The sequence below is a fragment of the Dyella sp. 05T440 genome (assembly GCF_056395965.1).
In genome coordinates this window covers 287193-343629 of record NZ_JBFTKN010000001.1, presented here as the reverse complement: position 1 = coordinate 343629, position 56437 = coordinate 287193, and the positions used below count along the sequence as shown (strand labels likewise).

General features: G+C 65.1%; 52 protein-coding genes (2 of these 52 only partly in view). 29 read left to right on the top strand and 23 right to left on the bottom strand.

Features of this window, described 5'->3' with window-relative positions; genetic code table 11:
* A protein-coding gene (locus tag AC1DE1_RS01395) for a hypothetical protein (protein WP_441605552.1) crosses the window boundary here: on the top strand, positions 1 to 94 show its final stretch. 227 nt of this gene lie to the left of the window's left edge; only the last 94 of its 321 coding nucleotides appear in the window; the start codon falls outside the window, past its left edge; its stop codon occupies positions 92 to 94.
* A gap of 205 nt (positions 95 to 299) precedes the next feature.
* Here AC1DE1_RS01395 and aceE read toward each other — a convergent pair whose 3' ends face one another.
* From aceE to rsgA, 5 genes are all read right to left on the bottom strand, one after another.
* The gene (gene aceE / locus AC1DE1_RS01390; protein ID WP_441605553.1) at positions 300 to 2993 is read right to left on the bottom strand and encodes a pyruvate dehydrogenase (acetyl-transferring), homodimeric type; all 2694 of its coding nucleotides are present in this window, start codon (positions 2991 to 2993) and stop codon (positions 300 to 302) included.
* 1376 nt (positions 2994 to 4369) lie between these two features.
* Positions 4370 to 6661 (bottom strand): NADP-dependent malic enzyme, encoded by a 2292-nt coding sequence (locus AC1DE1_RS01385; protein ID WP_441605240.1) that lies wholly within the window; start codon positions 6659 to 6661, stop codon positions 4370 to 4372.
* Positions 6662 to 6900: 239 nt separating this feature from the next.
* Positions 6901 to 8175 carry a flavohemoglobin expression-modulating QEGLA motif protein gene (locus AC1DE1_RS01380; RefSeq protein WP_441605239.1) on the bottom strand — a complete coding sequence of 425 codons (1275 nt, stop codon included), beginning with the start codon at positions 8173 to 8175 and terminating at the stop codon, positions 6901 to 6903.
* Positions 8172 to 8654, bottom strand: coding sequence for a hypothetical protein (locus AC1DE1_RS01375; RefSeq protein WP_441605238.1), 483 nt, complete (start codon positions 8652 to 8654; stop codon positions 8172 to 8174). The genes AC1DE1_RS01380 and AC1DE1_RS01375 overlap by 4 nt, the downstream gene beginning before the upstream one ends.
* Before the next feature lie 68 nt (positions 8655 to 8722).
* The gene (gene rsgA, locus AC1DE1_RS01370; RefSeq protein WP_441605237.1) at positions 8723 to 9778 is read right to left on the bottom strand and encodes a ribosome small subunit-dependent GTPase A; all 1056 of its coding nucleotides are present in this window, start codon (positions 9776 to 9778) and stop codon (positions 8723 to 8725) included.
* A gap of 150 nt (positions 9779 to 9928) precedes the next feature.
* Here rsgA and AC1DE1_RS01365 point away from each other — a divergent pair, with 150 nt between their 5' ends.
* The 7 genes from AC1DE1_RS01365 to AC1DE1_RS01335 all read left to right on the top strand — a co-directional run bounded on the left by AC1DE1_RS01365 (position 9929) and on the right by AC1DE1_RS01335 (position 17796).
* Complete coding sequence (locus tag AC1DE1_RS01365; protein WP_441605236.1) at positions 9929 to 11173, top strand: aminotransferase class I/II-fold pyridoxal phosphate-dependent enzyme; 1245 nt, start codon at positions 9929 to 9931, stop codon at positions 11171 to 11173.
* A 6-nt stretch (positions 11174 to 11179) separates the two neighbouring features.
* On the top strand, positions 11180 to 11776 hold the full coding sequence (locus AC1DE1_RS01360) for an SGNH/GDSL hydrolase family protein (protein WP_441605235.1): 597 nt from the start codon (positions 11180 to 11182) through the stop codon (positions 11774 to 11776).
* A 244-nt stretch (positions 11777 to 12020) separates the two neighbouring features.
* Positions 12021 to 12878 carry a UDP-2,3-diacylglucosamine diphosphatase gene (locus AC1DE1_RS01355; protein ID WP_441605234.1) on the top strand — a complete coding sequence of 286 codons (858 nt, stop codon included), beginning with the start codon at positions 12021 to 12023 and terminating at the stop codon, positions 12876 to 12878.
* 156 nt (positions 12879 to 13034) lie between these two features.
* On the top strand, positions 13035 to 13958 hold the full coding sequence (gene grxD / locus AC1DE1_RS01350; RefSeq protein ID WP_441605233.1) for a Grx4 family monothiol glutaredoxin: 924 nt from the start codon (positions 13035 to 13037) through the stop codon (positions 13956 to 13958).
* A gap of 154 nt (positions 13959 to 14112) precedes the next feature.
* Positions 14113 to 14778, top strand: coding sequence for a response regulator (locus tag AC1DE1_RS01345; protein WP_441605232.1), 666 nt, complete (start codon positions 14113 to 14115; stop codon positions 14776 to 14778).
* Positions 14779 to 14916: 138 nt separating this feature from the next.
* Positions 14917 to 16317: a sensor histidine kinase gene (locus tag AC1DE1_RS01340; protein WP_441605231.1), complete on the top strand. Its 1401-nt coding sequence runs from the start codon at positions 14917 to 14919 to the stop codon at positions 16315 to 16317.
* Between the two features lie 111 nt (positions 16318 to 16428).
* Positions 16429 to 17796 (top strand): glutamate--cysteine ligase, encoded by a 1368-nt coding sequence (locus AC1DE1_RS01335; protein ID WP_441605230.1) that lies wholly within the window; start codon positions 16429 to 16431, stop codon positions 17794 to 17796.
* A gap of 66 nt (positions 17797 to 17862) precedes the next feature.
* Here AC1DE1_RS01335 and AC1DE1_RS01330 read toward each other — a convergent pair whose 3' ends face one another.
* Complete coding sequence (locus tag AC1DE1_RS01330; protein ID WP_441605229.1) at positions 17863 to 18279, bottom strand: hypothetical protein; 417 nt, start codon at positions 18277 to 18279, stop codon at positions 17863 to 17865.
* A gap of 205 nt (positions 18280 to 18484) precedes the next feature.
* On the opposite strand from AC1DE1_RS01330, the gene AC1DE1_RS01325 reads away from it, so the two are divergent.
* Positions 18485 to 19600, top strand: a complete 1116-nt coding sequence (locus tag AC1DE1_RS01325; RefSeq protein WP_441605228.1) for a sensor histidine kinase — start codon at positions 18485 to 18487, stop codon at positions 19598 to 19600.
* Positions 19597 to 20385, top strand: coding sequence for a LytR/AlgR family response regulator transcription factor (locus AC1DE1_RS01320; RefSeq protein WP_441605227.1), 789 nt, complete (start codon positions 19597 to 19599; stop codon positions 20383 to 20385). Before AC1DE1_RS01325 ends, AC1DE1_RS01320 begins: the two co-directional genes overlap by 4 nt.
* A 6-nt stretch (positions 20386 to 20391) precedes the next feature.
* Here the strand turns inward: AC1DE1_RS01320 and AC1DE1_RS01315 are convergent, their stop codons facing one another.
* Entirely contained in the window at positions 20392 to 21054 is a 663-nt protein-coding gene (locus AC1DE1_RS01315; RefSeq protein ID WP_441605226.1) for a hypothetical protein, read from the bottom strand.
* 106 nt (positions 21055 to 21160) lie between these two features.
* Positions 21161 to 21715 (bottom strand): hypothetical protein, encoded by a 555-nt coding sequence (locus AC1DE1_RS01310; RefSeq protein WP_441605225.1) that lies wholly within the window; start codon positions 21713 to 21715, stop codon positions 21161 to 21163.
* Between the two features lie 236 nt (positions 21716 to 21951).
* On the opposite strand from AC1DE1_RS01310, the gene AC1DE1_RS01305 reads away from it, so the two are divergent.
* The gene (locus AC1DE1_RS01305; protein ID WP_477178835.1) at positions 21952 to 22950 is read left to right on the top strand and encodes a TolB family protein; all 999 of its coding nucleotides are present in this window, start codon (positions 21952 to 21954) and stop codon (positions 22948 to 22950) included.
* Between the two features lie 107 nt (positions 22951 to 23057).
* On the opposite strand, the gene dcp is transcribed toward AC1DE1_RS01305, so the two are convergent.
* The 3 genes from dcp to bioD all read right to left on the bottom strand — a co-directional run bounded on the left by dcp (position 23058) and on the right by bioD (position 26478).
* Positions 23058 to 25268: a peptidyl-dipeptidase Dcp gene (gene dcp, locus AC1DE1_RS01300; RefSeq protein WP_441605223.1), complete on the bottom strand. Its 2211-nt coding sequence runs from the start codon at positions 25266 to 25268 to the stop codon at positions 23058 to 23060.
* 135 nt (positions 25269 to 25403) lie between these two features.
* Positions 25404 to 25754: a hypothetical protein gene (locus AC1DE1_RS01295; RefSeq protein ID WP_441605222.1), complete on the bottom strand. Its 351-nt coding sequence runs from the start codon at positions 25752 to 25754 to the stop codon at positions 25404 to 25406.
* Positions 25755 to 25806: 52 nt separating this feature from the next.
* Complete coding sequence (gene bioD, locus AC1DE1_RS01290; protein WP_441605221.1) at positions 25807 to 26478, bottom strand: dethiobiotin synthase; 672 nt, start codon at positions 26476 to 26478, stop codon at positions 25807 to 25809.
* 122 nt (positions 26479 to 26600) lie between these two features.
* Here bioD and AC1DE1_RS01285 point away from each other — a divergent pair, with 122 nt between their 5' ends.
* The gene (locus tag AC1DE1_RS01285; RefSeq protein WP_441605220.1) at positions 26601 to 27095 is read left to right on the top strand and encodes a GAF domain-containing protein; all 495 of its coding nucleotides are present in this window, start codon (positions 26601 to 26603) and stop codon (positions 27093 to 27095) included.
* Between the two features lie 39 nt (positions 27096 to 27134).
* On the opposite strand, the gene yihA is transcribed toward AC1DE1_RS01285, so the two are convergent.
* The gene (gene yihA / locus AC1DE1_RS01280) at positions 27135 to 27770 is read right to left on the bottom strand and encodes a ribosome biogenesis GTP-binding protein YihA/YsxC (RefSeq protein WP_046972401.1); all 636 of its coding nucleotides are present in this window, start codon (positions 27768 to 27770) and stop codon (positions 27135 to 27137) included.
* A 110-nt stretch (positions 27771 to 27880) separates the two neighbouring features.
* On the opposite strand from yihA, the gene AC1DE1_RS01275 reads away from it, so the two are divergent.
* From AC1DE1_RS01275 to AC1DE1_RS01255, 5 genes are all read left to right on the top strand, one after another.
* A complete protein-coding gene (locus AC1DE1_RS01275) occupies positions 27881 to 28675 on the top strand; it encodes a c-type cytochrome (RefSeq protein ID WP_441605219.1) in 795 nt (264 codons plus the stop codon).
* Positions 28676 to 28744: 69 nt separating this feature from the next.
* On the top strand, positions 28745 to 29611 hold the full coding sequence (locus tag AC1DE1_RS01270; protein WP_441605218.1) for a thiol:disulfide interchange protein DsbA/DsbL: 867 nt from the start codon (positions 28745 to 28747) through the stop codon (positions 29609 to 29611).
* A 48-nt stretch (positions 29612 to 29659) separates the two neighbouring features.
* Positions 29660 to 30316 carry a thiol:disulfide interchange protein DsbA/DsbL gene (locus tag AC1DE1_RS01265; protein WP_441605217.1) on the top strand — a complete coding sequence of 219 codons (657 nt, stop codon included), beginning with the start codon at positions 29660 to 29662 and terminating at the stop codon, positions 30314 to 30316.
* 125 nt (positions 30317 to 30441) lie between these two features.
* A complete protein-coding gene (locus tag AC1DE1_RS01260) occupies positions 30442 to 31251 on the top strand; it encodes an endonuclease/exonuclease/phosphatase family protein (RefSeq protein WP_441605216.1) in 810 nt (269 codons plus the stop codon).
* The gene (locus AC1DE1_RS01255; protein ID WP_441605215.1) at positions 31248 to 31697 is read left to right on the top strand and encodes a hypothetical protein; all 450 of its coding nucleotides are present in this window, start codon (positions 31248 to 31250) and stop codon (positions 31695 to 31697) included. The genes AC1DE1_RS01260 and AC1DE1_RS01255 overlap by 4 nt, the downstream gene beginning before the upstream one ends.
* Here the strand turns inward: AC1DE1_RS01255 and AC1DE1_RS01250 are convergent.
* Positions 31596 to 33215 carry a glycoside hydrolase family 17 protein gene (locus AC1DE1_RS01250; RefSeq protein ID WP_441605214.1) on the bottom strand — a complete coding sequence of 540 codons (1620 nt, stop codon included), beginning with the start codon at positions 33213 to 33215 and terminating at the stop codon, positions 31596 to 31598. The two genes, AC1DE1_RS01255 and AC1DE1_RS01250, sit on opposite strands and share 102 nt — an antisense overlap.
* A 216-nt stretch (positions 33216 to 33431) precedes the next feature.
* Here AC1DE1_RS01250 and AC1DE1_RS01245 point away from each other — a divergent pair, with 216 nt between their 5' ends.
* The 4 genes from AC1DE1_RS01245 to AC1DE1_RS01230 all read left to right on the top strand — a co-directional run bounded on the left by AC1DE1_RS01245 (position 33432) and on the right by AC1DE1_RS01230 (position 40040).
* The gene (locus AC1DE1_RS01245) at positions 33432 to 35504 is read left to right on the top strand and encodes a transglycosylase SLT domain-containing protein (protein WP_441605213.1); all 2073 of its coding nucleotides are present in this window, start codon (positions 33432 to 33434) and stop codon (positions 35502 to 35504) included.
* Between the two features lie 20 nt (positions 35505 to 35524).
* Positions 35525 to 36463, top strand: a complete 939-nt coding sequence (locus AC1DE1_RS01240; protein ID WP_441605241.1) for a complex I NDUFA9 subunit family protein — start codon at positions 35525 to 35527, stop codon at positions 36461 to 36463.
* A 188-nt stretch (positions 36464 to 36651) separates the two neighbouring features.
* Positions 36652 to 37881 carry a multifunctional CCA addition/repair protein gene (locus AC1DE1_RS01235; protein WP_441605212.1) on the top strand — a complete coding sequence of 410 codons (1230 nt, stop codon included), beginning with the start codon at positions 36652 to 36654 and terminating at the stop codon, positions 37879 to 37881.
* Between the two features lie 164 nt (positions 37882 to 38045).
* A complete protein-coding gene (locus tag AC1DE1_RS01230; protein ID WP_441605211.1) occupies positions 38046 to 40040 on the top strand; it encodes an LTA synthase family protein in 1995 nt (664 codons plus the stop codon).
* Between the two features lie 58 nt (positions 40041 to 40098).
* Here AC1DE1_RS01230 and AC1DE1_RS01225 read toward each other — a convergent pair whose 3' ends face one another.
* A complete protein-coding gene (locus AC1DE1_RS01225; RefSeq protein WP_441605210.1) occupies positions 40099 to 41292 on the bottom strand; it encodes a class I SAM-dependent methyltransferase in 1194 nt (397 codons plus the stop codon).
* Between the two features lie 148 nt (positions 41293 to 41440).
* On the bottom strand, positions 41441 to 43642 hold the full coding sequence (locus AC1DE1_RS01220; protein WP_477178834.1) for a TonB-dependent receptor: 2202 nt from the start codon (positions 43640 to 43642) through the stop codon (positions 41441 to 41443).
* Positions 43643 to 43852: 210 nt separating this feature from the next.
* Between AC1DE1_RS01220 and AC1DE1_RS01215 the strand changes: the two genes are divergently transcribed.
* Together AC1DE1_RS01215 and AC1DE1_RS01210 are read left to right on the top strand one after the other, a co-directional pair.
* Positions 43853 to 44500, top strand: coding sequence for a hypothetical protein (locus AC1DE1_RS01215; RefSeq protein ID WP_441605208.1), 648 nt, complete (start codon positions 43853 to 43855; stop codon positions 44498 to 44500).
* Positions 44501 to 44558: 58 nt separating this feature from the next.
* Positions 44559 to 45305, top strand: a complete 747-nt coding sequence (locus AC1DE1_RS01210; protein WP_441605207.1) for a pteridine reductase — start codon at positions 44559 to 44561, stop codon at positions 45303 to 45305.
* A 54-nt stretch (positions 45306 to 45359) separates the two neighbouring features.
* On the opposite strand, the gene AC1DE1_RS01205 is transcribed toward AC1DE1_RS01210, so the two are convergent.
* The 5 genes from AC1DE1_RS01205 to tsaD form a co-directional block, all read right to left on the bottom strand.
* Positions 45360 to 46217 carry a DUF6159 family protein gene (locus AC1DE1_RS01205; RefSeq protein WP_441605206.1) on the bottom strand — a complete coding sequence of 286 codons (858 nt, stop codon included), beginning with the start codon at positions 46215 to 46217 and terminating at the stop codon, positions 45360 to 45362.
* A 109-nt stretch (positions 46218 to 46326) separates the two neighbouring features.
* Positions 46327 to 46638, bottom strand: coding sequence for a hypothetical protein (locus tag AC1DE1_RS01200; protein WP_441605205.1), 312 nt, complete (start codon positions 46636 to 46638; stop codon positions 46327 to 46329).
* Positions 46639 to 46854: 216 nt separating this feature from the next.
* Positions 46855 to 47337: a 2-amino-4-hydroxy-6-hydroxymethyldihydropteridine diphosphokinase gene (gene folK, locus AC1DE1_RS01195; protein ID WP_441605204.1), complete on the bottom strand. Its 483-nt coding sequence runs from the start codon at positions 47335 to 47337 to the stop codon at positions 46855 to 46857.
* 12 nt (positions 47338 to 47349) lie between these two features.
* On the bottom strand, positions 47350 to 47709 hold the full coding sequence (gene folB / locus AC1DE1_RS01190; RefSeq protein ID WP_046972384.1) for a dihydroneopterin aldolase: 360 nt from the start codon (positions 47707 to 47709) through the stop codon (positions 47350 to 47352).
* A 117-nt stretch (positions 47710 to 47826) separates the two neighbouring features.
* A complete protein-coding gene (gene tsaD, locus AC1DE1_RS01185; RefSeq protein ID WP_441605203.1) occupies positions 47827 to 48906 on the bottom strand; it encodes a tRNA (adenosine(37)-N6)-threonylcarbamoyltransferase complex transferase subunit TsaD in 1080 nt (359 codons plus the stop codon).
* A gap of 69 nt (positions 48907 to 48975) precedes the next feature.
* Here tsaD and rpsU point away from each other — a divergent pair, with 69 nt between their 5' ends.
* The 3 genes from rpsU (at position 48976) to AC1DE1_RS01170 (ending at position 50181) form a co-directional block, all read left to right on the top strand.
* Positions 48976 to 49191, top strand: coding sequence for a 30S ribosomal protein S21 (gene rpsU, locus AC1DE1_RS01180; RefSeq protein WP_014404075.1), 216 nt, complete (start codon positions 48976 to 48978; stop codon positions 49189 to 49191).
* 171 nt (positions 49192 to 49362) lie between these two features.
* Positions 49363 to 49809 carry a GatB/YqeY domain-containing protein gene (locus tag AC1DE1_RS01175; RefSeq protein ID WP_441605202.1) on the top strand — a complete coding sequence of 149 codons (447 nt, stop codon included), beginning with the start codon at positions 49363 to 49365 and terminating at the stop codon, positions 49807 to 49809.
* 201 nt (positions 49810 to 50010) lie between these two features.
* Complete coding sequence (locus tag AC1DE1_RS01170; RefSeq protein WP_046972381.1) at positions 50011 to 50181, top strand: DUF1328 family protein; 171 nt, start codon at positions 50011 to 50013, stop codon at positions 50179 to 50181.
* 14 nt (positions 50182 to 50195) lie between these two features.
* On the opposite strand, the gene AC1DE1_RS01165 is transcribed toward AC1DE1_RS01170, so the two are convergent.
* On the bottom strand, positions 50196 to 50834 hold the full coding sequence (locus AC1DE1_RS01165; protein ID WP_441605201.1) for a GNAT family N-acetyltransferase: 639 nt from the start codon (positions 50832 to 50834) through the stop codon (positions 50196 to 50198).
* A 147-nt stretch (positions 50835 to 50981) separates the two neighbouring features.
* Between AC1DE1_RS01165 and dnaG the strand changes: the two genes are divergently transcribed.
* The 3 genes from dnaG to AC1DE1_RS01150 all read left to right on the top strand — a co-directional run bounded on the left by dnaG (position 50982) and on the right by AC1DE1_RS01150 (position 54204).
* Positions 50982 to 52769, top strand: coding sequence for a DNA primase (dnaG, locus tag AC1DE1_RS01160; RefSeq protein WP_441605200.1), 1788 nt, complete (start codon positions 50982 to 50984; stop codon positions 52767 to 52769).
* 193 nt (positions 52770 to 52962) lie between these two features.
* On the top strand, positions 52963 to 53589 hold the full coding sequence (locus tag AC1DE1_RS01155; RefSeq protein ID WP_046972420.1) for a DedA family protein: 627 nt from the start codon (positions 52963 to 52965) through the stop codon (positions 53587 to 53589).
* 12 nt (positions 53590 to 53601) lie between these two features.
* Positions 53602 to 54204 (top strand): pentapeptide repeat-containing protein, encoded by a 603-nt coding sequence (locus tag AC1DE1_RS01150; protein WP_441605199.1) that lies wholly within the window; start codon positions 53602 to 53604, stop codon positions 54202 to 54204.
* Positions 54205 to 54222: 18 nt separating this feature from the next.
* Here AC1DE1_RS01150 and AC1DE1_RS01145 read toward each other — a convergent pair whose 3' ends face one another.
* Positions 54223 to 55731, bottom strand: coding sequence for an efflux transporter outer membrane subunit (locus AC1DE1_RS01145; protein WP_441611462.1), 1509 nt, complete (start codon positions 55729 to 55731; stop codon positions 54223 to 54225).
* Positions 55732 to 55733: 2 nt separating this feature from the next.
* Positions 55734 to 56437: the 3' portion of an efflux RND transporter permease subunit gene (locus AC1DE1_RS01140; protein ID WP_441605197.1), read on the bottom strand. 2398 nt of this gene lie beyond the right edge of the window; the window shows 704 of its 3102 coding nt (coding positions 2399–3102); its start codon lies off the right edge, out of view — the gene reads right to left on this strand; it ends in the stop codon at positions 55734 to 55736.

Below are 56437 nucleotides of genomic sequence, written 5' to 3'. Positions count from 1 at the left end.
GAACCGCCATCCGGTGGCCACCACCGCCATCATTGCGGGCACGGTAGGCGCGTTCTTCCTGTTGCGACATCTGTTTCGCGGGGACGACGATTGAGGTTGCTCATCGCATAACAGGAACCCGCCGCAAGGCGGGTTTCTTTTGGATGGCCATTTGATCGATTCATTACCCCCTGTGGGAGCGCACCCTGTGCGCGACGCTCTGCATGTTGCGCCGTCGCGCACAGGGTGCGCTCCCACAGGGAGGAGATGAAAAAAAACGCCGCGGAATTCCGCGGCGTTTTTTGCTCAACTCAGCAACTTCAGACCGACTCAGGATTCGGCTTGTCCGGATCCAGCTTATAGGTCTTGATGGCGCGAGCGACGTCCTTCGCATTGACCTTGCCGTCCTTCGCCAGCGCAGCCAGGGCGGCGTGGGCGATCCAGTAGCGGTCGACTTCGAAGAAGCCACGCAGGTGCGCGCGCGTATCCGAGCGGCCGTAACCGTCGGTGCCCAGCACGGTGTAACGCATGCCGTCCGGCATGAAGGCACGGATCTGGTCGGAGTACTCGCGCACGTAGTCGGTGGCGGCGACGGCCGGGCCCTGACGGCCCTGCAGCAGGCCGGTCACGTACGGCACGCGCTGTTCCGCTTCCGGATGCAGGCGGTTCCAGCGCTCGGCGTCGAAACCGTCGCGACGCAGTTCGCTGAAGCTCGGGCAGGACCAGATGTCCGAGGTCACGCCGAAATCCTTCTCCAGCAACTCGGCGGCAGCGATCACTTCGCGCAGGATGGTGCCCGAACCCAGCAACTGCACGCGCGTCTCGCCCTTCTTCGGCTTGCCGGCGTCCTTGAACAGGTACATGCCCTTGATGATGCCTTCCTCGGCACCGGCCGGCATGTCCGGGTGCTGGTAGTTCTCGTTCATCACGGTCAGGTAGTAGTACACGTCCTGCTGTTCCTGCAGCATGCGGCGCGTGCCGTCCTGCAGGATCACCGCGACCTCGTAGGAGAACGTCGGGTCGTACGACTTCACGCTCGGGATCGCACCAGCGAGCAGGTGCGAGTGACCGTCTTCGTGCTGCAGGCCTTCACCGTTGATGGTGGTGCGGCCGGCGGTGCCGCCGATCAGGAAGCCGCGCGCACGCATGTCGCCCGCCGCCCAGGCCAGGTCGCCGATGCGCTGGAAGCCGAACATCGAGTAGTACACGAAGAACGGCAGCATCGGCTGGTTGCTGATGCTGTAGCTGGTCGCCGCAGCCATCCAGGCAGCCATGCCGCCGGCCTCGGAGATGCCTTCCTGCAGCACCTGGCCCTTCTGGTCTTCGCGGTAATACAGCAGCTGGTCGGCATCCTGCGGACGGTACTTCTGGCCGAACGGCGCGTAGATGCCGATCTGGCGGAACATGCCTTCCATGCCGAACGTGCGCGCTTCGTCGGCCACGATCGGCACGATGCGCTCGCCGATCTGCTTGTCGCGCAGCATCAGGTTCATGCCGCGCACCAGCGCCATGGTGGTGGAGATTTCGCGCTCGCCGGTGCCCTTGGTGATCTGCTCGAAGGCCGACAGTTCCGGCGCCTTGAGCTTCACATCGGAGGTACGGCGACGCTGCGGCAGCGAACCGCCCAGCGCGCGGCGACGCTCCAGCATGTACTGCACTTCCGGCGAGTCCTTGCCCGGGTGGTAGTACGGCACGTCGGCCAGCTGATCGTCCGGCACCGGGATGTTGAAGCGGTCGCGGAAGTGGCGCACGGCGTCGGCGTCCAGCTTCTTCTGCTGGTGCGTCGGGTTCTGCGATTCGCCGGCGGCGCCCATGCCGTAACCCTTCACCGTCTTGGCGAGGATCACGGTCGGCATGCCCTTGGTCTTCACGGCCTGGTCGTACGCCGCGTACACCTTGTGCGGATCGTGGCCGCCGCGGTTCAGGCGCCAGATGTCGTCGTCCGACAAGTTGGCGACCATCTCGCGCGTTTCGGGATACTTGTTGAAGAAGTGCTCGCGCGTATAGGCGCCACCGAAGGCCTTGCAGGCCTGGTACTCGCCGTCGACGGTTTCCATCATCAGCTTGCGCAGCACGCCCTTGGTGTCGCGCGCGAGGAGCGGATCCCAGTAGCTGCCCCACACCACCTTGATGGCATTCCAGCCGGCGCCGCGGAACACGCCTTCCAGTTCCTGGATGATCTTGCCGTTGCCGCGCACCGGACCGTCCAGGCGCTGCAGGTTGCAGTTGATCACGAACACCAGGTTGTCCAGGCCTTCGCGGCCGGCCAGCGAGATGGCGCCGAGCGACTCGGGCTCATCGGTTTCGCCGTCGCCCAGGAAGCACCAGATCTTGCGATCGGTCTTGGGCATCAGGCCGCGGTGTTCCAGGTACTTCCAGAACTGCGCCTGGTAGATCGCCTGGATCGGGCCCAGGCCCATCGACACCGTCGGCACCTGCCAGTAGTCCGGCATCAGCCAGGGATGCGGGTAGGACGACAGGCCACGGCCATGACCGGCCACTTCCATGCGGAACAGGTCGAGCTGGTCCTCGGCGATGCGGCCTTCCAGGAAGGAGCGCGCATACACGCCCGGGCTCGAATGGCCCTGGTGGAACACCAGGTCGCCCGGATGATCGGCGCTCGGAGCGCGCCAGAAATGGTTGAAGCCCACGTCATACAGCGTGGCCGACGAGGCGAAGCTGGCAATGTGGCCGCCCAGCTCGCCCGGCTTGCGGTTGGCGCGCACCACCATCGCCATCGCATTCCAGCGGATCAGCGTGCGGATGCGCCATTCCATCGCGGCGTCGCCCGGCATCTTGGCTTCGTTGGCCGGCGAGATGGTGTTGACGTACTCGGTGGTCGGGTTGAACGGCAGGTAGCCGCCAGCCCGGCGCGTCGAATCGACCATCTTCTCCAGCAGGTAATGCGCACGCTCGGTGCCATCGTGATTGATGACCGCGTTGAGCGATTCGACCCATTCCTGGGTTTCGGTGGGGTCGAGGTCTTGCTGGAGGATGTCGTCGAGCTGATCCATGGGGAGCTTCTCTCCGCGGCGCCGGGGGGATGGCGCGGCTGTAAGTGGACGTCTCCGCGGGGGGAGACGGGGAACCTTCCGAGTTTAGCTCCGACGGGGTTTTTCGCCAATTGGATCGAGACAATACGGGGGCGAATGGGGGTGGGGGAGGGGTTCGACTTTGGTCGGGAGGGGGTGGCAGGGTTTTGCTTTTGTTGGTCATTCCGGCACGGGCCCGCCTTCGCTTGTCATCCCTGCGCTGCACGAGAGGGGGCAGGGGTGCTCGTCGTTGCAGCGTAGGTGGCGTTTTGTTTGCTATGCCGACGCAGACCGGGGGCGCGCTTCAACAGCCGAATGGCTGGTCATTCAGTTTCGTCAGTCTTCGGTTGTTGCCTCGAGGCCAGCTTGCCGCCTACGCGGCGGGCGTTTCGATCGGCTGCCGCCGACCGAGTCACTTTTCTCTTGCTGGCCCAAGAGAAAAGTAACCCAAAGAGAATGGCCTGATGACGCCCGCAGCATTGTGTTGGGATAAGCCCGAGCGCTTGAGGCGCGTCGTTGTGGGACAACCTCCGAGGGTACATAGTGGGTACTTCCAAGCGCTGCGCAACGCGCCCGAATCCCTGAGGACTTAAAGCGGAGCCTCGCTGCGCTTCGGCCTTGGCCGTGCATCGCGCACTCGTGTCTCGCCTCGCGCTTGGCTTGTCTGTGGGAGCGCACCCTGTGCGCGACAGCCGCGCTGCGGTGTACCGCTCCGTAGGTTTGTCGCGCACAGGGTGCGCTCCCACAGAAGAGCCGAYCGGCAAGRTTGATCCKCAACCCACGAACCTGCRTAACCCTTGTAGGAGCGCACTTGTGCGCGACCGCAGAGCTGGGATGTACCGCTCCGTAGGCTGGTCGCGCACAAGTGCGCTCCTACAAAAAGAGCCGCCCAACAGCGTCGGACGTTGCGTGGCTCTTGATCTGGCTCGCCGCTCTCCGCTCTTGGCTCTCCGCTCTTGGCTTTCCGCTCTCGGGGTCCCCGCAACCCGCCCGCGTACCTGGAGGGCCGCAGGCCCGGAAGGCGCGTCATCCGGGGGGCCCTTTCTTTTGGTTACTTTTCTTTGGGCAAGCAAAGAAAAGTAACCGGGCCGCGGCAGCGGCACGGAAGCCCGCGGCAGGCGAGCCAGATCGCCCTATCGCAACAATCGAAGCGCACCGCTACTGGATCCCGGCCTGCGCCGGAATGACGAACAGAAACGTTCCCGCGAGCACCCGCCCCTCACCCCAACCCTCTCCCCGGAGGGGAGAGGGAGAGAGTCGCCGGCACGTCATCGCAACCCGCACAAACGCAACCCAAACAACAAAAAACGGGGCCCTCAAGGCCCCGTTCTCAAACGCTCAAAAGCAAAGGCGAAACCTCAGCTGCGCCGCTCACCCTGCGCCTGACGAATCTGCGCATCCACCGCCGCAATCGCCGTCATATTCACCACACGACGCGGCGTCGCCGCCGGCGTGAGGATATGCGCGGGCTTATTGATGCCCATCAGGATCGGGCCAATCGCCACGCCGTCCGTCATCACGCGCACCATGTTGTACGTGATGTTCGCAGCGTCCAGATTCGGCATCACGAACAGATTGGCGCGACCGCTCAGCGTGGTATTGGGGAACATGCGCAAACGCAGTGCCTCATCCCACGCGGTGTCGGCCTGCATCTCGCCGTCCATATCGAGCTTGTGCCCACGCTGCACCAGGATCTCGCGCACCTTGCGCATCTTGGCCGCGCTGGCGTTCTCGTGGCTGCCGAAATTCGAATGCGACAGCAGCGCGATCTTCGGCTCGATGCCGAACAACTTCAGGCGATAGCTGGCCTGCAGCGTCGCTTCGGCAATCTGCTCGGCGGTGGGATCGCACTGCACGTGGGTGTCGAGGAAGAACCAGGCACCCTGGTCGTTGATCACGCCCGTCATCGCCGAGGTGCACGACACGCCCGGATCGAGGCCGAACACGCTGCGCATATAGCCGAGCTTCTTGTGGAAGCGCCCGACCAGGCCGCAGATCATCGCGTCGGCTTCGCCGCGCTCGACCATGATCGAAGCGATCAGCGTGGGACGCGAGCGCAGCAGGTTCTTCGCCGCTGCCGGCGACACGCCGCGGCGCTCGGTGAGTGCGTGGTACTGCTGCCAGTACTCGTTGAAGCGCGGATCGTCGTCGATATTGGTGAGTTCGAAATCCACACCCTGGCGCATGCGCAGGCCCAGGCGCTCGATGCGTGTCTCGATCACGCTCGGGCGGCCGATCAGGATCGGGAACGCCAGGCGCTCGTCGATCACCGTCTGCACCGCGCGCAATACGGTCTCTTCCTCGCCCTCGGCGTAGACCACGCGCTTGAGATCAGCGCGCGCGCGCTCATACACGGGCTTCATCAGCAGGCCGGTGCGATAGATGAACTGGCCGAGCTTTTCCTTGTACGCCTCCATGTCCACGATCGGACGCGTGGCCACACCGGAATCCATCGCGGCCTGCGCCACGGCCGGCGCCAGCATCACCAGCAGGCGCGGATCGAACGGACGCGGAATCAGATAGTCGGGGCCGAACGTCGGCACGTCGCCGCCGTAAGCGCTGGCCAGGTCGCCGGCTTCCATGCGGGCCAGCTCGGCAATGGCGCGCACGCAGGCGGTCTTCATCGATTCGTTGATGACGGTGGCGCCCACGTCGAGCGCACCGCGGAAGATGTATGGGAAGCACAGCGCGTTGTTGACCTGGTTCGGATAGTCCGAACGGCCGGTCGCGATGATGCAATCCGGGCGCACCATCTTGGCGTCTTCTGGCGAAATCTCCGGATTGGGATTGGCCAGCGCTAGGATGATCGGCCGCGCATTCATCGTGGCGACCATTTCCGGACGCAGGATGCCACCGGCCGAGAGACCGAGGAACACGTCCGCGCCAACGACGATGTCCGCCAGCGTGCGCTTCTCGGTATCGCGCGCATAGCGCTGTTTGTCCGGGTCCATGTGGTCGCGGCCGGTATACAGCACGCCTTCGCGATCGAACGCGAGGATGTTCTCGGGCTTGAGGCCCAGCGCCACCAGCATGTCCAGGCAGGCGATGCCCGCGGCGCCCACACCGGTGGTGGCGAGCTTCACGTCCTGGATTTTCTTGCCGACTACTTCCAGTGCGTTGACGATGGCCGCGCCCACGATGATCGCGGTGCCGTGCTGGTCGTCGTGGAACACCGGGATCTTCATGCGCTCGCGCAACTTGCGCTCGACGATGAAGCACTCCGGCGCCTTGATGTCTTCCAGATTGATGCCACCGAAGGTGGGCTCGAGCGAGGCGATGATGTCGACCAGCTTGTCCGGGTCGCGCTCGTTGATCTCGATGTCGAACACGTCGATGCCGGCGAACTTCTGGAACAGCACGCCCTTGCCTTCCATCACCGGCTTGCCGGCGAGCGGACCGATGTCGCCCAGGCCCAGCACGGCGGTGCCGTTGGTGATCACGGCGACGAGGTTGCCGCGCGCGGTCATTTCGCTGGCGGCGTTGGGATCCTCGACGATGGCCTCGCAGGCATAAGCCACGCCGGGCGAGTAAGCGAGCGCGAGATCGCGCTGCGTGACCATCGGCTTGGTCGCGCTCACCTTGATCTTGCCGGGGCGCGGGAGGCGGTGGTACTCGAGAGCGGCGAGGCGCAGTTCTTCGGTAAGGGCCATGGGATAGGAATCGAGTGATGGGGAGTCGGGTGCCGCGAGGCGGCATCTTCGAATGGTATCACCGCCGGCCACCCTTCCCCGACGATGCGCTGCAGCATGGTGACGTTATGGTTCACACAACTGGTATGCAGACGACAACCTGCCTGTTGTGGGAGCGCACCCTGTGCGCGACAAGCCAACGGAGCGATACATCCACGCGTGGCATGTCGCGCACAGGGTGCGCTCCCACAGGAGGTCAGTTACAGACTCAGCGAAAGCGCCTCCGCCTGCACCTTGCCCATGTGTATGCGATTGACGAACAACGAGAATGCCAGCTTGCCCGCGAGTCCGTGCGCATGCTGCATCCAGGGCGGCAGCCAGCGCGGCGCGGCAATCACGCCCGATTCGAAATACGGTTGCAGGCTGATGACATCGTGCAAGGCCAGCTTGCCCGCAAAAAGATGCCGCAGCATATCCATGCGACGTTGCTTCAGTGCCCAGCGAAAGAACGTGTGCACGGTGAGCAGGCCGGACAGATAGACGTTGTCCTTGGCGAACGCCGCGCCGCCGGTGAGCGGCACGCCGCGGAACACGCGCTGGGCGGAGTGGAAACTGTCCGCCGGGTACTGTCCGCACTCGCAGAAGAAGCGGTAGACCTCGACGAAATCCGCACCGCTCAAGGCCATGTCGATGGCCAGGATGCGCAGGCTGATGCGTTTGAGGCGCGAGATATCGATGGCGCCGGACATCAGCTCGGCAAACACGGCCAGCCCTTCCTGCGTCGCCGTGACGCGCGGCGAGGTGCGCCCGAACGACGCCAGCAGCGGCTGCGCACGGCCATTGAGCGCGGTGAGCGAATGCACCAGCGCTTCATGCGCCAGCAATTGATGGCGGTCGTAGTCGGTAAAGCGCGTGCCGCCGCGAAGACGGATGCGGGTGGCGCCAGCCGCCGCTTTGGCAGTCAGTTCCGGGTCCACTTCCACGGAAATCAGCGGTGCGCCGAAGAATTCGTCCAGCGTCTTGCTCAGGTCCGCGCGCAGATCCTCGGCAGAGATGGCCACCAGCACGTCGTCGGCAATCAGATCCGAACCGAGCTCGTCGGCGAGCTCCACGAAATAACGCGCCGCATCCAGGTTGCTGCGATCGCTGCCGGAAATCAGGTCGCCGGGGCGGCCATACAAGACGATGGAGGGCGCGGTGACCTGGTCGGTGCCAACCGCCTCGAGCATTTCGGCGGCGATGCGCCACGACTCCGCCGTGCGGGACAGGTACTCGCCCAAGGGATCGTCATAGCCCGCTTCGCGCTCGATCGCGGCCAGTTCGGCGCGCTCGGCGGAGAGGTCGGGCACGGTGTATTGCACCTCGGGCAGGCTGTACTGGCCCCTGGCGTAGGCCCCGATCATGCGGTCTTCCAGCGAGGCGGGCCACGCCACCGTGGACAGGATGCGGATGCCCCTCACTGCCGCCAGCAGGCGCTGGTCGAGGTCGGCGTAACGTTGCAGGTCCGGCGGAAGCGCGGCGCCATGGCTATTCATGCCGGCCTCCGTTGACGCACGCTGTCGATGCGCTGGATCAGCTCGGCGGCGATCGGGCTGGGCTTGAATGCCGCGAGCAAACTCGTACGCCCGATCGGCATGAAGCTGATGTCCTTGCCAAGGACGGGCGACTCCTGGCGCAGTGACAAGGTGATGCGCGGTGGGCTGACCATCACGGTGGCATTGACGTTGGTGACGTTGGCCAGTGGAACACGCGATTGCTCGCCCCTGTTCCTGACCAGCAACTGGTCGCCTTCGAGCCACACTTCATCGACCAGGCCAAACAGCAGCCACTTGAACAGTGCGTAGCCGAACAAGGCCATGATCAGCGGGCCGGGCAATACCGCCAGCATCTTCATGTCGTGCGTGACCAAGGCGCTGCCAGCCCATACCACCGTCCACAGCGCCAGGAAACCAAACCAGAACGCGGGAAACACCCGCTTAAAGAAGAACGTCGAACGCGACGACAGCCGCTGCATGCCCGCTTCCCCAACCAAGACGGTCCGATAGTAGTCCACCCGCTGGGTGAGGACAGCGCCCCGCTCGACTATTCGCGGTCGCGCGTATGGCGGTTCGTATGCGGCCGCGTGGCCGGACGCCCACCACGCTGGCGGCGCAGCTTGGCTTCCAGGGTGGTCGCCTGCTCTTCGCGTTCGTCGCGCAATTTCAAATAGTTGCGCCAGCGCTCGGCCGACAGGTCGCCGCTGTCGAGCGCTGCCTGCACCGCGCAGCCGGGCTCGCTGCCGTGGCCGCAGTCGGCGAAGCGGCACTGCTCGGCGAGTTGCTCGATATCGGCGAACAGGTCCAGATTTTCTTCGCCGGTGAGCTTGAGCTCGCGCATGCCGGGCGTGTCGATCAGGCAGCCGCCGCTCGGCAGCTGCAACAGCGCTCGATAGGTGGTCGTGTGCCGGCCGCGGCTGTCATGGCCGCGCACTGCGCTGGTGGCCATGCGCTCGCTGCCGAGCAGCGTATTGGTGAGGGTGGACTTGCCGGCGCCGGACGAACCTACCAGCACCGCGCTGTCGCCGAGCTGCAGATACGGCAGCAGCAACGCGATGCTGGCCGGATCCTTGCCGTTGATGGCATGCACGGGTGTGCCCTGGGGCAGGCGTTCGCGCAAGGCGGCCAGCACCGCGGCGGCATCCTCGCGCGTGTCGAGCTTGCTCAGCAGCACGACCGGCTGTGCGCCCGAGCCTTCGGTAAGCGACAGATAGCGCTCGATGCGCGCCGGATTGAAGTCGCCATCCAGCCCGGTCAGCACCAGCACGTAGTCGATGTTGGTGGCGATGAGCTGGCGTTCGTAACGCTCGCCGGCGGCGGCGCGGGAAAGCACGGTACGGCGTGGCTGCACTTCCACGATGTGCGGCGGCTTGCCGGCTTCGATTTCCACGAAGTCGCCCACCGCGGGCCGATCGGACGGATCCAGGCTGCGCTTGAGGAAATGGCCGGCCGGCTGGGCACCAAACAGGTGCTCGCCGTCGTGCAATTCGTAGCCGGCGCGGTGCTGCGCCACTACGCGTGCCAACTGCCGGCCTTCGGCGGGCAGGGTGTCCCCACGCCAGCCGATCCGGCGCAGTCGCTCGATGGTTTCGGGGTGCGTCATGGGTGGCCATTATGCCCTGCTCCAGGGCCTGCCCGAAAAATGCCCGAAACTAAGCGATTTTTGGCTCCCCAACCGCGCCGGGACGCTGTTAGCATGCAATGGCGGTCAGATTCTTGCGCCGCAACAACACCAAGACGAAGGACGCTTGCGTTGGCCTCGATCAAACCCAGTGCGCACCTGGCGGACGTGCGCTATGAAATCCGTGGCGCGCTCACCCGGCGATCCCGTGAGCTGGAGGCGGCTGGCCTGCCGATCATCAAGCTCAATATCGGCAATCCCGGCCGCTACGGCTTCGAAACGCCGGCCCATCTGCGCGAAGCGATCGCCCGGCATCTGCACGACAGCGAAGCCTACGGACACGAGCAAGGCCTGGAAGAAGCCCGCGAGGCCATCGCCGCCCAGCAGCGCCATCGTGGCGCGCGTGGCGTCGAAGTGGAGCGCATCTTCGTCGGCAACGGCGTGAGCGAACTGATCGACCTGAGCCTGCGCGCCCTGCTGGCGCCGGGCGACGAAGTGCTGCTGCCCAGCCCGGATTACCCGCTGTGGAGCGCCGCCACCATCCTCAACGACGGCAAGCCGCGCTATTACCGCTGCCTGGCGGAGAACGGCCACCTGCCCGATCCGGCGGAAGTCGAAGCGCTGATTACCCCGCGCACCCGCGCCCTGGTGCTGATCAACCCGAACAATCCCACCGGCGCCGTGTATCCGCGCGAGCTGCTGGAGCGCATGGTCGACATTGCCGCCAGGCATCGCCTGCTGCTGCTCTGCGACGAGATCTACGACGAGATCCTGTACGACGGCACCGTCTTCCAGCCGCTGGCCGAAGTGGCCGGCGACGTGCCCTGTGTCAGCTTCGGCGGACTCAGCAAAGTGCACCGCGCCTGCGGTTACCGAGTGGGTTGGATGAGCCTGTCGGGCGATCCCGCCCGCACGGCGGACTATCGCGACGCCCTGCAACTGCTCGCGGCGCTGCGCCTGTGCGCCAACGTGACCGCGCAGTGGGCCGTGCGTCCCGCGCTGGAAACTGCGCCGACCATCAACGCGCTCACCGCGCCGGGCGGACGCCTGCACGAAGCGCGTCGCGCCGTACTGGAGGGCGTCGCCGCCAGCGAATTCCTCGACCTGGTGTCGCCGGCCGGTGCGTTGTACGCCTTCCCCCGCGTTCGCGCCGATCGCCTGGCCGACTTCGACGACAACGCGTTCGCGCTGCGCCTGCTGGAAGAAGAATCTGTGCTGGTGGTGCCGGGCAGCAGCTTCAACGTGCCGCACAGCCGCCACCTGCGCCTGACGCTGTTGCCGCAACCGGAGCAGTTGCGCGAGGTGTTCGTGCGCATGGAGCGCGTGCTGGCGGGTATGGCCGCCACGCAGAAGCCCCGCACGGCCGCGATCGCCTGACAACGCATGCGTTATCTCGCCCTGGGTGATTCCTATTCGGTCGGCGAAGGCGTGCCCGAAGCGGGCCGCTGGCCGGTACAGCTGGCCGTGCGTCTGCGTCGCGAAGGCGTGGCGCTGGACGATCCCACCATCGTTGCCACCACGGGCTGGACTACGGACGAGCTGTCGGTCGCGATGGATGCAACGAGTTTTACGCCGCCATATGAGCTGGTGAGTCTGCTGATAGGCGTGAACAACCAGTACCGCGGACGCAGTGCGGACGAGTATCGCGACGAATTCCGCCGACTGCTCGAGCGGGCGGTAGATCTTGCCGGCAGGCGCAGCGGGCGCGTGCTGGTGTTGTCGATCCCCGACTGGGGCGTCACGCCGTTCGCGCATGGCAGCGGCCGCGACGTGCTGCGCATTGCCAGCGAACTGGATGCCTATAACGCGATCGCCCGCGAGGAAAGCGAGCGCCGCGGTGCGCATTTCGTGGATATCACCGGCATCTCGCGCCAGCATCCCGCCTTGCTTGCTGACGACGGGCTGCATCCTTCCGCTGCGCAGTATGCGTTGTGGACCGAGGCGGCCGTGCCGGTGGCCGTGGCCATGCTTGCCGGCTAACGATCCCCTTGTAGGAGCGCACTTGTGCGCGACCGCGACGCCAAATCCGGCCTCGGTCTCCGGCGTAGCGAACAGCATTGGCGCGACAACCCCGTGACATGGCGTCACCGGTCGCGCACAAGTGCGCTCCTACAAGGGGGCTGTGCATTCGTGCTGACGGAAACCACACTGCAACCTCACCGCCATCGTGCGGTGACGTAACCGCGGCACTCTGAGATCCCGGTAACCACCGGGAGAGACAGCCATGGCGACCTTCCACTGCCGCAGCGCCTTCATCTCCGACGTGCACTTGGGCACGCCAGACTGCAAGGCCAGTTATCTGCTCGATTTCCTGCGCAAACTGCGTTGCGAAAAGCTGTATCTGGTCGGCGACATCATCGACATGGAAGCGCTGGCACGCCGCACCTGGTGGCATGTCGACCACGGCGCGGTGATTGCCGAGGTGCTTGATCTCGCCCGGCGCGGTGTCGAGGTCGTCTATATCCCCGGCAATCATGACGCCCCGATGCGCGGCCTGGCCGGCCAACAGTTTGGCGGCGTGAAAATCGAGCTGGACGCGGTGCACGAAGGCGCCGATGGCCGCCGCTACCACGTCAGCCACGGCGACGAATTCGATCCGGAGCAAGTCGGGCGCACATGGATGGTGCACCTGGGGGAAGTGATGCATCGCTTCATCTGCTGGACCAATCGCCGGGTCCACGCGATGCGCCGCCGCCTGGAACTGCCCTATCTGCCGCTGTCGATCATCGTGAAATCGCACATCGGCAAGGCGCTGGCCTATATCCGCGCCTATGAGGAGCGCGTGGCCAACGATGCCCGCGAACGCGGCTTCGACGGCCATATCTGCGGCCACATCCATTTCGGCCACGTGCGCGAGATGGACGGCGTCCTTTATCTGAACGACGGCGACTGGGTGGAGCACTGCACGGTGCTGGTGGAAGATCACACCGGCGCGATGGAGTTGATCCATTGGAGCGAGCAGTACGCGCCGCTGGGTCGGGCCAGCCGCGAGCTGGTGCTGCCCTCGCCCGCTGCCGCCCTGGCGCTGGCGCCGCTGACGCGGGCAAAGCTGGATTTGACGGAGTTGCGGCCGGCGGCTTGAGACAGCCTCTCCAACCCGTCATACCAGCGAAAGCCGGAATGACGGTGCCCTTGAGGGTTGTCGCCAGCTTTGGATCGAGCCCCCTTGCATCCCCAAAATCCGCCGGCATATCCACAGGCGCTACAATTCGCCTTCTTTGCCGGAGCCACCGCCCCCATGTCCCTCGACAGCGCCACCCGCGAACGTATTGAATCCCTGCTGCAGAACCACCGCGTGGTGCTGTTCATGAAGGGCACCCGCCAGCAGCCGATGTGCGGTTTCTCCTCGGCAGCCACCAACACGCTCAACGAGCTGTTGCCGGACTACCACACGGTGAACGTGCTGGAAGACCCGGAAATCCGCGAAGGCATCAAGGCTTACGGCGACTGGCCGACGATTCCCCAGCTGTATGTGGGCGGCGAACTGGTCGGCGGCGCCGACATCATTCGCCAGATGTACGCCAGCGGCGAGCTGCACCAGCTCTTCGGCGCGACCGCCCCGGATCGCACGCCGCCTGAGATCACAATTACCGACAAGGCCGCGGAAGCCATCCGTCAGGGCACGGCCAATGCCCAGGGCCTGGCCCTGCATCTGGAGATCGGTCCGGACCATAGCGCCGGCTTCCAGCTGGCGCCGGGCGGCGAGCATGACATCGTGGTGTCCTCCAACGGCATCGAAGTGCACTTTGACCCGGGCAGCGCCCAGCGCGCCAAGGGCATCGTGATCGACTGGGTGTCCACCGTGCAGGGCGAAGGCCTGAGCCTGAAGTTCCCGGGCGCGCAGGAGATCGGCACGCTCACCGTGCAGCAGCTCAAGGAGCGCCTGGCCGCCGGCGACATCACCCTGGTGGACGTGCGTCCGGCCCACGGTCGCGCAGCCGCCGCACCGCTGCCGCAGGCCCGCATCCTGGAAGAGGAAGGCTACGACGCCCTGGCCAACCTGCCCAAGGACGCCCCGATCGCCTTCATCTGCCACCACGGCGTGTCCAGCCGCGGCGTGGCCGAGCGCTTTGCCGCGCACGGCTTCAGCAAGGTCTATAACGTCGAAGGCGGCATGGATGCGTGGGCGCAGCAGATCGATCCCACGGTGCCGCGCTACTGAGCAGTTAGCCCCGGACCTCGCGGTTCACCAAAAGCGCCTGCCCCCGGCAGGCGCTTTTTTGTTTGTTCGGCCCTCAGCCAGTCGAAGCCTTCAACGACGGCGAACTGAAAGGCGTGCCTGTTAGCATATTGCGACCATCTCACTTTCGTGCCCTATGCGCATTCTGCTCGTCGAAGATGATTCCCTCGTATCCGACGCCATTTCCCGTGGCCTGATCGGATCCGGTTATGTAGTCGACGCAGTGGGCGACGCCGAATCGGTGACGTCCCGCCTGGCCGATACCCATTACGACCTGGCCATCGTGGACCTGGGCCTGCCGGGCGAAGACGGCCTGTCGCTGGTGCGCCGCCTGCGTCGCGGCGGCAGCTCGCTGCCGTTGTTGATCGTCACCGCCCGCGATGGCCTGGACGACCGCATCAATGCGCTGGACCTGGGCGCGGACGACTACCTGGTCAAGCCGTTTGCCCTGCCCGAACTGGCCGCCCGTTGCCGCGCCCTGATCCGCCGCGCCACCGCCGCTGCCGCCAACGAGATCGTGATCGGCGGCCTGCGCATCGACCTGGCCGGTCGCCGGGCGCTCAACGAAAAGGGTGAAGCGCTCGAACTCACCCGCCGCGAGTGGTCGATCCTGGAATGCCTGGCCCATCACAGCGGCCGCGTGGTGAGCAAGGAGCGGCTGACCCAGGCCATCACCGGCTGGAGCGAAGACATCTCCGGCAACGCCATCGAGGTTCATGTGTCGCGTCTGCGCAGCAAGCTGGGCAGCGCCGCCACGGTGCGCGGTATTCGCGGCCTGGGCTACCGGCTCGAAGACGCCTGAGCCGCGCCAAAGTTCTGATCCAGCCGCTGCGGGTGGCATGATGCCGGGCAGGTGTGCGGGGTAAGGAAGTGCATCGCCTGGATCAGGCCACTTCCACGACCCCTGCGCTTTCTCGATATCACCCGCGGGGCCGGTTCGGTGACACCCAATTTCAAGCAATCAGAGCAGGCCAGCCGCCCGACCAGCGTGCACCGGCGACTGCTGAGTTATCTGCTCGCGCCGCTGCTGTTGCTGCTGGTCGCGGGTGTGGCGGTTGATCACCATGTGATCGTCAGCCCGATCCACAACGCCTTCGATCATTCGCTGTCGCGCTCGGCGCTGGCCATCGTTGCGCGCATTCATCCGGGTGCCGGCGGCAAGCTCGACGTGGCACTGCCTTCGCATCCGCCGCCGCCGCTGCGCGCGATGCCCGATGAGCACTTCTTCTATCGCGTCAGCCTGCCCGACGGCACTACCATCGCCGGTTCGCCGGAATTGCCGGTGGCACCGGACAGCCAGTCGGAAGACGGTTTCAGCTACACCAACATCACCTTCCGCGCCGAAGACTTTCGGCTGGCCAGCTACCGCACCAGCGAAACCGGCGAGCCGCTGGTGGTCACCGTGGCCGAAACGCCCGCACGTCGCGACCGCGCCGTGCATCGCCTGGACGTGGCCTTCCTGATCAACGACACCTTGCAGATGGCGGCGGTGCTGATCATCGCCCTGGTCGGCATCCGCATTGCCCTGCGGCCGCTGCAGCGGCTGAGCCGGCAGATTGCCGGGCGCCCGGCGGTGGCCTTGAACCAGTTGCCGACCGACGGTGTGCCCACTGAAGTGTTGCCGCTGGTCGTGTCGCTGAACTCCCTGCTCGGGCGCGTACGCGACTCGGTGCTTTCGCAGCAGCATTTCCTTGCGAATGCCGCGCACCAGCTGCGCACACCGCTGACCGGACTGAAGGCCCAGCTCGAAGTGCTGACCCGCGAAACGGCCGACACGCCGCTGCAGGAACGCATCAAGCTGCTGCAGGGTGGCGTGGATCGCCTTGCCCACACGGCCAACCAGCTGCTGACCTTGGCGCGTGCCGAACCATCGGCGCATCGCGCCAGTCATTTCACTGCGGTCGACTTGCCGCGGCTGATCGGCGAAGTGATCGACAGCTCGCTGGACCGCGCCCTGGCCCGCGGCATCGACCTGGGCGCCGACAGCCGCCCGGTGCAGGTCACCGGCGTGTACTGGCTGCTGCATGAGGTACTCAACAACCTGATCGACAATGCCATCCGCCACACACCGGTCGGCGGCAACATCACCATCCGCTGCGGCGTGGAGCATGGCCGTCCGTTCCTGGAAGTGGACGACAGCGGCGTCGGCATTGCCCCCGAGGAGCGGCAGAAGGTCCGCGAGCGCTTCTACCGCAGCGCGGGCAGCAGCGCCGATGGCTGCGGCCTGGGCCTGGCCATCGTGGACGAAGTGTCACGTGTGCATGGCGCCCAATTGAGTATCCTCGATGGGTCTTCCGGGCGGGGGGCACGGATGCGCATCGACTTCCCTGCCGTCGCTTAAGGACGCGCTGATCCTGGTCAGGGCGCCCTAATTTCAAAAGTTCGGATAATCGGCACTTTGAATTAGGATGCGTCACCCCCAGAGTGGTGGCACCCTCGCAAGGAGTTCCCCGTGTCCATACCCAGTGCCGTCAAGAGCACGCCCATCGGCAGCCGCCAGCAACTCACCGACTACCTGGCTGCGGGTGAAAAACCGCGTGATGCCTGGCGCATCGGTACGGAGCACGAGAAATTCGGCTTCCTCACCGACACCCTGCGCCCGCCCACCTTCGACGGTGACCGCGGCATCCGCGTCCTGCTGGAAACCCTGGCCACGCGCTACGGCTGGGACGTGGCGCGCGAAGGCGACAACCCGGTGGCGCTGTCGCGCGACAAGGCGTCGATCACGCTGGAGCCGGCCGGTCAGCTGGAGCTTTCCGGCGCGCCGCTGGAGACCATCCACGACACCTGCAGCGAGGTCAATTCGCACCTCAAGGAAGTCCGTTCGATCGCCGAGGACCTGGGCATCGGCTTCCTCGGCATGGGCTTCCAGCCCAAGTGGCGCCGCGACGAAATGCCGTGGATGCCCAAGGGCCGCTACAAGATCATGCGCGAGTACATGCCCAAGGTCGGCAACCTCGGCCTGGACATGATGACGCGCACCTGCACCGTGCAGGTGAACCTGGACTTTGCCAGCGAAGCGGACATGGTGCGCAAGTTCCGCACCAGCCTGGCGCTGCAGCCGATTGCCACCGCGCTGTTCGCCGATTCGCCGTTCACCGAGGGACGTCCAAACGGCTACCTCTCCTACCGTTCGCACGTGTGGGAAGACACCGATCCCCATCGCACCGGCATGCTCGACTTCGTCTTCCAGGACGGCTTCGGCTACGAGCGCTACGTCGACTACATGCTCGATGTGCCGATGTACTTCAGCTACCAGAACGGCCAGTACATCGACCTGTCCGGCCAGGACTTCAAGCGCTTCATGGCCGGTGAACTGCCGGCAGTGCCGGGCGTGCACGCCACCATGAAGGACTGGGCCGATCACCTCACCACCGCGTTCCCGGAAGTGCGCCTGAAGCAGTACCTGGAAATGCGCGGCGCCGATGGTGGCCCGTGGAACCGCCTGTGCGCCCTGCCCGCGCTGTGGGTTGGCCTGCTTTACGACGATGAAGCCCTCGATGCCGCCTGGGACCTGGTCAAGGACTTCAGCCGCGAGGAACGCCACGCGTTGCGTGACGGCGTACCGCGCCAGGCTTTGAAGCTGCCCTTCCGTTCGCACAGCGTGCGCGAGCTGGCCGCTGAAACGCTGAAGATCGCCTCGCATGGCCTCAAGCGTCGTGCGCGCCTCAACAAGAGCGGTGCGGACGAAAGCATCTTCCTGGAGCCGATGATCGAGATCGTCGAAGCGAACCAGACGCCGGCCGAGCGCAAGCTCGAACTGTTCAACGGCCCATGGAACGGCAGCGTCGATCCGGTGTTCCGCGAATTCGCTTATTGAGCGTAGCGCACGGCAAAACCACAAGAGCCCCGCCATCGTGCGGGGCTCTTTGCATCGGCATGAGCGTCAGGGCGATCCCGCCATTTGGGCGTCGTCGCTCTTGAGCGGTGTTGAACGACCCGTACGTGTACTTCCCACCGCCAGCCGCAGACCATCGTGGCGGCATACATCCAGATTCCGATAAAGCAGGCTGCGGTCGCCACGGAAGGTCACGCGCACATCGCGATGGCATGTGCCGGGCGGTACATCGACCAGGATGGACGCCTGACCACCAGGCAGCGGTTGCGCCAGCGTGATGTTCTGGAAGTCGGCGCTCCCACTGGGCGCGATGGCCAGCGCAGTCACGCCATCGAAGGTGGCGTTGACGACGCGCAGCGGACGCCGCGACTCAGCTTGTGTACCCGCAGGCGTTGCACACGCGGCCAAGCTGACGAGCATGGCGCCGACTAACAACAAGGGTGCGACAAGACGGGGGACATGCATGGCTGCTACTCCGGCAGGAATGGGCGTTCGCCATCCACTTTCCCGTGGCGAACGACCGCATCGGACGCCTTTGCGGCCGTTTCGTGGAAGCGATCCGGGACGAATCGTCGTTACGCGATGACGAATCGTAGTGATTGCCCGCCGTGCTTCTCTCCATGGAATCAGACGCCTAAGATGGTTCCACGATCCATTCGGATACACGGCGATGAAGGTGCGGCTCGGCAACGCGACCATTGGCCTTTGGCACTATCTCGGCCTCTGGACGGCCGTGGCTGCCGTGTTCGGCGCGCAGGAACTGCTGCGCGACATCGTGGACGATCATCACATTTGGTCGCTGTGGGATTACACCCGCTGGGGCATGGTGCAGTGGTATACGTGGGCCGCGCTGGCGCCCTGGGTGTTCCGCCTGGCCGAGCGCTACCCGATTCGTGCGCCGCTGCGCCTGCGCGGCCTGGGCAAGCAGGCGCCGTTGAGCATGGGCGTGACCATGCTGGCGATGGTGATCGGCGCCCTGGTCTCGACCCTGTTCGAACCCAGCGGCTTCACGCAACAGCTGTGGTATTTCGTAGGCCAGCACTTCGCCACCGGGCTGCTCACTTATTGGGCGCTGTTCGCGATCCAGCAGGCGATGGCTTTCCACGCCGAGAAATCCCGTCGCGAACTTGAAGCGAGCAAGCTCACCGCGGAACTGGCGCAGTCGCGCCTGCGTGCACTCAAGTCGCAATTGCAGCCGCATTTCCTGTTCAACACGCTGCATGCCATCGCCACCCTGCTCGATGAGGATGCGCTGTCGGCCGAAGACATGCTGCTGCGCCTGAGCGATCTGCTGCGCGCTTTTCTGGAAGACTACGACGGCCAGGAGATCAGCCTGCGACGCGAACTGGTCCTGCTTGATCTTTACCTTGGCATCCAGCGGACGCGCTTCAAGGACAGGCTCACCACGCAGATCTATGTGAGCCCGGACACGCTGCAATGCGCGGTGCCCAGCCTGATCCTGCAGCCCATCGTGGAGAACGCGATCCGCCATGGCATCGGCGAGCGCATCGGGGTGGACTGCGTCGAGATCGAAGCCCGCCGCGATGGCGACAGCTTGTGCATCGATGTGCGCAACCGCAACAGCACGCTGGAGACAGGCGCCTCGCCCAGGTCGGGGCATGGCATTGGTTTGTCCAATACCGCGCTGCGCCTGCGCGAGCTTTATGGCGACGACGCACATGTGCGTCTGGAAATGATCTGGCCGCAAGGGGTGATCTGCCGCCTTCGCCTGCCATTTCGCGAGATCGAGGAACCGGACGAGTCGCCCGAAGTGGTGACCGCATGAGCATCGCCACGCTGGTGGTGGACGACGAACCGATCGCGCGGCGCGCCATCGTGCGCCTGTTGAAGGATGATCCCGACATCATCTTGCTGGCCGAATGCGGCGACGGCGAGTCGGCGGTGCAAGCCATTCGCCAGCATGCGCCCGACCTGGTGTTCCTCGATATGCAGATGCCGGCCCTCGCCGGGCTGGACGTGGTTGCGGCCATCGGCGTTGCGCAGATGCCGGCTACCGTGTTCGTGACGGCATACGAGCAGTACGCCGTGCGCGCATTCGAAGCCAACGCCGTCGACTACCTGGTGAAGCCCTTCAGCCGCGAGCGATTCGCCCAGACCCTGCTACGCGTCAAGCAACGTCTGGCCACTCGCGGCACGCAGGGTGAACCCTCGCTCGAGCGGATCATGCAGGCGCTCGACACGCTCAAGCAGCGCGATAGTTACCTGCAACGACTGCCTGTGCGCATCGACGAGCAGATCCGCTTCGTCGACGTGGACGACATCGTGTGGATCAAGGCCAGCGGCAACACCGTTTTGTTGCATCTCGCCGACGGCGTCCACGAAATGCGCGAAACGATGACGGCACTCGCGGCACGCCTCGATCCACGCCATTTCGCGCGCGTGCATCGCTCGGCCATCATCAACACGCGGCGCGTGCAGGCGATCCATCCGTGGTTCAACGGTCACCATGTCGTCACCATGGATACCGGCCAGAAGCTGCGCATGAGCCGCTACCAGCACGAAGCCTTTTTGCGGCTGGTATCGACGCGGGACGTCCGTCAGAGCGACTAAACCGTTTCAGTGGTGGGCATGGTCGTCGCTGTCGAAGCTGGCGTGGCCACCCATACCACCCATGCCTGCACCCATCCCGCCACTGGCGCCCTTAGCGCCGCCCTCGCCTTTGGCCTCGCCCTTGCCGCGTGTCCCGGATACGCGCGTCGGCCCCTGCTTCGGAATGACCAGATTGGCCGGCACCGCTTCGAGATCCAGCACCTTGCGGATGAAATCGCGCAGGGACACGACCAGTTCGGCGGTGTGCGTGGGGCGCCCCTCTGACAGCTCCGTGGCGGCACGCGCGGCCAGTGCCACCTGCTGCTCCGTGCCCAGCAAGATGATGTCGGACAAGGCCGCCTCCACCGCATCGCGCATGCGCCGCGAACGATCGGAACGCTGCACGGCAGTGCCGGGGGACTCGCCTTCCGCCAACACTCCGGCCTGGCGCAGGTCGCGCAGATGCGTGGGGTCCACCGAGAGATCGCCAGTGAACGAGCCGCCCAGCGTCTTGTACGCCGCGATCAACGTGCGCAACCGTTCGTTGATCTGGCGATTCTCGCGCTCGCGCCGCTTCTGCACGGTATGCATGGCCAGCAGCCGCACGCCGACCATGATCAGCGTGATCAACGCCAGCCCGACCACGGTCGACAACACGGCATGCCAGGAACTGAAATCCAGGTTACGCATGGGCCCGCTCCGCTAGTGCTCGCCGATGATCTCGATTCACGGAAGGCTTATGACGGCCCGGGCGTGACAGCAGCGTCTGCCTTCGGTCATGCGGCCCGCGGTCTCGTCAGCTGCCGGTGGCGCCGTGATGCGGCGGATCGTAGAAAACGGTCACGAAATAGAACGCATGCCCCTGGACATCGCTCCGGAAGAAATTGGCATACACAAACTTGTCTGCGGGCTGCACGACCGGTGCCATCTGCGATTTGCCGGTAGCTTCGGCATTGGCGCCAGCTGCCGCCGCCAACGCTTCTACCGGCAACCCAGCCGCCGGTGTCGTGGTCTTGAGCCAGGGCAGCTCCATGGCTCCGAACTCGGCCTTCATTTGCTGGTAAGTCCTCAGCCACACTTGTGCAGCCGCCTTCGCGTCCTGACCCTCGTAAAGATAGATCCCGATCCGGGCCAGGCGCCCGTTACGGAAGAAGAACTGCACGTTCTCCTTGTGCCCCTGATACACGCCGGCGAACGTCTCAAGGTCGCCGTTGCGAAAAGACTTATAGGGACCGAAATCGGCAAATGCCGTCACCTGATCGGGCGTCATCTGGAATTGCCACGGCGGCAAGCCGTCGAACGAGGCCGCTTTGGCTACTGACGTGGTCGCCAACAGGACCAGAAGAGCCACACCCCATCCTTGCATCCGCTGTCTCATGCCATCCCCTTGTCCGTGATCGACGAAGTACCTGCCGGGTGACAAGACATTGCCGGACAGTTGCTCTTGTGACAATGCTTGACGAGCACCAAGGCGTCCCGCCCGCATGACTTCAAGCACGTCCTTTGGCCAGATCGTGAGCGCAAGAATGACGTGGCGACGGAAGTGCGTCAGTAGCTCGTTCCATTCCTGACAGAAGGATCGGTGAAATGAAGCGTGTAGTCGGCGTGCTGTGCGCGGCCTGTTGCGTCACCGGCCTGGTGGCCAAAGCTTCTGCGCAAACCACCGTTCTTGACGTACCGCAGGTGTTCGCACCTGGCGTCGTATCAGGTCCTGCCAACGAAGATTCCGCTGCCTTCACGCCCGACGGCAACACGGTCTTCTTTGATCGCATCCATTGGCCCAATGCAGCCATCATGGTGTCGCATCGTGTCAACGGGATCTGGAGTGCTCCGACGGTGGCGCCGTTCTCGGGGCAGTGGCTGGATCACGATCCGGCGATGTCGCCGGATGGGACGTTCCTGATCTTCTCCTCGAACCGCCCTGATGCGGAAGATGGCAAGCCGCTCGATGCGGTGATGGCCAATGGCAAGGTGCAGCCGGGTTCCGGCGGACATCTGTGGCGCGTCGAGCGCAAGGGCAACGCGTGGGGAGCACCGGTGCGCCTGCCGGATGCGGTGAACAGCAGTTCACGCACCTATGCGCCCAGCGTGGTGGCCGATGGCAGCGTGTATTTCCAGCGTCCCGCAGAGGATGGCGATTTCCGCCTGTTCCGTTCGCAATACCGCAACGGTACCTACATGCCCCCAGTGCCGGTGATGCTGGGCGAAGCATCGGCGCACAAGCTCGATCCTGCCGTCGCGCCCGATGAATCGTTCATCGTGTTCGACGCGAACTTCACCGGCAAGGACGATCCGGATCGCCTCTACATCGCGTTCCGCGAAGGCGACGGCTGGGGCAAGCCGACCGACCTGGGCAAGGACATCAACGTAAAGAGCCCGTGGGGCTCGCACCTTGGCCCCGACCATCGCACGCTCTACTTCAGCAGCACGCGTTCGATCCCCGTGCACTATCCGCGCACGCCGCAGCAGGCGCAGGACGACATCGCCCGCATGCAATGGGACAACGGCAACGACAACATCTGGTCCGTGTCGCTGGCACCGTGGCGGATGCGCATCACGCAAGCGGTGGTTGATCGCGCGTACTGATCTCACGGAGAAGTGGAAAGACCGCCACGATTCACCGCCTCTGAATTCGCCGCACAAAAAAAGGGCCGGCATAACCGGCCCTTTCTCGATTCACCACGAAGAAGGTGTTACTTCTTCTGCGGCGCTTCCTTCAGACCACGGTTGAGCAGCATCGGCTCGATGCTCGGGTCCTTGCCGCGCCAGTTCTTGTAGAGCGTGGCCAGATCCTGCGTGTTGCCCTGCGAGAGGATCATCGCGCGGAAGCGATCACCGTTCTCGCGGGTCATGCCGCCCTTGTCGACAAAGCCCTGGAAGGCGTCGTCGGCCAGCATTTCGGTCCACAGGTAGGCGTAGTAACCGGCGGCGTAGCCGTTGCCCCAGATGTGCTGGAAGTAGCTGGAGCGGTAGCGCGGCGGCACGTAGCTCAGGTTGATCTTGGCCTTGGTGAGCGCATCCATCTCGAACTTGTCCGGATCCTGCTTGGGCGCATCGGCGCTCAGGCTGTGCCAGCTCATGTCGAGCAGCGCGGCGCCGACCAGTTCGGTCATGTCGTAGCCCTTGTTGAAGGTCTTGGCCTTCTTGAGCTTCTCGACCAGTTCCTGCGGCATCGGCTCCTTGGTCTGATAGTTCTTCGCGTAGTTGGCGAAGATCTTCGGATCGGTGGCCCAGTGCTCGTTGAACTGCGACGGGAATTCCACGAAGTCGCGCGCGGTGTTGGCGCCCGACAGGCTCGGGTACTGCGTATTGGCAAAGATGCCATGCAGGCCGTGGCCGAACTCGTGGAACATGGTGATCACGTCGTCAAACGACAGCAGGGCCGGCTGGCCCGGTGCCGGCTTGGTGAAGTTGGCGACGTTGAAGATCACCGGCTTGGTGCCCAGCAGCTTGGACTGGTCGACCAGGTTGCTCATCCAGGCGCCGCCGTTCTTGTTGTCGCGCTTGTAGTAGTCGCAATAGAACAGCGCCATCGAGGTGCCGTCCTTGTCGAACACTTCGAACACGCGCACGTCAGGCTGCCAGACGGGGATGTCCTTGCGCTCCTTGAAGGTCAGCCCGTAGAGCTGGTTGGCGGCGTAGAACACGCCGTTCTGCAGCACGTTGTCCAGCTCGAAGTACGGCTTGATCTGCGACTCGTCCAGGTCGTACTTGGCCTTGCGCACCTGCTCGGAGTAGTGGTTCCAGTCCCATGCCTCGACCTTGAAGCCACCCTTCTGCTGGTCGATCACGTCCTGGATGTCCTTGGCCTCGCGCTCGGCGCGTGCCGTGGCCGCCGGGGCCAGCTTGTCCATGAAGGTGATCGCCGCTTCCGGCGTCTTGGCCATCTGGTCTTCCAGTTTCCAAGCGGCGTAGCTGGAGAAGCCCAGCAGCTTGCCCTGCTCGGCGCGGATCTGCGCGATGCGGGCGATCATGTCGCGCGTGTCGTTGGCGTCGCCCTTCTCGGCGCGATCCCAGGAGTTCTTGAACAGCTGCTCGCGCGTGGCGCGATCATTGAGGCTCTGCAGCGCCGGCTGCTGCGTGGTGTTCTGCAGCGGCACCACCCACTTGCCGTCGAGCTTGCGCGCCTTGGCCGCTTCCACCGCGGCACCGATGTCGCCATCGGACAGGCCGTCAAGCTTGCTCTTGTCGTCCACCACCAGCGCACCGGCCTTGGTGGCGGCGAGCAGCTTGTTGGTGAACTGCGTGCTCAGCGTGGACTCTTCCTTGTTGAGGTCCTTGAGCTTGGCCTTGTCGGCATCGGACAGCTTGGCGCCGCCATGCACGAAGTTGCGATAGGTCACTTCGACCAGGCGCTTGGATTCCGGATCGAGCTTGAGCGTATCGCGCTGGTCGTAGACCGTCTGGATGCGCTTGAACAGCTTGTCGTTCATGAAGATCGCGTCCTGGTGCTCGGCGAGCTTGGGCGCTTCTTCTTCCTGCACTTTCTGCAGGGTTTCATTGGTGTTGGCGCCGCTGACGGCGTTGAACGCCTGCATCACGCGCTGCATCAGCCGGCCCGACTTCTCCATCGGGACGAAGGTGTTCTCGAAGGTCGGCGCATCCGTGTTGTCGGCGATCTTTTCGATCTCCGCAAGGTGCTGCTTCATGCCTTCTTCGAAGGCCGGCTTGTAGTCGCCGTCCTTGATCTTGTCGAACGGCGGGGCCTCGAACGGCAGGGTGCTGGGCTCGAGGAACGGATTGACCGCACTCACTTCGCCGCCGGGTGCGGCGACCGTGGAAGCCTTGGCCGGCGCGGTGCTGGCGGGAGCGGGCGCGGGCTGCGAGGCCTGCTCGTTCGACTGCTGCGAGCAGGCGGCGAGCGCAATGGACGTGGCTATGACAAGCGTGCGAAGACGAAGCATCGGGGTTCCCCATGGAAACAGACAAACGGACGCCGAGACTAACCACAGCCCGGCACGGGTGCCAAGGGCTGGAAGTACTGGGTCGTTGGACCGTACGCGGCGGCGATGACGCAACCGCAGCATGGGGCGGCCGCGTCAGGCCTTGCGCATGTCGCGCAGCTGCCAGCTGTTGCCGATCAGCAGGTTGAGGCGCTGCCGCACGATGCTCATCGGCAGGTCGGTGATGAGATCCATGTCGATGTGCAGGTCGCTGACCCGCGCGCTGGCCGTGGCCTGCGGGTCGATTGCGCCCAGCGCCGGGTCCACATCGTCCGGCTCATCCTGCATGGCACGCCAGCGCTCGAATAGATCGGTGCTGCGCATGGCGTTCTGCACCGCAGCAGCGAGATCGTTGGGACCGGCTCCGTCATAGCTCAGCGTGGCGACCGGCCCGCGCGCATGGGCGAGGTCGGCGACCGAAAGATAGAAGTGGCTGCGTATGGCCATGGGTGCCTCCTGCGGTGATGGCCCGTACATCCAAGCACGGACCATGTGAACGTCATTCCAAGACCAGTGTGAGATCCAGATGAGCGGCGGCGGCGGACGGTGCCACGCCATACGGCAGGATGCCCAGGCAGGGCGCCGGCAGGTGGTGGCGCAAAGTGGCGATATTTTCGTCGACGGCGTCCATGTCCGGATCGATCTGGTTGCCGATCCAGCCCACCAGGCGGCAGCCATCGGTGGCGATCGCGCGTGCGGACAGCAAGGCGTGATTGATGCAGCCCAGCCGCAGGCCCACCACCAGCACCACCGGCAACTGCCATTGACGTGGAATATCCGACGCCAGCAGGCTGCGCGACAGCGGCACCAGCCAGCCACCGACGCCTTCCACCAGCACATCGTCATGCATGCCACGCAGACGCTCGAAGGCCTCGTAGAGCGGCGCGAGACGGATCTCGACGCCCTCGTGCGCCGCCGCCAGGTGGGGCGACAAGGGCTCGCGCAAGGCCACCGGATTGATCCATTCGTAAGGCATCGGCGAACTGCTGGCCGCCTGCAATGCGAGCGCGTCGTCGTTGCGCAAGCCCTGCGGCGTCTCCACGCAACCGCTGGCCACCGGCTTCATGCCGCAGGCCTGATTGCCGCGACTGCGCAGCAGATGCAGCAGCGTGCAGGTGGCATGGGTCTTACCGACACCCGTGTCGGTGCCTGCAATAAACAGTGTCGACATAGCCATCCCCTGAATGGTCGCGCCCGGCATTCCCGTGCCGCCCGGCAGGCGCATAATACGTGCTTTACGGCGGCCCGCCTGGACAGATCCCCGCGATCCACGGGCGCCACAGGAGTCGATCGATGTACGAAGTGAAGACGCAGGCCTACGCCAGCAAGCGCGAACAATACGAAGATCTGTGCGCCCAGGCCCGCGGGCTGCTGGAAGGCGAGCCCGACGTGATCGCCAACGCCGCCAATTTCGCCGCGCTGATCTATCACAGCCTGCCCGACTTCAACTGGAGCGGTTTCTACCTGTATGACGGCACCGAACTGGTCGTCGGTCCGTTCCAGGGCAAACCGGCCTGCATCCGCATCGCGCTCGGCCGCGGCGTGTGCGGCACCGCGGCGCAGACGCGCCAGACACAGGTGGTGCGCGACGTGAATGCGTTCGATGGCCATATCGCCTGCGACGCCGCCTCGCAATCGGAAATCGTGGTGCCGCTGGTGCGCGACGACGGCAGCCTGTTTGGCGTGTGGGATGTAGACAGCCCGTCCATCGCCCGCTTCGACGAGGACGACCGCGCCGGCATGGAGGCGCTGTGCGCGATCTTCATGGCCGCCGTCGACAAGCGCTGAGCTTGCCGAAAAGCTCGCGCCGGGTGTCCGGCGCGTTGCTTACTCTCGCGGCGTATTGAGCAGCGTCATCACCATATCGCGCGCTTCCTCCACGCCGGTGGGCGTCTGCGAGGAAAAAATCTGCGCCGTGGCCTGGGTTTCGCTGGCCGACAACACCTTGCGAAGCGCCATCAGCGCCTGTGCCGCCGCGCTCCGCGACAATTTGTCCGCCTTGGTCAGCAACACGTGGCAAGGCAGGTGGGTGGCGAAGCAAAACTCCAGCATCATCCGATCGAAGTCCTTGAGCGGATGGCGAATATCGGTGATCAGCACCACTCCGCGCAGGCTGCGACGCTGATGCAGATAGGCATCGATTTCCTGCTTCCAGTGCTCGCGCAAGGCCTCGGGCACCTTGGCGTAGCCATAGCCGGGTAGGTCAATTAGCCGCGCCGGCAGCGCGTCCGGGCCCTCGCCGAGGGTCTGCGGTGGCAGCGAGAACGCCACCATCTGCTGGGTTCGACCTGGTGTTTTCGACGTACGCGCCAGACCGCGATGCGCAGTCAAGGTATTGAGCGCGCTCGACTTGCCGGCATTGGAGCGACCCGCAAACGCCACCTCCGCGCCGCTGTCGGTCGGAAGTTGAGAAATTCGGTGGGCAGCCAGTACGAACTGGGCGCCTTGCAATGGATTGGACATGGTTTGACCGGCTATGGTGGCGCAGAGATAATCCGGTAGTTTCTGCCAGTTGCGGACGCGCTGGCCAGCGCGAACCGTGCAGCCATAGCAGTTTTTCGGGAGACAAGTGTATGAGTTTTCGGCCTGCCGGTTTTCGGCCCGCTGTTGTTCGTTATGCCGTAGTCCTCGTCTTTGCGTTGTCTTCCGGAGCAATCCTGGCGCAGGAAGCCAAGAATCCGGCGCCCGCAACCACCGCCGCCAAGCCGGCCGCAGCCGCCACGGCACCTGCCGCCGCTGCTGCTGAAGCCGCCGCCAAGCCGGCTGAGGCGACTGCCGCCGTGAAGCCCGGCGATGCCACCGCAGGCCAGGGCAAGTCGGCCGCGTGTGGCGCCTGCCACGGCATCGACGGCAATTCCGCCGATCCGCAGTATCCCAAGCTGGCTGGCCAGAGCGAGGCGTACATCGTCCACCAGCTCAACAGCTTCAAGTCCGGCAAGCGCCAGAACCCGATCATGATGGGCATGGTGGCACCGCTGTCCGAGCAGGACATGCGCGACATCGGCGCCTACTTCGCCAGCAAGACCTCGCTGCCGGGCGTGGCTGACCAGGCACTGGTCGAGCGCGGCGAGCAGCTCTACCGCCAGGGCGACAGCACCAAGGGTGTGCCTGCCTGCATGGCGTGCCACAGCATCGATGGCCGCGGCAATCCGGGCGCGATGTACCCGCAGCTCACCAGCCAGCATGCGCAGTACATCGAAGCCACGCTCAAGGCCTGGCACGACGGCACCGTGTGGGGTGACGACGCCCACTCGCAGATCATGCCGGGCATCGCCGCCAAGCTGGACGCCAAGGACATTGCCGCGATCGCCAGCTACGTCGAAGGCCTGCATGCCGCCGAAGGCGCGGGCACTTCTGCCGCCAAGTAAATGTCTATGACACGCCGGCCATGGGCCGGCGTGTCCGTTCCGAGCCAAGACTCTGTATTGAGGATCACCATGCTGAAGCGTCTGTCGTTCCTGTGTGCCGCCCTGCTCGCGCTCGCCGCCTGCAGCAACAACAACGACAACGCCAGCCAGGCACCGCAGCCGACCCCGGCTCCGGCAGCCACCGCGCCCGCCGCCCAGCCGGCTGCTGCCGCAACCACCGCGGCTCCGGCCGCCGCCAGCACCGCCGCCGCTCCGGCGGCTGCCAGCACCACCGCGCAGGCTCCGGCGGCGCCCGCCGCAGCGGCCACGCCGTTCGTGGACGATGGCAAGTGGGTGGAAGGCAAGCACTACTTCCGCATCGAACCGGCGCAGGCCAAGGTCAGCAGCACCGACAAGATCGAAGTGACCGAGGTGTTCTCCTACGGCTGCCCGGCGTGCAACCAGTTCCATCCCACCATGAACAAGCTGGTGCAGGAGCTGCCCGCCAGCGCCGCCGTGGCTTATCTGCCGGCCTCCTTCATGCCGCAGGAAAACTGGCCGATGCTGCAGCGCGCCTTCCTCACCGCGCAGGCGCTGGGCGTGGCCGACAAGGCCAATGACGCGATGTACGACGCCGTGTGGAAGTCGCAGGAGCTGAGCGCCATGCAGGGCACCGGCCTCAAGCCCGCTTCGGCGCTGCCCACCATCGACGACGCCGCCAAGGTCTACGCAAAGTTCGGGGCCGATCCGAAAGAATTCGCCGCTGTGGCCAACTCGTTTGCCATCAACACCAAGGTCAAGCGCGCCGACGAAATGCTCAAGGCCTATGGCGTGGAAGAAACCCCGACCATCGTGGTCGACGGCAAGTACCGTTTCACCGCGCGTTCGGCCGGCGGTTATGAGCAGGCAGTGGAACTCGCCAAGTGGCTGGTGTCCAAGGAAGCCGCAGGCAAGTAAGCCGCGCGCATCGACATCCACCTGACGCCATTCGACGAGACCCGCCCCATGTTCAAGCGTTTTGCCTCCCTGCGCGCCTTCAGCCTGATCGCCGGCCTGTTGCTGGCCACGGCGTGCACCGCCACCGGCTCCAACGATGCCGCGCCCTATACCGAGGGCACCGAGTACGTGACGCTGCCGGCACCGGCGCACCGCCTCAGCAATGAGGGCAAGGTCGAAGTGGTCGAAGTGTTCTCCTACGGCTGCATCCACTGCGCGCATTTCGCGCCGATCGCCGAGCAGATGCGCAAGCAGCTGCCGGCCGGCGTGACGTTCAAGCTGATGCCGGCCGTGTTCAGCGACGAATGGCTGCCGTTTGCCCGTGCCTATTACGCCGCCAAGAAGCTGGGCGTGCTGGAACAGACGCACCTGGAGCTGTTCAAGGCCAAGTTCGACGACCACTACCCGATCTCCACCCTCGATGAGCTGGCCGATTTCTACGCCATGCATGGCGCGAAGCGCGAGGAGTTCATGCGCATCGCCAGTTCCGACGAGGTGACCCAGCAGATCCGCAAGGATGCCGAGCTGGTCAAGCAGTGGCAGGTGGACGGCACGCCGACCATCGTCGTCGACGGCAAGTACCGCACTGCCAATGTGAAGACCCTGGCCGAACTGTCCGCCGTCGCCCAGTGGCTGGCCAAGCGCGACCTCAGCGGCGCCAAGTAAGCCCCGGCGGCGACGCGGAACTTTCCCCGCGTTCACAACCGACCGGGCATGCTCAGGGTCTGTCTCCAGTCTGATCGCCGCCACGATGGCGGCGTTCACCCTTTTGCGACTACCCTTTCCGCCCGATGAAGCGTGCCGAACCCACTCCCGCCCCGGCCACCGAACGCCGTTTGCGTCTGCTCAGCTGCAATATCCTGGCTGGCGCCAGCGTGCAGCGTTACAGCGAATACGTCACGCGCAGCCTCAATGCCGTGCTGCCGGGCCGCAGCAAACTGGACAACCTCGACCGCCTCGCCGAAGTACTGCCGCAGTTCGACCTGATCGGCCTGCAGGAAGCGGACGCCGGCAGCCTGCGTTCGGGCTTTCTCAATCAGACGCGCTACCTGGCCGAAGCGGCCGGCATGCCGTTCTGGAGTCATCAGCCCAATCGCCCGATGGCGCGGCTGGCGCATTCGGCGAACGGGTTGATCAGCCGGCTCGAACCCAGCAGCGTGCTCGACTATCCGCTGCCCAGCCGCATTCCCGGCCGCGGCGCCTTGCTCGCGCGTTTTGGCGACGGCGACGATGCGCTCGCCGTGATGATCGCGCACCTCTCGCTCAGCGCACCGGCACGTGCGAAGCAGCTGGGCTTCATTGCCGAAGTGCTGCAGGATTTCCCGCATGCCGTGCTGATGGGCGATCTCAATACCGAAGCGCGCAGCGCGGAGATGAAGCACCTGTTCGCCAAGTCCAGCCTGGTGCCGCCCGATCAATCGACGCCGACGTTTCCCAGCTGGAAGCCGCGTCGCGCGCTCGATCACATCCTCACCTCCGAGAAGATCCAGCTCGACAAAGTGTGGGCGCTGCCGCAGGCGTTCTCCGATCATCTACCCATAGCGGCCGAGATCCGCTTGCCCAGCCATATCACCCCACGCCTGCACCGGATCCGTCGATGAAACGCGCTGTACTGCTGACCCTGCCCTGGTTGACGCTGATCCTGCTCGGCGCGCTTGCGTATGCGCTGCGTTATGGCCTGGTCGAGTCGGTCGACGTGGCGCACCTGTGCGACACCGCGCGCTCGCTGACCTGCGATGCGCGCCATGCCGCGGTGATGGGATTTGTATTGGCACCGCTGCGCATGTCTGCCAGCTACAGCTATCAGATGGGCATCTACGGCTGGGTGGCACTGGCCGCCGCCGTACTCGCACTGGCCTGGAAGCACCCGTTCGCGGCCTGGCTTTCCGCGGCGACCGGCGTGGTCGCCGTGGTGCTCTACTGTTTTGCGCCGGGTGCGTTCGCGTTACTGGTGGGTTGCCTGCGGCTGGTACGTCTGCAGTCGGGCGGCGCGGCGCCATTCGATCATCACCGCACCGGCGGTCGCGAAGTTCACGGCCAGCCATAGCCAGGTCGACGGGTTGAGCCCGATCTCCTGCGCCACCACCACGGCAGCGAGCAACGGCAGCAGGCAGGCCATGAAGCGCTCCTCGATGATCGGCACCACGCAGTTGTCGGCCGATTCCATCAACGCCGCAATCATGAAGCCCACCGCCGGCGGCCAGAACAGGCCCAGCGGGAAATCGCGATAGCGGCCGTCGAAGACCAGCAGCAAGTCGTAGAAGGCCAAGCCGAACATCCACAGGAAACGCACGCGGCGATCCGGCAACTGGATGGCCGCGCCGGCCAGTCGTGCAGCGATGCGGCGCGCCAGATAGACGGCCGAAAGCAGGGCCAGCGCGCAAAGCAGGCCGGAAAACACCCATTCCAGCTGGTTGCGGCAATCGAACAGCATGCGACGGCCCTGCCATGCAATCGACGTGGCGGTGGCGAAGCCAGCGAGGATCAGCGCAACGCGACTGCGCGTATTGGCCAAGCCGCGACGCCAGATGCCCGACAGCAAAAACAACACGGCACCTGCCACACCGGCGAACCAGCCGGCGATCCAGTTCGGCTCCTCGACCACCGGTCCCTGCATGCTGAACTTGGGCTTTGCATTGACATCGAAAATGCCCCAATAGCCGCCGACCGTGCCTTCCTGATCGCGCTTCCACGGCTGGTCGAACGCTTCGATCACGTTGTACGGCATGTCCACGCTGCCGGCATAGAGCAGGAATTCGCGCAGATAACGCGCCTCGTTCACCAGGCTCGCACTCGCCTCGCGGCGCGGACGGCCCTGGCTCGGCCAGCCGGTCTCGCCAATCATCACGGCACGACCGGAGAAGTGCGCCTTCATCTGCGCATAGACGTCCGCGACATGCTTGAGTGCATCCTGCGGCGGCACCGGATCGTCCTCCCAGTACGGGAGAATGTGGATGGTGATGTAGTCGACCACGTTGGCCATCTGCGGATAGCGCAGCCAGAACTCCCACACATCGGCATAGGTGACCGGCACGTGCACATCCTGCAGCGCGCTGCGCACGCGCGTGATGTAGGCGGCGATCGCTTCGGGCGATTGCTCGCCGCGCAGCAGCACTTCGTTGCCGACGATCACGCCGCGGATCACCTGCGGATACGCCTTCGCGGTGGCGATGCCCATCGTCACTTCGCGGTCGTTGAGCGCGAGATCGCGGCCCAGCCAGATGCCCATCAGCACCTTCATGCCGTATTTCTGGGCGATCGCGGGCACAGCGTTCAAGCCAAAGCCCTGCGAATACGTGCGCACGCAATCGAAGCGCTCGGACAATGCCTTCAGATCCGCGTCGATACGCTCGGGGCTGACAAAGGCATGCGGATCGAGCGGCGTCTCGCCCGGCTTGCGGAACGGTGCATAGGACACGCAGGCGATGCGTGCGGTCGGCGCATCCGGCAGCGCCACCGGGCGTCCAATCTGCCACCACCACGCGGCGCCTGACAGGGTGGCCACGACGAGGATCAACCATGCCAGCGGGGCAACACGGGATGACGGCGAGGGCGATGGCGACATGCGCTTCCTAAGAGCGTGGCTCAAGCGCCGGATGCGGCGCCTCGTGGGTGGCGAATTCTAACAGGGGCTGCGCCCTCGCCATGTGCGCGGGCAGGGCCGCGCCCTCGGTTTCACGTCACGCTCAGCGGGGATTGGCCATTCTGCGCAGTCCCGCGCAGCGCGCCGCCCCTGCGGAACCGCGACTATCACTGCGTCGGTCTTGGCAAAGGAGTCGTCATGTCCCTGCACGCAGCACCGCGGCAAGTTGCCCGCCGCCTGCTCATCCTGGTGGCCGGCCTGTGGCTGGTCGGCGCGGCCTCGGCCGCCGAGCCCACGGAAGCGCAACGCACGGCATTCAAGCAGGCGTACGCCGCGGCCCAGCAGGGCGGCGATGGCTGGCGCACGGCGGCCAGCACACTGCAGGACTACCCGCTCTATCCCTATCTGGAAGTGACCTCGCTCACGCACGATATCCGCCAGGTCCAGCGGCCGCAGGTCGAGGACTATCTCAAGCGCTATCCCGGCCTGCTGCCTGCCGCGGACTTGCGCCGCGACTTTCTCACCGAACTGGCGCGCCGGCAGGATTGGGACACGTTTCTTGCGATGTACCAGCCGGGTCTCGGCGATGCGCTCACCTGCAACGCGTTGCAGGCGCAGCTGAGCAAGGGTGCGCAGCTCGATTTCGATCGCGACCTTGCCGCGCTGTGGAGCAAGCCCAAACTGCCGGGTGCCTGCGATCCGGTGTTGAGCGCCGCGCACGACCAGGGCCTGCTCACCGAACCACGCCTGTGGGATCGCATCGACCGCGCCGCGGATGCCGTGCAGCCGGGCACCATCAACGCCATCGCCGGCTGGCTGCCGGCGGACCAGGCGGATTCCGCAAGACGCATCGCCTCCGCACTCAGCGATCCCGGGGCTGCGGTGGTGGCAGCCAATCAGTGGCCCGATACGACGCGCAACCGGCAGGCCGCGACGCTCGCGCTGGAACGACTTGCGCGGCGCCAGTCGGTCACCGCGGACATCGCCTGGCAAAAACTGCAGAGCCATTTCGCCTTCACTCCCGAGCAGCGCAATCGCGTGATGTATGCGCTGGCCTTGTTCCATGCCACCGACTACGACGCCGATGCACTCTCGCGCCTGATCGCGCTGCCGGCGTCCGTGCAGACCGACACCAGCCGCGAATGGCGCGTGCGCGCCGCCCTGGCACAACAGGACTGGACTGCGGCGCTCGCCGCCATCGATGCGATGCCGGCGACGCAACAGCAGGACGGCGAATGGCGCTGGTTCCGCGCACGCGCTCTGGCTGCCACCAATCGCAATGCCGAGTCGCAACAGGTACTCAGCAGCCTGGCGCAGGAGCCGACGTTCTTCGGATTCCTTGCTGCCGATCGCATCAAGGCGCCGTACGGCATCTGCCAGACGGACCTGAAAGGCAACCCGCAGCGCGAACGCGCCCTGCTCGCCAACCAGGGTTTGTTGCGCGCGTTCGAGCTTTATGCCGTGGGCCTGCCCAAGCAGGCGCGTCGCGAATGGACGCAGGCACTCGATGGCGCTGATGCGGATACGCTCAAGCAGGCGGTCGCTCTCGCCTATCGTCGCGGCTGGTACGACCGCGCGGTGTTCACCTTCAACACCGGCGATGCGTTGCGCTATTACGAGCAGCGCTTCCCGCTGGCCAGCCAGGACGGACTGGTACCGCAGGCCGAACAGGCAGGGATCGATCCGTCGTGGGCGTACGCCATTCTTCGCGCGGAAAGCGCCTGGATGGCCGATGCACGCTCCGGTGCGGATGCGCGCGGCCTGATGCAGTTGCTGCCGTCGACGGCCGCGCTGGTGGCCAAGCGCAACGGCGTCACCTGGACTGGCGGGGACTCGCTGTACGACCCGATCACCAACATCATCCTGGGCACGCGCTATCTCGCGCAGATGGCAGCGCGCTTCAACGGCGCGCCCTGGCTCGCCAGCGCGGCCTACAACGCCGGCCCCGGCAAGGTGGACCAATGGCTGGAGGCGCGCAATTCGCTGCCGCCGGACCTGTTCATCGCCACCATTCCGTTCAAGGAGACGCGCGAATACGTGGCGCGCGTGATGTCCTTCGCGGTGATCTACGACTGGCGCCAGCATGGCAATGCCGTCACGCTGTCGCAGCGACTCACGCCGATCGGCCAGACCTATACGCTGCCGGATGCCCGCAGTGAGCGTAAGCTGGTGACCTGTCCGGTGGTGGCGCCGCCGACGCCTGCGGAGGCAGGTTCAGCTGCTCCCGCCAGCAGCATGGCAGCACCGGCTGCAGCCAGCAGTACGCATTGAGGCGGAGACACTGAGTGACACTGAAATCCAAACAACTGGTCGTGCTCGGCGGTAGCGGCTTTGTCGGCTCGCATTTGCTGCCGCGCCTGATCAGGGACGGCCATCGCATCGTGCTGCTATCGCGCAACCGCGAACAGCGGCGTGCGCTGGGCGTGCTCCCCGGCGTGAGCATCCACAGCGTGGATGTGTATGACGCCAATGCGCTGCGCCGGCAGTTCGAGGGCGCCGATGCGGTGATCAACCTGGTCGGCATCCTCAATGCGTTCGGCGAGCAGACCTTCCAGCGCGCGCACGTGGACCTGGCCCAGCGCGTGCTCGGCGCCTGCCAGGCGGCCGGCGTGTCGCGCCTGCACCATATGAGCGCGCTCAAGGCCGGCCAGGGCTTGTCGCAATACCTCAAGAGCAAGGGCGAGGCGGAAGCGCAGGTGCGCAACTCCTCGATTGACTGGACCATCTACCAGCCGAGCGTGATGTTCGGCGCGGATGGCGGCCTGGTGTCGCGTTTCGCCACGTTGCTGCGGCAGATGCCAGTGCTGCCGCTGGCGCGCGCACCGTCGAAGATGGCGCCGACCTGGGCCGGCGACGTGGCCGAAGCGATGGCTCGCTGCATCGGCGACGACAAGCTCGGCATCGACCGCAGCTTCGAGCTCTACGGCCCGGATGTGCTCACGCTCGGCGAGATCGTGCACATGATCCGCGACACGATGGGCGTGCGCACACCCATCATGGCGCTGCCGGACGGCCTCGGCCGGCTGCAGGCACAAGTGGCGCAAATGCTGCCGGGCAAGCCGTTCTCGCTGGACAACTTTCGCTCGCTGCGCACCGATTCGGTGGGCAAGGTGGATGGTTATGCCGCGCTGGGCATCACCCCGCAGCCGCTGGCGGCATGGCTGCCGGTGCTGTTGAACATACCGGCGCGGCAGCGTCGGCTGGACCTGGCGAGATCGGCTGGGCGATAACTCGTCCACCCCTTCCCTGTGGGCGCTTCCCTGTGAGAGCTTCCCTGTGGGAGCGCACCCTGTGCGCGACTGAGGGTGCCTCACCGCCTGAGGCCGTCGCGCACAGGGTGCGCTCCCACAGGGTTAGCCTCCCAGATGGCTAGCCCCGGTTAGCCGGCCGCTTCGCATCACGTGGCAGAATCCCCCGCATGCGCATCTATCTCGTCGGCGGCGCCGTCCGCGACAAACTGCTCAATCGACCGGTGACCGACCACGACCACGTGGTGGTCGGCGCGCGTCCCGACGAGATGCTCGAGCAGGGCTTTCGCCCCGTCGGCAAGGACTTCCCGGTCTTCCTGCACCCCAAGACCAACGAGGAATACGCCCTCGCACGCACCGAGCGCAAGACCGGCCACGGCTATCACGGCTTTGCTTTCCAGGCCGATCCCACGGTGACGCTGGAGGAGGATCTCGCGCGGCGCGACCTCACCATCAACGCCATCGCCGAGGCCGAGGACGGCCAGCTGGTCGATCCGTTCAATGGCGTCCGCGACCTGGAACAACGCCTGCTGCGGCACGTATCTGCCGCTTTCGTGGAAGACCCCGTGCGCCTGCTGCGCGTGGCGCGTTTCGCTGCCCGCTTTGCGCCACTGGGTTTCACGGTGGCGCCGGAGACCATGGCGCTGATGCAGCAGATGGTGCGCGATGGCGAGGTCGATCATCTGGTGCCCGAGCGCGTCTGGCAGGAAACCCGCAAGGCCCTGGGCGAGGCCCAGCCGTCAGCCTTCCTGCGCGTACTGCGCGAATCGGGTGCGCTCGCCGTGCTGTTTCCCGAGGTGGATGCGTTGTACGGCGTGCCGCAGCGCGCGGAGTTCCATCCCGAAATCGATACCGGCGTGCACGTGGAAATGGTGCTCGACATGGCTGCAAAGCTGGCGCCTGGCAACGACGTGGTGGGCTTCTGCGCGCTCACCCACGATCTGGGCAAGGCGCTGACGCCCGCCGATGTATTGCCGCGCCATCTTGGCCACGAGCACGCCGGCCTCGCGCCCCTGCGGCGTCTCGTGGCACGCCTGAAGGTGCCCACCGAGCATGCCACCCTCGCCGAACTGGTGTGCCGCGAGCATCTCAATGCGCACCGCGCCTTTGAGCTGAAGCCATCGACGGTGCTGCGTCTGCTGACCTCGCTGGATGCGCTGCGCCGGCCCGAACGCCTCTCGCTATTCCTCGCCGCCTGCGCGGCCGACAAGCGCGGACGCCTGGGCCACCAGGAGGACGCCTACCCGCAGGCAGGCTATCTCCAGCGTGCGCGCGACGCCGCCGCAGCGGTGCGCTCGGAATCGATAGTGGCGCAAGGCCTGCAGGGCCCGGCGATTGGCGAGGCCATGACGGCGGCCCGCGTCGCGGCCATTGCGGCACTGAAACGCAGCGCGGACTGATACGGCCAACAAAGCCTGATGAAAGCCACTACCCAGTAAGGTAACTGGCTACAAATCTGTCCGCTTGTCGCTAGTCGGCGGCTTCCGTGTATAAACGCGGTCGCCCATCCCGCCCGGCCACTTCGCAGCCAGGCCTTCGTTTCCCAGCTTTTCCGGAGTTTTCCGTGCCGACTGCCAATCCATCGACCTCGCCGCTGCGCCAGCGGTTTCGCCCGTTATGGTGGCTGGCCATCAGCTATGTGCTGATCGGCGCGCTGACCCGCATCGTGCTGCTTTACATGTCCGGTAGCGGCGTGCCGCACAACCCGCTCTATTGGGGTTATGCATTCGGCGTCGGGCTGGGCTACGACCTGATCGTGTTCGTCTTTCTTGCCTGGCTGCTGATGCTTTATCTGTGGCTGGTGCCGCAGCGCCTCTATGTGTCGCGCGCAGGCCAGTGGGCGATGTACATAGGCGGCGCGGTGATGCTGTTCGGGCTGCTCTTCGTGGCGGCCTCGGAGCTGGTGTTCTGGGCGGAATTCGGCACCCGCTTCAATTTCATCGCAGTCGATTACCTGGTCTACACCACCGAGGTGATCGGCAATATCCGCGAGTCCTATCCGCTGGGCACCTGGATCAGTCTGCTCGCCATCGCCACCCTGGTTGTCGTGTGGCTCAGCCGCGGCGGCCTGCAGGCGCGCGACAGCGGCACCCGTTTTCTTCAGCGCAGCAAGGTGGTGCTGGTGTGGCTGGTGATCACGGTGGTCCTGGCGGTCGCCGTCAAGGGCACCTTCAAGGATCGCACCGACAACACCTATGTGAACGAACTCTCCGGCAACGGCGTGTTCGAGTTCTTCGCCGCGTTCCGCTCCAGCCATCTGGACTACTCGCGCTTTTATCGCACCCTGCCCGACGACGAGGCGTTCAAGCGCGTGCGCGAGCTGGTGAAGACGCCTGAGGCCACCTACGTCAGCAGCGATCCGCATGACCTGACGCGCGAAATCCGCCATGCCGGTCCGGAGAAGCATCTCAACGTGGTGCTGATCAGCGTGGAGAGCCTGTCGGCCGACTTCCTCTCGGAGTTCAGCAACAAGCGCGGCAACATCACGCCCAACCTGGATGCGCTGATCGACCAGAGCATGTTCTTCGACAACCTCTACGCCAACGGCACCCGCACGGTGCGCGGCCTGGAAGCGTTGTCGCTGTCGGTGCCGCCCACGCCGGGCGACTCCATCGTGAAGGCGCACAACAACGAGAACCTGTTCTCGGCCGCCAATGTGTTCAATGCCCGCGGCTACCAGTCCGACTTTGTCTACGGTGGCTACGGCTACTTCGACAACATGAACTACTTCTTCGCCCATAACGGCTATCGCGCGGTGGACCGCAACGATATCGGCAAGGGCGAGACGATCCATCACGAAAACGTGTGGGGCGTGGCGGACGAAGATCTCTACACGCTGGCGCTCAAGCAGATGGACGAGGCGCAGGCGCAGGGCAAGCCGTTCTTCCTGCACATCATGACCACCTCCAACCATCGTCCGTTCACCGTGCCGGCCAATCGCGTGCCGCAAAAGAACGGTACGCGCGAGGCAGCGGTGGCGTATACGGACTGGTCCATCGCCGATTTCATCAAGCGCGCCAGAAGCAAGCCCTACTTCGACGACACGGTGTTCGTGATCACCGCCGACCACTGCGCCTCCAGCGCGGGCCGCAGCAGCGTGCCGATCAACCGTTATCACATCCCGCTGTGGATCTATTCGCCCAAGCACATCCAGCCGCAGCGCGTGTCGCGGCAGATGGCCCAGGTGGACATCATCCCCACGGTGATGGGCCTGCTCAATTTCAGCTACCGCAGCCGCTTCTTCGGCGCTGACATTTTCCAGCTTGAACCGGGCCGCGAACGCGCCTTCCCGGCCACCTACGAGAAGCTCGGCTACCTGCATGGCGACGCACTCACCGTGCTCGAACCGCAGCGCAAGCTGGAGCAGGTCAAGCCGAACTTCGACAACGGCGATGCCGTGCCCAATACACCGGTGGACCAAGGACAGGTGGACGATGCCACCGCCTATTACCAGGTCGCCGCGTCCCTGTTCAAACACGGTCAGTTGATCAAGCGGCCGGACGACGACACACCGGTGCAGCCTGCGCCTGCACCAGCTGCCGCTTCCAGCACGCACTAAGCAAAACGCCCGCGGACGACGCGGGCGTTTTCTTTTGGCGGGCTGATTTGTCGGAGCGTCAGAGCCGGTCGCCCTGGTCCGCCTCCAGCACGTCGGCCGGCAACGGCAACACATCCATGCCCCGTGCAAACAACATGGCCTGGAAGCGTTCGCCCATCTGCTCGGGCAGCGTGAGTTTCTTGACCTGTTGTGCCAGGTCATAGCGCGCGGCTTCGTCTGCGGCCGCTTCGTACGCCACGCCAAAGATGTCCTGCAATCCACTGCCGATCAGGAACTGCGCCTGCGGCATATAGCCGGCCACGCCGAAGCCTGCGCTATTGCCCGCCTCGGCCAGCGCGGTGAAATCGACCGACGCAGTGAGGTCGTTGAGGCCTGGCAGATACAGCGGATCGTTGTGCGAGCGATGGCGGTAGTAGGCTCGCAAGGTGCCATCGTTGCGCTCGGGCAAGTAATACTCGCGACGCACATAGCCGTAGTCGATGAACAGCATCACGCCGGCGGTGAGCGAACCGGCGATCGCCTGGATCCAGTACGGCAGCTGCGGCAGGATTTCCGAGCGATAACCTTCGGGAAATTCCGCCTCCAGATCGCGTTCGACATGACGCACGGCGCCGGACACGAGGGCATCGGCGGGACGATCCACGCGCATCAGACGGCCTTCGCCATCGAGCGCGACGTATTCTTCATAGACTTCACCGGCGCGCAGGGTGAAGCGCGTGGTCGGCAGTGCGTCGATCACCTCGTTGGCGAACAGCACGCCCTGCCAGTCCTGCTCCGGCGGACGATCCAGCCACAGCACGTGCGCAAACAGCTCCGAGGGCAGCGCTGCCGCAAGCCGGTCGCGCTGGCGTTCGCGCAGATCGGCGCTGGGTTCGAGGATGTAGTAGCGACGCGGGACGGCGCCGTTCGCGGCGAAGGCCTTGAGCGCCGCTTCGGCAAATGCGCCGCTGCCGCCACCGAGCTCCAGGAAGTCGGCCGAGTCGCCCAACATCTCGAGCACGGGATAGGTGGCATTCACCACGCAACGTGCAAACAACTCGCCCAGTTCGGGCGCCGTGATGAAATCACCCGCTTCGCCGAACTTGGTCTTGCCGGCACTGTAGTAACCCAGGCCCGGCGCATACAGGCAGCGCTCCATGTACTGCGAAAACGGCATCGGACCATGCGCGGCGATTTCCTCGCGCAGACGCGTCAGCAGTCGGTCGGAATGGGCGCGCTCGTCGGCGCCGGGATCGGGGAGTCGGGAAGACATGGGGTTGCCTGCGGGGAAACAGGCGAAGTCTAACCCATGCCCCGCCATAGCCTCGTGAGGGAGGGGAGACCGGCTATGGCGGGGACATCGGCCCAGCTGACTGGGTGCGACGGCCAAAGCGGCTGCGCGCTTTGGCGGCAACGTTCAATTAGAAATTGAAGTCTTTCTGCAAGCTCAGGAACACGCCACGACGCGGACCAAACTGCGGCGCGCCCACACCGATGCCGGTGCCGCTGCGCAACTCGTAGGTGCGATCCAGCGCATTGATCAGCGCCAGCTGCGTGTGGAACTTGCCGGTGCTGTCAAAGGTGAAGTCGTGCGACACGCTCAAATTGAGCTGGAAGTAGTACGGCAGCGACAAGCCATTGGGCGTCAGGCCGTCCTCACGCAAACCGCTGCCAAACAGGTAGTCGGCGCCGACCTTGGTGGTGTCGTTGATGGCGTAGTTGATGCCGCCCGACGAGGTCAGTTTCTGGTCGTGGTCGAGATGGATGAAGTTGTCCGCGATATAGGCCAGGTCATCCGGATTGAAGTTGTACTGGCCGGTGATCACATCCTTGCCCATGGCACGGCTATAGGCAAAGTTGAAGTACGCCGTGATCGGTCCGTTGTCGTAGTTGACCGTGAGCTCGGTGCCGCGGATGCGCCCGTAGCGGTAGTTGAACGTCGAGTACACCAGGGCGGTACCGAACTGCCCTTCATCCTGCAGGCGGCTGACATCGCGGTAGTACGCATCCAGACCCACCGTCCAGTTCGAACCGATGTTCTGCTGCACACCCAGGTCGTAATAGTTGGAGCGCTCGGCCAGCGGCGTGTTGTTGCCGTAGTTCTGCACGGCGTTGGTGGTATTGGCGAACGCATTGATATCCTCGTTGGAAATCAGCTCGTTCGCGGGCGGCGTGAAATAACGCGAGTAGCCGGCATGCACGGTCGTGCTGTCGGTGGCCTGCCACACCACGCCGATGCGCGGACTAAGTTGGCTTTCGGTACGGAAAGCCTGGTACTGGTCGCCACGCAAGCCGTAGTTCAGCGTCCACTTGTCGCTGATGTTCCACTCGTCCTGCACATAGGCGGCCCAGGTTCGGGCGGTAATCTTGTCGCCGGTGAAGATATTGAACGGCACCGTGCTGGCCTGGCTGCCGTCCGGGTTGGCCGGGAACACCAACGAGTTCGTGTTGGTGGTGGCCTGATCGAAGTTGCCGTACAGGCCGTAACGCAGCGTATGGCTGCCACCCCACGGCATCGAGAAGTCGGCCTGCAACGTGCTGGCACGATCGCTCTGGTTGATGGCAGCGGCCACGCCATTGAACATCAGGTCGCCGATTTCGTCGGGCATGTACTGCAACCCGCTGAAGCGCTGGCCGAGCGACACCTGATACGCCGTATCGCCGAACTTGCCCTGCAACGAGAGCACGCCAAAGCGCGTCTGCTCGTTCTGGCGGTCGTTGAGGTCGGCAGAGTTGAAATTGACGGTATCCAGATAGCCGAACTGCGGCTCCTGGTTGGGGTCGTTGGGAATCTGGAAGCGGCTGTTGCTCGCGCCGAATATGAAGCTGATGCGCGTGTCGTTGTCGATCAGGTAGCTGATGTCACCAAAGGCCTTCACCTGGTTGGTGTGATCGTGGATCGGCGTACGGCTCGGCGTCGGATTCTCGATGCCGACGTCGCTCTCCATGTAGTTGGCGGTCAGGAACCAGCTCCAGCGATCGTTGCTGCCCCACAGCGAAGCATTGGGATTGACCGTGCCGAACGAGCCACCGGTGATGCCCACGCTGCCGCCATTGCCCAGCGACGAACCCGCCTTGGTGGTGATATCGACGACGGCGGCGGTGCGCTCACCGTACTGCGCCGGCAGGGCGCCATCGAGCAGGGTCACGCTCTGGATGGTGCGGGCATCCAGCACCTGGCCGAAACCGGAAATCGATTCGGGCAGCATCACGCCATTGATGCGGTACTGCAGGTTGGCGTGGTCTCCGCGTACATGCAGGCCACCGTAGGAATCCTGGACCACGCCCGGCGCCTGCAGGATCACCTGGTTCAACGGCGTCGAGTCGCCAAGCGGCAGCGCCTGGATGGCCTTCTGGTCGATCACGTACTGGCTGCTGCCGGTGTCCGGCGACAGCGAATTGCGCGCCTGGTCGAGCGCTGCGCTCACGTCGATCGTGCCCAGTTGCTTCACCTTGCCAGCAGGCTGGTTGCGCGTGACACCCGTGGAGCCCACGTCGCTGCCATCGGTGGGCGTGGGCGCGTTGACGGTGCTGGTATCTGGGGTCGAGCTGGTCTGGGCGTAGGCGGCGGGGAAGGCGCCAAAGGCAACGGCAAGACTCACGGCAAGCAGGCTACGTTTCATTGGGTGTCCGGGAAGGGGGCGGTCGTTGTTATTTTCGATACGTTATAACATTGCCATTCTAGACCAGACCCCGCCTGCCCCAGAAGTCATGCTTGGTCGGGCAAGTTCCTGCGTTCAGGTCCGGCCCGGTCCCGGGGCTCAGCGGGTTTTCACGCGCGCGGCCTAGACTGGGGCGTCGCGCGGCATCCGCCGCCCTGCCGAGCCCGGTCCATGTCCCCGTCTTCTAACCAGCTACCGGCCGTCATCGCCGACCATGGCCGCGTGACCCAGGCCATCCTGGATTTCGTGAGCCAGATTCCCGATAGCCAGGTGCCCGGCGCCCGCGATCCCGAGAAGGAAGCCCGCCGCCTCGCCACCCGCGCGCAGCAACGCGCCGGCCTTACCGCCGGCTCGCTGGCCCTGCCGCCAGGCCCGCTGGGCTGGCTCACCGTGCTGCCGGAAGTCGTGGCGATCTGGAAGATCCAGGCGCAGATGGTCAGCGACATCGCGGCCGCCTATGGCCAGCACTCGGAGCTGGGCCGCGAGCAGATGCTGTGGTGCCTGTTCCGGCACACGGCCGCGCAGGCGTTCCGCGACCTGGTGGTGCGCGTCGGCGATCGACTGCTGTTTCGTCGCGTCACCACCTCGCTGATCGAGCGCGTGGCCAAGACCGTCGGCATCAAGGTGACCCAGCGCGCCGTAGGGAGTGGCCTCTCGCGCTGGATCCCGGTGGTCGGTGCGGTAGGCGTGGGCAGTTACGCGTATTACGACACCGGACAGGTGGCGCGCACCGCCATCGCCATGTTCAGCACGCCATTCGAGACGCAGGCCACTGACGCCGACGCCGCTTCCGCGGACACCACGGCGCCGGCGGGATGACGTCGCCAGTGCTTTGGGGCAAGCTCGCGCCCTGGTTGCGTCACGCAGGAGCCCACGCATGAATACTCAGCACGAGCGCCCGGTGGCCCTGATCACCGGCGCGGGCAAACGCGTCGGCGCCGTGATTGCCCGGACTCTGCATGCGGCAGGCTACGATCTGGCGCTGCACTACCGCCACTCGGCCGCCGACGCCGAATTGCTGGCCGCCTCGCTGGAACGGCAGCGCAGCAACAGCACGTGCATCGTGCAAGCGGAACTGGCCGATCTCGGTGCATTGCCGGGCGTGGTGCAGCGCGCACTCGATCGCTTCGGACGTCTGGATGCGCTGGTCAACAATGCGTCGGCGTTCTATCCCACGCCGGTGGGTACGGCGACACCGGCGCAGTGGAACGAACTGTTTGCCTCCAACGCGCAGGCGCCGTTCTTCCTCGCCCAGGCGGCCACGCCTGCCCTGCGCGCCGCACGCGGCGCCATCGTCAATCTCGTGGACATCTACGCGGAACGCCCGCTCGCCAACCATCCGGTCTATTGCATGGCGAAAGCAGCGCTGGAAGCGATGACGCGTTCGCTCGCCCTTGATCTGGGCCCCGATGTGCGCGTCAACGGCGTGGCGCCAGGCGCCGTGATGTGGCCGAGTGATGGCAAGGCCTACGACGACCAGCAGGCCATGCTCGCGCGCACGCCACTGCAGCGAGCCGGCTCGCCCGAGGACGTCGCCGGCGCAGTGCTATGGCTGCTGCGCGACGCGCCGTTCGTGACGGGCCAGATCATCCGCGTGGATGGCGGACGCACGCTTTCCGTGTGAGCAAGAAAAAGGGCGCCGCAGCGCCCTTTCCTTTCATGCATCGACTCAGACGATTTACTTCTTCTTGGGCCTGAAGGCCTGCTCGAGCATCGCCTGGTCAAAGCCGTAACCCACTTCGCCCTCTTCGGCGTAGCGATACAGCGCAGCGGCGTAGATGCCTTGCAGCGAGGCCTGGACCAGGCCGAGCATGGTCAGGCCCACCACCACGATCACGATGGCCGCAATGATGGCCGTGATCGACTGCGTGGCAAAGGCGCCGCCGACGAGCAGCGCGGCCACCAGGATGGCGACGAACATCAACAGGCCGAACACCACGCCGATGCCGGCGTTGCCGATGATGTTTTCGCCCCAGGTGCGCTTGAGCAATTCCACGCTGCGCGAGATCGCTTCGGTCGGACCCACGTCCTGGCTGGCCAGCACCGGCACGACCAGGAAGGTCGCCACGGTCCAGGCCAGACCAAGGAAGCCGGCGACCAGGCGACCGATCAAACCGAGGCGCTCCTGCAAGGCACGCAGCACCAGACCCACGGTGGCGGCGATCAGTGCATAGCCGAAGATGTTGACGATGCGCGAGCGTGCCACTGCCATGCCCTCGCCAAAACTGGTGGGCTCACCGCGCAAGCGGGCCAATGCAGCGCCGGCCAGTGCGGTGTTGAAGAAGATGATCACGAAGTACTGCACGAGGTAGAACAGAAACAACAGCACATAGCCGCCGACGGTCATGCGATGACCTTGCTCGACAGCTGCGCCGGACGCCATCAGTGCAACGATGATCGGCACCAGGAAGCTGGCTGCCACGAGCAGGCAGCAGATGCTGGAGGCCAGCGGGAACATCAACAGCGACTTGTCCGAACGCAACACTTCCGCACTGGCCTTCATCAGGCTCCAGCTGCGCGAAAAACGACCTGCCATATCCCTACCCCCATTCCATGTTAGGTGGAAAGGTTTCTAGCATTAGTTGTGTCGCCGGGACAGTGCTGGCGCCGCTGGTGTCAGGCAGATGTCAGGCCGGGCCGGCGTGTTACCAGGAGCGGCGCTTGGGTCGGAACACCACGCGCTCATCGAATGCCTCGCACAGCAGGCTCAGCACGCCGCCGGCCGCAATGATGGCGAGCAACAGCACCAACAGCCAGGAATCGTAGAAGAAGCGATGCGCCTTGAAGCCCAGCCACGCCGCCGCCGCGCACGTCACGATGACGAGTACCAGCGGCGTACCGTAACTCACGACGGCATCGCAGCCGGAACAACTGCGGATGCCGTGCGCGGCCGCGCTCTGGCAATGCGGACAGATCACATAGCGGATCGATGCAACATCTTTGCGCGGGTTCGACATGCTTCCCTGCTGACTCTGCTTGCGTTCACTGCATGCCGGTATGGCGGATGGAACGGCAAAACGGCGCCCGCGAAACGCGCAACGCCAATGGGCCGACTTGAAGGCCACAGCGTATTTCACGGGAAATTTGCAGGAAATCGGACGAGTCCGAAAAGCCATCGCCAGCAAAGGAACGAGGCGCGCGGATTGGTCACCGCAAGTCGCGCACGCGAGCGCTTAAAGCGGCTCGACCACCAGCGGTTCGCTATCGGCGGGAAACGACGACCACAGCGCGGCCATGGTCTGGCCGGTCAGCGGATGCTTGAGCTGCGGCGCAATATCGGCGATGGGCTTGAGCACGAAGGCGTGGCGCAGCTCTTTGCGCGGGATATCCAGATGACCTTCGCCCTGCCGCACCAGGTCGTCGTACAAGACGATGTCGACATCGAGCGTGCGGTCGGAATAGCGCGGCACGTCACGACGGCGACCATGACGGTCTTCCAGCGCGTGCAACCAGTCGTTGAGCGCTTCGGGAGAAAGATCCGTGTCCAGCCCCACGGCCAGATTCACGAAATCCGCGCCATCAAAACCCACCGACTTGCTGCGGTAGGCGGGCGACACCGAGAGCGCGCCGAAGCGCGCGCGCAGCTCGTCGATGGCGGCACGGAGATAATGCGCGGGTTCGAGGTTGGAACCCAGGCTCAGATAGACGCGTGCCATCAGATCAGCGCGTCACTGCGGTCGCGTACCGCGTTCGATGCGCACGCCCACCGACTTGGCGCCGCGCACGGCGCCAGGCTTGGAGAGCTTCAACCGCACCCACGACACGCCGAACTCTTCGCGAATGATGGCGGCGCATTTTTCCGCCAGCGTCTCCACCAAGCCGAAGCTGGACGCGCCGACATAATCGATCAGGCGCTTGGACACGTCCTTGTAATTGAGCGTAAGCGCGATGTCGTCGCTGGCGGCAGGCACGGTGTTGTCGAACGCCATTTCGATGTCGAACGACAGCGTCTGCCGCACGCGGCGCTCCCAGTCGTAGATGCCGATGACGGCATCGATGCGCAGGTCTTCGATGAAAACGATATCCATGCGGGTAGGGTAGCGATCTCTCTGTGGGAGCGCACCCTGTGCGCGACTGCGGCGTATCGTCGTCACCGCTCCGTTGGCTTGTCGCGCACAGGGTGCGCTCCCACAGGGTGGGTGTCGTTACGTGGCCGGCGGCAGCGTTTCCAGGTCCCAGCGCGGATACACCTGCACGGTCTCATCCTGATGCTGTCCATGCGCAAGACGGATGGCGCCGGCCAGGGCGATCATGGCGCCGTTGTCCGTGCAGAACGCCAGGCGCGGGAAATACACCTGGAAACCATCCTTCGCACCCGCTGCCGCCAGTTCGGCCCGCAGATGCTGGTTGGCGCCCACGCCACCGGCGATCACCAGCCGCTTGGCGCCGCTGGCCTGCAGGGCGCGACGGCACTTGATGATCATGGTGTCGACGATCGCTTCTTCGAATGCACGCGCCACGTCGGCGCGGGTCTGCTCGGTCTGGTCCGAGTTCTGCCAGGCCAGCAGCACCTGGGTCTTGAGCCCGGAGAAGCTGAAATCCAGGCCGGGGCGGTCGGTCATCGGGCGGGAGAAGCGGAACACGCCGGGACGACCCTGCTGCGCCAGCTTGGCCAGCGCCGGACCGCCGGGGTACGGCAGACCCATCAGCTTGGCGGTCTTGTCGAACGCTTCGCCGGCGGCGTCGTCCAGGGTGTCGCCGAGGATCTTGTATTCGCCAATGGCTTTGACTTCCACCAGCATCGAATGGCCGCCGGACACCAGCAGCGCCACGAACGGCGGCTCGGGCGGGTTGTCCTCCAGCAGCGGGGCCAGCAGGTGGCCTTCCATGTGGTGCACGCCGATGGCCGGCACACCGAGCGCCCAGGCCATGGCACGGGCCGCGGAGGCGCCGACCAGCAGCGCCCCGACGAGACCTGGACCGGCGGTGTAAGCTACCCCTCCCAGGTCGGCCGGCGTCAAGCCAGCCTGGGCCATCGCTTCGCGCACCAAAGGCAGCAGTTTGCGCACGTGGTCGCGACTGGCCAGCTCCGGCACGACCCCGCCGTATTCGGCGTGGAGCTTGATCTGGCTGTAAAGCGTATGTGAAAGCAGGCCATGGCCAGGCGCGCCCGGTTCCCAGCGCAGCAGGGCTACGCCGGTCTCGTCGCAAGAGGTCTCGATGCCCAGTACCGGCTTGTTTGCCGGCGGCTCGTACTGGGGCTTTGAAATTGCTGTCGTTTCCACGTTATACTTCGCGGCTCACCGTATTCAAACGGCTCGTTCAGGCGAGCCAGTCTAACACTTGGAGTCTCCATGCCCAGCGTAAAAGTCCGCGAGAACGAGCCGTTCGAGCTTGCCCTCCGTCGCTTCAAGCGCACCTGCGAAAAGGCCGGCGTCCTGGCTGAAACCCGCAAGCGCGAGTTCTATGAGAAGCCGACCCAGGAGCGTAAGCGCAAGCGCGCTGCCGCGGTGAAGCGTCACCTGCGTCGCCTCTCGCGCGACACGTCGCGTCGTACGCGTCTGTACTGAGCCTCCTCGTCCGCCCTGCGGACGATCCGAGGTTCTCGTGGCGCCCAGGCGCCATGACAGGTAGCCAGGCAGCTGGCGCGTCCATCCGCTGCCGCTGTGTCTTCGCAGACCTACACTAGCCGGCGTTGCCCAGTGCAACGCCGGCTTTTGTGTTTCCCAAGGAAAATCCTCATGACCCTGAAGCAGCAGCTCACCGACGACATGAAGACCGCCATGCGTGGCGGCGAGAAAGATCGCCTGGGCGTGATCCGCCTGATCCTGGCCGCGATCAAGCAGCGCGAAGTGGACGAGCGCATCGAGCTCGACGACGTGCAGACGCTGGCCGTGCTGGAGAAGATGGTCAAGCAGCGCAAGGATTCGATCACCCAGTTCGAGGCCGCCAACCGCACGGACCTGGCCGACATCGAACGCGCCGAGATGGTGGTGATCGACACCTACCTGCCGACTAAGCTTGGCGATGAGGAAATCGACGCGCTGATCACCGCCGCCATTGCCGAAACGGGCGCCAGCTCGGCGCGCGACATGGGCAAGGTGGTGGCCGCCGTAAAGGAAAAGGCTGCCGGCCGCGCCGACATGGGCGTGGTGTCCGGCCGCATCAAGGCGCGCCTGGCCGGCTGATCGCCTGGCTTCGACGCCCGCTGGCGTTACACCTCATCGAACAGCGCGCCCCGCCTGCGGGCGCGCCCCGGTGCATCGCCTGGCGCGATGCCCCGGCACTTGCACTACCTCCACAACGAAGCTGCACGGCCTTCACAGTCGGGCCCCTAAAACGGCACGGCCACCGGCTGCGCCGGTGCCCTTCGTCAATGGGAGTGACACATGCTTAAGTGGGCCATCATCCTCGCCATCGTCTCGCTGGTGACCGGCTGGCTGGGTTTCGGCACCTTGTCCGGCGCGACCGGCGCGATCGCCAAGGTGCTGTTCGCGATCTTCATCATCCTGTTCTTGCTGGCCCTGCTGGCCGTCATCGGCGTCATCCACATGGTCTAGGGCCGGCTCGCGCCCTAGTCGATGATGCGTTCCATGCGCCGGTGGTCGGGCACCCGGCCGCGTTCGTTGGCGAGTCGTGACATGCGCTCGCCCACGACCTTGAAACCGGCGCGCCGGTAGAGGGCCTCGGCCCTGGGATTGCTTGCGGCAACATCCAGCGTGACGCGGCTGCGTCCGGTCTCGCGTGCGGCGCCCACCAGCTGATCGATGAGTGCGCGGCCGATGCCGTGGCCACGTAGCTCGGGCAGCACCGCGAGATGCGCCAGGTAGTGCATATCGTCCTGGGGCGGCTGGATCACCGATTCCACGCGCAGCCCACGTGCCATGACGCCCAGCCCCCGGCGCAGTCCGTAGTGGCGGATGATCTGCCTGGCCGCGGCCAGGGTAAACGGCCATTTCGCATCGGCGCCAAAGCCCGCGCCCACCGCCACCACCTTGCCCTCGGCAACGCCCACCCAGTGGTTGCGCCAGCCAAACTCGCCGGCGCCATCGACAAAACAGTGCTGCAGGAAGGCCTGCGCATCGCCGCCATCGCGGGTGGTGAACACGTAATCGAACGCCACCGGGCCCGAGCTGTAGATCAATGGCACGGCTACCGCGGCGTCTTCGGGCGCAGCCGGTCGAAACCGTACCTGCAGGCCCGATCTGGCCATTTCCAGCACATTTCCCATGGCACCCCCGGCCATCGCAACGCTTCGATCGGAGCATAAGGCAGCCCGATGACAGGCGCAGTGGCTGGCGAGGCCCGAACTGGGGGTGAAAGCGGCCATCGACGTGCGCAACCGATAGACTACGTAACTATGCGCGGACGTATCCCTGACAGCTTCATCGACGAATTGCTGACTCGCGTCGACATCGTCGACGTGATCGAGCGACGCGTGCCGTTGAAGAAGGCGGGACGCGAGTGGACGGCCTGCTGTCCGTTCCACAACGAGCGCACGCCGTCGTTCTACGTGAGCCCCGCCAAGCAGTTCTTCCACTGCTTTGGCTGCGGCGCGCACGGCAGCGCGGTGAAGTTCCTGATGGACTATGAGCGCCTGGAATTCCCCGATGCGGTGGAGGAACTGGCGCAGTCAGTGGGGCTCACCGTGCCGCGCGAAGGCGGCGACGACCGCGTCCAGCGCGAGGACAAGACCGACCTCTACGCCCTGCTTGATGCAGCGGCGGGCTGGTACGAAAAAGAGCTGCCCAAGAACGCCGACGCGCAGGCCTACTGCAAGAAGCGGGGGCTCGATGCGCAGACCATCCAGCGTTTTCGCATCGGCTGGGCACCGGCGGGTTTTGACGGCGTGATCAAGGCGCTGGGCGGCAGCGATAAGCGCATGCAGCTGCTCAACGAAGCGGGCATGGTGGCGAGCAGCGAACGCGGCAGCCGCTACGACCGATTCCGCGAACGCTTGATGTTTCCGATCCTTGATCGCCGCGGTCGCGTGATCGCCTTTGGCGGCCGCATTATTTCCAGCGCGCCTCCTGCGCGCGAAGGTCAAGAAGCGGGCATCCCTGCCCGCACTCCTCAAAAAGAGCCCGGCCCCAAGTACCTAAATTCGCCCGAAACGCCGCTATTCCACAAGGGCCGCGAACTGTTCGCGCTGTGGCAGGTGAAGCAGGCCAATCCCAGCCTCACGCGCATCGTGGTGGTCGAGGGTTATATGGACGTGATCGCCATGCATCAGGCGGGGCTGCCGATCGCAGTCGCCACCCTGGGCACGGCCACCACGCCCGAGCACACCGAAGTGCTGTTCCGCGCCGCGCCCGACGTGGTGTTCTGCTTCGACGGCGATCGCGCGGGTCGCGCTGCCGCATGGAAGGCGCTGGAAGCGGCGCTGCCGCGACTGCGCGACGGACGCCAGGCGTACTTCCTGTTCCTGCCCGATGGCGAAGATCCCGACACGCTGATCCGCAAGGAAGGCAAGGATGGTTTCGAGAGGCGCCTCAAAGCCGCCACGCCGCTCTCCGAATATTTCTTCGGCGAACTGGCGCACGACGTGGATACCGCCAGCCTCGACGGCCGCGCCCGCCTCGCCGAACGCGCGCGTCCGCTGATCGCCCGGCTGCCCGATGGCGCGTTCCGCGATCTGATGGCGCAGGAGCTGGAGAAGCGCACCGGCGCACGCGCCACGCTGGACACCACGCCCGCGCCGCGCTCTGCGCTGCAGCGGCCCACCGTGGCGCAGCGCTCGCTGGTACGCAGCGCGATCGCTTCGCTGCTGGCACAGCCGGGCATGGCCGACCAGGTGGAACGACCCTATGGCTTCCTGCGCCTGGACAAACCCGGCGTGGAACTGCTGGCCGAACTGATCGACACGGCCCGCTCGCGTCCGGGCATCAACCCCGCCGTGCTGGTGGAACATTTCGCCGAACGGCCCGAATACCCCGCCCTGCAGAAGCTGATGGCGGCCCTGGTGGTCGGCGAGCCGGAGGCCCAGCGCGCGGAGTTCTTCGGCGCACTGCAACGCATGGAAGAACAGGCCGTGATCCAGCGCCGGGACTGGCTCACCGCCAAGAGCCGCGATGGCACGCTCGACAGCGCGGAAAAGGCTGAACTGCGCGAGTTGCTGGCCCGGCGCGTGGTCACTCCCCCGGCGTAACCTGCCTGACACAGTGGCCGCTGCATGCCGCCTCGGCATGAAAAGAACAGGGTTCTAACTATTGGCCCTGCAAGATTGCGCCTCAGCCCACAGGGAGCGTAGCGAGGTGCGCCAGCGCAAGCGTACGGACGTCTTCATATGGGATCATCGACCCTTAGTGAGGCATGGGTAGTCCGCCCGGGCATGGATGGTGATGGAACTACTTGAACGACTGGTCACGGTGTTCGCCGAAAACGGCTACCTCGCGGTATTCATCGCGTTGTTGCTGTGCGGCGCCGGCGTACCCTTGCCCGAAGACATCACCCTGGTCGCCGGTGGCGTGATCGCCGGTCTGGGCTACGCCAATGTGCACACCATGTTCGGCGTCGGCATGGCCGGCGTGCTGATCGGTGATGCCGGCATGTTCCTGCTCGGCCATCATTTCGGCGCACGCATCCTCAAGATCCGTTTTGTCGCGCGCGTGCTCACGCCGGAGCGCTACGCCAAGGTGCAGGAGAAATTCGAGCGCTATGGCAATCGCCTGATGTTCATCGCGCGCTTCCTGCCGGGCATGCGCACCGCCGTGTTCATCACGGCCGGCTCCACGCATCGCGTGTCGTTTCTGCGCTTCTTCCTGCTCGATGGCTTGGCCGCGCTGATCAGCGTGCCGATCTGGGTTTATCTCGGCTACCTGGGCGCCGACAACCACGAGTGGCTGGCCATGTGGATCCACCGTGGCCAGAACGGCCTGTGGCTGGTCGGCGGCGCCGCCCTGATCGTGGCGCTGGTGCTGTGGTGGCGGCACAAGCGACGCGTGGCGTGCGAGTCCGGTTCACGCTGAAGCCTTCAACGCATGGCCGATCACGTCCTCAGCGAACGCGAATATGACGATGAGTCGTTGGCGGACCTCGATCTGGTCGGCGCCACCCTCGATGGCATCCGCTTTCGCGACTGCAGCTTCACCCGCTGCAACTTCAGCGAGGCGACGCTCGCCCGGTGCCGCTTCAGCGACTGCGAATTCCAGGACTGCAATCTGAGCCTGGCCGTGCTCACCGGCAGCGGCTTCGACGGTACCCGCTTCACCGACTGCAAGATGGTTGGCATCAACTGGACGAAGGCGCACTGGCCACGCCTACGCACGGCCAAGGCATGGGTGTTCAAGCGCTGCGTACTGAACGACTCGTCATTCTTCGGGCTGGACCTGCGCGAGTTTGCCTTGATCGATTGCCGCGCGATCGATGTCGATTTCACCGATGCCAATGGTGAGGACGCGGACTTCAGCGACACCGACCTGCGCGACAGCGTGTTCGCCCGCACCCGGCTGGTCGGCGCCAATTTCAGCGGCGCGCAGAACTATCGCATCGACATCTTCAACAACGACATCAAGCGCGCACGCTTCTCGTTGCCCGAGGCGGTGGCCCTGCTCGACAGCCTGGACATCGAACTGCAGGACTGACGCTGCCAGCGGCGGAACTCAAGGTGACTTGGCATCCGCCACATTGCCCGCATCCTGCCTGTGCCACCAGCCGCCACCCAGCGACTGGAACAGCGCCACCGTATCGGAATAACGCGCCGCCCTCGCCTGCACCAGGCTCAACGCCGCCTGCTGCCAGGTGAGCTGTGCGTTGAGCATGGCGCTTTCGCTGATATCGCCGAGCGTCAACTGGCGTTTTGCGATGTCGAGGCTGCGCGCCGCCGCTTGTTCGGCGCGCTCGGCAGCAACGAGTGTGCGAGCGTCCGCGTCGATGGCGTGCAAGGTATCGGCCACGTTCTGCACGGCGCCGAGCACGGTGCTGCGGTATTGAGCTGCCGCCTGTCGATACGCCGCTTCCGCGCCGCGCTGCTTGTGCTTGAGCGTGCCGCCGTCGAACAGCGGCTGCGTCACCGAGGCGCCCACGGCCCAGAAGCCGCTGGCCGCGGTGAACAATTGGCTGGTCTTCTCCGACGCCGTGCCAAGCGACGCATTGATCTGCACATTGGGGAGACGATTGGCGATCGCCACGCCAACCTGCGCACTGGCCGAATGCAGCTGCTCTTCGGATGCGCGCACATCGGGGCGCTGCTCGACCAGCTGGGCCGGCAGGCTCAGTGGCAACTGAGTGGGCAGCTGCAGGCCGTCAAGGTCGAACTGCGCATCGATGCGCTGGTCCGGCGTGCGTCCCGTCAGTGTTGCCAGCAGGTCACGCTGTTGCGCGAGCTGCTTGTCCAGCGGCGGCAGGCTGGCACGACTCTGTTCCAGCGTGGCGACCTGCGCGGCAATGGCCGCTTCGGATACATCTCCCAGCGCCTGTTGGCGCTGCAAGGTGCCGAGGATCTTTTCCTGTTCGTCGATGATCTTGTGGGTCAGTTCGATCTGCGCTCGCAGCGAGGCTTCCTGGATGGCCGTGTTCACCACATTGCTGGTCAGGCTGAGGTAGGTCGCCTCCAGCTGAAAGCGCTGTTGATTGGCCTGTGCCGTGAGCGATTCGACCTGTCGGCGGTTGGCGCCCCAGATATCGAGCACATAGGACACACTCACCTGCGCCGTGGTCAGCGTGTACAAATCAGCGTTCGATGCCACGCCGCTGGCCACGTCGTTGGCAAAGTCCTGACGCGTGGGATTCGCGCTCGCGTTGATCGTGGGAAAGTATGCCCCGCGCTGCGCATACACCGACTCCCAGGCCGCCTGCAGCGATGCGTGCGCGGCTTCGATATCGGCATTGTGCCTGAGCGCGTCATCGATCAGGCCGTTGAGCGGCTCGGAGTGAAACAGCGTCCACCACTGCCCGGGGATATCCATCGAGGCGAGCACATGCTGCGCTTCGCCGCCCGGTCCAGCGACTGATGCTGTATCGCTGGCCATGGGCGTGGGCGAGTACGACTGACCCTGCGACGACACTTGTGGCCGCTTGTAGTCCGGGCCCACGGCGCAGCCGGTCAAGGCGATGGCCACGGCAAGGGCAAGCGTGCCGTGTAGCGAACGACGAAACGTGGTCTTGATCATGTTCACAGCTCCCGCGAGGGATGCGGACGGTGCTTGCGACGATGGCGCTCGATGCCACGCTCAACAGCGAAGTAGAAGCCCGGAAGGATGAACAGCGTCAGCAGCGTGGCGATCGGCAGGCCGCCCACCACGACAGTGGCGAGACCGCGTTGCACGTCGGTGCCAACACCGGTGGCGAGCGCCGCGGGCAACATGCCGACGCTGGCCACGGTGGCCGTCATCAGCACGGGACGAAAGCGTTCGGTCGCACCTTCGAGAACGGCATCGCGCAACCCATGCCCGTGCTTACGCACCCGGTTGATGTTGGCGATCATGATGATGCCGTTCTGCACCGCCACGCCAAACAGTGCGATGAAGCCGACCGCGGTGGCGATGTTCAAGGTCTCGCCGCGCAGGTGCAGCGAAATCAATCCGCCCACGGTAGCCAGCGGCACCACTGCCAACACCATCACCGCCTGATGCAGCTTGCCGAACTCGGCAAACAGGAACACCAGCATGATGCCCATCACCAGCGCCATCACCACCACCAGCCGCGCCTGGGCGCGCTTCTGGTTTTCGAACGTGCCGGCCCACTGGAGGCTGTAGTTCTGCTTGTCGAAATGCACCTTGGCGTCGATCTGCTGCTGCGCGTCGGCCAGATACTCGGAAAGCGCGCGATCGCGGTTGTCCACGCGGATGGTCAGCTGGCGCTTGCCCTGCTCGTGCG

Bases quoted from the DNA above. Each gene is read 5' to 3' on its own strand.
- AC1DE1_RS01245 (WP_441605213.1), top strand. From the start codon at position 33,432: ATGTCCCTGCACGCAGCACCGCGGCAAGTTGCCCGCCGCCTGCTCATC.
- AC1DE1_RS01345 (WP_441605232.1), top strand. From the start codon at position 14,113: ATGCGCATTCTGCTCGTCGAAGATGATTCCCTCGTATCCGACGCCATT.
- AC1DE1_RS01375 (WP_441605238.1), bottom strand. From the start codon at position 8,654: ATGCAGCGGCTGTCGTCGCGTTCGACGTTCTTCTTTAAGCGGGTGTTT.
- AC1DE1_RS01385 (WP_441605240.1), bottom strand. From the start codon at position 6,661: ATGGCCCTTACCGAAGAACTGCGCCTCGCCGCTCTCGAGTACCACCGC.
- dcp (WP_441605223.1), bottom strand. From the start codon at position 25,268: ATGCTTCGTCTTCGCACGCTTGTCATAGCCACGTCCATTGCGCTCGCC.
- grxD (WP_441605233.1), top strand. From the start codon at position 13,035: ATGTCCCTCGACAGCGCCACCCGCGAACGTATTGAATCCCTGCTGCAG.
- yihA (WP_046972401.1), bottom strand. From the start codon at position 27,770: ATGTCCAATCCATTGCAAGGCGCCCAGTTCGTACTGGCTGCCCACCGA.
- AC1DE1_RS01200 (WP_441605205.1), bottom strand. From the start codon at position 46,638: ATGTCGAACCCGCGCAAAGATGTTGCATCGATCCGCTATGTGATCTGT.
- AC1DE1_RS01260 (WP_441605216.1), top strand. From the start codon at position 30,442: ATGAAGCGTGCCGAACCCACTCCCGCCCCGGCCACCGAACGCCGTTTG.
- AC1DE1_RS01210 (WP_441605207.1), top strand. From the start codon at position 44,559: ATGAATACTCAGCACGAGCGCCCGGTGGCCCTGATCACCGGCGCGGGC.
- AC1DE1_RS01380 (WP_441605239.1), bottom strand. From the start codon at position 8,175: ATGAATAGCCATGGCGCCGCGCTTCCGCCGGACCTGCAACGTTACGCC.
- dnaG (WP_441605200.1), top strand. From the start codon at position 50,982: ATGCGCGGACGTATCCCTGACAGCTTCATCGACGAATTGCTGACTCGC.
- AC1DE1_RS01275 (WP_441605219.1), top strand. From the start codon at position 27,881: ATGAGTTTTCGGCCTGCCGGTTTTCGGCCCGCTGTTGTTCGTTATGCC.
- folB (WP_046972384.1), bottom strand. From the start codon at position 47,709: ATGGATATCGTTTTCATCGAAGACCTGCGCATCGATGCCGTCATCGGC.
- AC1DE1_RS01320 (WP_441605227.1), top strand. From the start codon at position 19,597: ATGAGCATCGCCACGCTGGTGGTGGACGACGAACCGATCGCGCGGCGC.
- AC1DE1_RS01285 (WP_441605220.1), top strand. From the start codon at position 26,601: ATGTACGAAGTGAAGACGCAGGCCTACGCCAGCAAGCGCGAACAATAC.
- AC1DE1_RS01165 (WP_441605201.1), bottom strand. From the start codon at position 50,834: ATGGCCAGATCGGGCCTGCAGGTACGGTTTCGACCGGCTGCGCCCGAA.
- AC1DE1_RS01315 (WP_441605226.1), bottom strand. From the start codon at position 21,054: ATGCGTAACCTGGATTTCAGTTCCTGGCATGCCGTGTTGTCGACCGTG.
- AC1DE1_RS01220 (WP_477178834.1), bottom strand. From the start codon at position 43,642: ATGAAACGTAGCCTGCTTGCCGTGAGTCTTGCCGTTGCCTTTGGCGCC.
- AC1DE1_RS01305 (WP_477178835.1), top strand. From the start codon at position 21,952: ATGAAGCGTGTAGTCGGCGTGCTGTGCGCGGCCTGTTGCGTCACCGGC.
- aceE (WP_441605553.1), bottom strand. From the start codon at position 2,993: ATGGATCAGCTCGACGACATCCTCCAGCAAGACCTCGACCCCACCGAA.
- folK (WP_441605204.1), bottom strand. From the start codon at position 47,337: ATGGCACGCGTCTATCTGAGCCTGGGTTCCAACCTCGAACCCGCGCAT.
- AC1DE1_RS01360 (WP_441605235.1), top strand. From the start codon at position 11,180: ATGCGTTATCTCGCCCTGGGTGATTCCTATTCGGTCGGCGAAGGCGTG.
- AC1DE1_RS01255 (WP_441605215.1), top strand. From the start codon at position 31,248: ATGAAACGCGCTGTACTGCTGACCCTGCCCTGGTTGACGCTGATCCTG.
- AC1DE1_RS01170 (WP_046972381.1), top strand. From the start codon at position 50,011: ATGCTTAAGTGGGCCATCATCCTCGCCATCGTCTCGCTGGTGACCGGC.
- AC1DE1_RS01205 (WP_441605206.1), bottom strand. From the start codon at position 46,217: ATGGCAGGTCGTTTTTCGCGCAGCTGGAGCCTGATGAAGGCCAGTGCG.
- AC1DE1_RS01235 (WP_441605212.1), top strand. From the start codon at position 36,652: ATGCGCATCTATCTCGTCGGCGGCGCCGTCCGCGACAAACTGCTCAAT.
- AC1DE1_RS01355 (WP_441605234.1), top strand. From the start codon at position 12,021: ATGGCGACCTTCCACTGCCGCAGCGCCTTCATCTCCGACGTGCACTTG.
- AC1DE1_RS01145 (WP_441611462.1), bottom strand. From the start codon at position 55,731: ATGATCAAGACCACGTTTCGTCGTTCGCTACACGGCACGCTTGCCCTT.
- AC1DE1_RS01330 (WP_441605229.1), bottom strand. From the start codon at position 18,279: ATGCATGTCCCCCGTCTTGTCGCACCCTTGTTGTTAGTCGGCGCCATG.
- rsgA (WP_441605237.1), bottom strand. From the start codon at position 9,778: ATGACGCACCCCGAAACCATCGAGCGACTGCGCCGGATCGGCTGGCGT.
- rpsU (WP_014404075.1), top strand. From the start codon at position 48,976: ATGCCCAGCGTAAAAGTCCGCGAGAACGAGCCGTTCGAGCTTGCCCTC.
- AC1DE1_RS01325 (WP_441605228.1), top strand. From the start codon at position 18,485: ATGAAGGTGCGGCTCGGCAACGCGACCATTGGCCTTTGGCACTATCTC.
- AC1DE1_RS01295 (WP_441605222.1), bottom strand. From the start codon at position 25,754: ATGGCCATACGCAGCCACTTCTATCTTTCGGTCGCCGACCTCGCCCAT.
- AC1DE1_RS01265 (WP_441605217.1), top strand. From the start codon at position 29,660: ATGTTCAAGCGTTTTGCCTCCCTGCGCGCCTTCAGCCTGATCGCCGGC.
- AC1DE1_RS01150 (WP_441605199.1), top strand. From the start codon at position 53,602: ATGGCCGATCACGTCCTCAGCGAACGCGAATATGACGATGAGTCGTTG.
- AC1DE1_RS01175 (WP_441605202.1), top strand. From the start codon at position 49,363: ATGACCCTGAAGCAGCAGCTCACCGACGACATGAAGACCGCCATGCGT.
- AC1DE1_RS01155 (WP_046972420.1), top strand. From the start codon at position 52,963: ATGGAACTACTTGAACGACTGGTCACGGTGTTCGCCGAAAACGGCTAC.
- AC1DE1_RS01250 (WP_441605214.1), bottom strand. From the start codon at position 33,215: ATGTCGCCATCGCCCTCGCCGTCATCCCGTGTTGCCCCGCTGGCATGG.
- AC1DE1_RS01215 (WP_441605208.1), top strand. From the start codon at position 43,853: ATGTCCCCGTCTTCTAACCAGCTACCGGCCGTCATCGCCGACCATGGC.
- AC1DE1_RS01225 (WP_441605210.1), bottom strand. From the start codon at position 41,292: ATGTCTTCCCGACTCCCCGATCCCGGCGCCGACGAGCGCGCCCATTCC.
- bioD (WP_441605221.1), bottom strand. From the start codon at position 26,478: ATGTCGACACTGTTTATTGCAGGCACCGACACGGGTGTCGGTAAGACC.
- AC1DE1_RS01270 (WP_441605218.1), top strand. From the start codon at position 28,745: ATGCTGAAGCGTCTGTCGTTCCTGTGTGCCGCCCTGCTCGCGCTCGCC.